The organism is Natrialba swarupiae (genome assembly GCF_008245225.1).
Lineage (GTDB): Archaea > Halobacteriota > Halobacteria > Halobacteriales > Natrialbaceae > Natrarchaeobius > Natrarchaeobius swarupiae.
Genome location: NZ_VTAW01000006.1, coordinates 113,711 through 158,897 on the forward strand (window position 1 = coordinate 113,711; position 45,187 = coordinate 158,897).

Genomic DNA, 45,187 nt, shown 5'->3' on the forward strand with positions numbered 1-45,187 from the left:
ATCACGGAGCCAATCGTGGGGAGACCGCGCCCGCGGTCGTCGAGCAACGACGGGGGGGTAGATCGCATCGGCGTAATCCGAAACTATGGGCGTTCAGCCTGCACCTGCCAGGAGTAGTCAGTGCTTGAGGCGGGCCACGTTCTCGCGAATCTGGCTGAAAAAACCATCACCGGACTCGGTCTCGAGTGCGGCGTGAAGCCGCGAGTTCTCGGGTTCGTCGCGGATGACGATGCGGAGATACGGCTCGAGTTGCTCGTAGTTGTCCGCGAGCACGACCGTGTGGTTGTTCTCGTCGTGGTCGACGACGCCGGCATCTGCCAGTTTCGGAACGTGGCACTGGACTGACGAGACGTACACACTCTTGTACTCGTTTTTTGCGACCTCCTCGGGCGGAACGTCGTGTTCCCAGCCGGCGATTCGCTCGGCGAGTTTCGATAGTTCGATCGGTCCATCCTGTCCGCGAAGCGCGTAAAGCAGGTACCGTCGACGCCGATTCGCCAGCAACTCGAGGATAGTATCCGCCGAGAGCTCACGGCCGTCCTGACTCGTGGTAAGGGCACCCATAACAGAGTATTACCCGCCGACGCGGAAAAGGGTGTCTTGAATATCCGAATATCCAACAGGCGGCGGTTACACCACCTGTACCGGGCGTGTAGTCCGAGCGTTACTAATCAGATATTGGGTTTTCGAACGTCCGACATTCGTATTCGTACGAACTGCTATCGGACGGTCTACTGGAAGTCGTTTTCGGTGGAGCCGCGACAATCCGGCGGCCGACCGGTAGATCGGTCCCTCTCATACGGTCTACTGTAAGCCATTTCCGGTGCGACCGCGACCAATCCTGCGGTCGTACCGGTAAATCGTTACAGCAAACCGTATCAGTCCACCGTCGATTCGAAACTGGCGGGCGACCGATGACCGATGTCGATCAACTCGTCCAGTAGGTCATCGACGGATCCGGTCGCCCGACGAAACAGATACTGGTGAACCCGTAGTGTTCGATGACTTCAGCGGCGTTCTCGGCGTTTTCCTTCTCGTCGAATACGAGGAGCCCAGCGCGTCCCGAACTGATCCGCCAGCGGTTGCCGCTGACCTCGTCGATCTGTATGTTCGAGGGATCGACATTGATGCAGTCTTCGCCTCCGTCGACGGATCCTGGAGCGGACGGTGCGTCTCCGTCTGTGAGCCAGTAGGTCATCGACGGATCCGGCCGCCCGACGAAACAAATACTGGTGAATCCGTAGTGTTCGATGATTTCGGTGGCGTTCTCGGCGTTTTCCTTCTCGTCGAATACGAGGAGCCCAGCGCGTCCCGAACTGACCCGCCAGCGGTTACCGCTGATCTCGTCGATCTGCACGTTCGAGGGATCGACACCGATGCAGTCCTCGCTGAACGACGGCTCGAGATGCTTACTCTCGTCGTCGTCTTCACCCGCGTCGTCCTCGTCATCCGTGTCGTCGTCTTCACCCGCGTCGTCCTCGTCACCAGCGCCATCTTCGTCATCCGCGTCGTCATCCTCACTCGGGTCATCTGCATCGTCCTTGCTCCCCGCGTCGCCCCCGTCGTCAGCGCCATCTTCGTCGGTTGGATCCTCGACGTCACCGTCGTCAGTGAAATCCGGATCATCGCTGGAATCGTCGGGAGAATCAGAACTACCACCGGAATCGGTGCTGGGACCAGCGTCGCCACTTACCTCTGTATCGTCCGAGTCGCTGGAGATCGTAATTTCGATATCCTCGTCGAGACAGCCGGCCAGCGCGGTCGCCCCCGAAGCCGCGACCGCCGTCCGGAGGACCGAGCGACGAGTCGGCTCACGATCGGATTCGTCGCCGTCAGACATGACACGTCCCTCGCGCGTCTGCTGTCACCGCCTCGCTCGAGTGACGTTCCAGTGTGGCCTCCGACACCTCGGATTGCGTATCGCTTGCGACATCGGTCGCTCCATCGTCGCTTTCGCCCGAACTGCCCCAATTGATTGCCTCCTCCGCACCCCCCGTACGCCCGGCAATACCGACCAACGTCTCCGCAGAGGAGGGTCCGAAACACTGCCGTCGTCGAATCCGTGAATCCATGGGAGACTACTGGTGAGATGTTACATAAATTGAGAGTTACCTCGAACACAGTTGCGAGATTATATCGAAGTGACCCACATTGTGTCGATCACGTAACTGTTCGGCTCGCTCGAGGCGGTGGACTCGATCATAATCGACAGTATGCAAATCGGTGAAACGTTTCGCTCCGATCGCACTCGAGCGACATGGAGGATGACGGCGGAAAACGACTACGCTATGACGACTTTTCGTACGTGTGTGAACGAGTCGGATGCCGCCCTCGATTCGAAATCCTTTTTTAGACGATCGACCGAGATAGAGATGCGCCGCCTTAGCTCAGACTGGGAGAGCACTCGACTGAAGATCGAGCTGTCCCCGGTTCAAATCCGGGAGGCGGCATTTCTCTCGCGAACAATCCGTGAGCGAGAGAAATCCATCCGAATTTTACGCGATTTCCTTTCGAGAGGCTTACGCACTCGGTCGCCGCGTTGCAGCCGCAATAAGCCGTGGATCGGTTCTGTTCGGGGAGCCGTACCCGTCGGAGACGGTTGACCGTCGTGTCGTGTTCGACTTCCCGAAAGACGCCGACGATCAGTACGCACGGACCGTGATGAGTCGTCACCGGCCGATCGCGAAACGACGGGCGAGCGGAACGGCTCGGTCGGATGGAACCCGGACGGAACGGACCCCAGCCTCGGGGAGTGTCAGTTCCAACTGATAGGGATGATCGTCGCAGTTCGGAGCGTCGGAACAGGGGACCAAGCGCCGTGGACGAGTCGAGGACCACGAAACACGCGGTCGGCGACGATAATCCCTTGAACGATCGAGACGAAACGATCACCGATAAACCGACCGTGATCCACGACACTCGTTGGCCACCTCCACCTTCGACGCCAGTCGATCGACGTTGTCAAACGGCACCAACGACTACCCTGTCACGATGGATATTCGGTTTCTCGGCGGCGCTCGAGAGATCGGTCGGAGTGCGATCGTCGTCGACGACCGGCTGTTGCTCGATTTCGGGATGGACTCGGGCAACCCACCGTCGTTTCCGATCGACGACGTCGATCCCGAGGCGGTGGTGGTGAGCCACGGCCACCTGGATCACGTTGGCTCGATCCCCTCGTTGCTGTCCGGCGAGGCCCGCCCGCCGGTTCACTGGACGCCGCCGACGCGCGATCTCACGATGCTGCTGGCTCGAGACACGCTGAAACTCCACGGCGGGACCTACGACTGTCCGTTCACGGAGGCCGAACTCGCCCGGCTGACCCAGGTTTCGGAGATCCACGGCTACCGCGAGTCCTTCGAGGCCGCGGGCTACGAGATCACGTTCTTCGACGCCGGCCACGTCCCCGGGAGCGCCCACGTCCTGATCGACGACGGCGACACCCGCCTGCTCTACACCGGCGACTTTCACACCGAAGACCAGCGTCTGCTGTCGGGCACGACGGCCAGACCCGACGCCGACGTCGTGATCTGTGAGAGCACGTACGCCGACACGACGCGCGAGCCCCGTCCGGAGATCGAACGCGCGTTCGTCGACCTGCTCGAGCGAACGATCTGGGAGGGCGGCACCGTCGTCGTCCCCGCGTTCGCGATCGGACGCACCCAAGAGGTGCTGTGCATCTGCGAACGCCACGACCTCGAGTGCTACGTCGACGGGATGGGAACCCGCGTCGCGAAACTCCTCCTGCGCGAGGAAAACCGGGAGTTCCTGCGTGATTCCGACCTCCTCCGGCGTGCGAAGGGCAACGCCCGGTTCGTCGACGGCCGCGACGGCCAAAGAGAGCGGATCGCCGAACAGAACACCGTCATCGTCACCACGAGCGGGATGCTCCACGGCGGACCCGCGATGACGTACGTTCCCGCGGTTCGGGACCACCCGGCGAATACGATCGCGATGACCGGTTACCAGGTCGAGGGAACGCCCGGCCGGGACCTCCTCGAGACCGGGAGCGCCGAGATCGACGGCCGGATGATGCGCGTCAGTGCCCGCGTCGAACAGTTCGACTTCTCCGCGCACGCGGACAGCGAGGGACTGCGCTCGTTCCTCGAGTCCTACCGCGAGTCGACAGTGCTGGTCAACCACGGCGACCGTTGTGAGACGTTCGCCGACGAACTCCGTGTGGAGGGGTACGACGCGAGCGCGCCCGAACTCGGGGAGCGACTCGAGCTCGGTTGACCCCTCGAGGGCCGCTGACGTGGGTTCGAGGTCGGCTGACGACGGCTCGAGGTCTGCGACTAACTCGAGGTCGGCTGACGACGGCTCGAGGCAAGTGACCGACTCGAGGCCGACCGATAGTCACCGTCGATAGCCGTCGCCAGGACCGCCGTCGATAGCCCCCCGTCGGTCGCCGCCGTTCGAAATACTGATACTGGACTGGCATCTCGAGGGCAACCATGAATATCTTCTTCAGCGGCTCGATCCGCGGCGGTCGAGACGACCGCGACCTGTACGTCGACCTCATCGAGCACCTTGAGGACCACGGCACCGTCCTCACCGAACACGTCGGGACCGAGAACGTCGAGGAGATGGAAGCGGAGGCGGGGCTCACCGACGACGAGATCCACGACCAAGACGTCGAGTGGCTCCAGCAAGCCGATATCGTCGTCGCCGAAGTGACCACGCCCAGCCTCGGCGTCGGCTACGAACTCGGCCGCGTGGTCGCCTGGGAGAAACCGGTACTCTGTCTGTACCGTCCCGGCGCGGCACACGAACTGTCGGCGATGATCCGTGGAAACGACGCAGTCGAGGTCCTCGAGTACCGCGACCTCGAGACGGCGACCTCGAGAATCGATACCTTTGCCCGGAAACACAGCTGAGTTCTCCACCCGATTCCGGCGATCCCGTTCTCGCGTGCAAAATCTCTGCTCCCTGCCCTCACTCCGCCGTCGACCGCTCGCCGGTCGGCTGGAGTTCCTCGTCGACCAGCGTCTCGTAAGCCCGCCTGAATCGTTCGGAGAGCGCCTGATGGGAGATACCGAGTTCGGCCGCGAGTTCCTCCATGGAGATGCGCCGGGGGATCTCGAAGTAGCCGTACTCGAGGGCGGCCTCGAGGGCCTCCCGCTGTTCCGGCGTCAGCCGGGTCTCGGGTTCGGCCGTCTCACTCACGTCGGTCACCCGGCGGAGGTCGGCGTTGATGTCGCGCTCGACCAGTCGGTCGTAGGCGTTACACAGCGCATCCCGGTCCGGAAACCGGATCCGTACCTGCCACCAGCCGTCGGTCGCCCACGCCTCGAGCAAGGAGCCGCCGTCGGCGAGAAGTGGGTCACAGAGGCGATCGATTCCGGACCCATTCGTGAAACTCACGTCGAACAGTAGCCGGGAGCGCGTCTCGACGAGGAGGTCGTATCCGTCTACGGAGGGATCCGCGTCGAACGCCGACTCGACCCGCTCGTGGTCGACCCCCGAAACCCAGAGGCAGGGCCGGGTCTTCGACACTGACGACTCGAGTTCGAACGTCGCATCTGGCGCGTGCTCGAACGCAGTCTCGAGCGTCGTGTCCGGGACTGGGAACCGGAGCTCGGCTATCGTCGACATCACGCTCCGTACATCGTGGGGACGTAAAAATCGCTGTTCACGACACGTTGAGAGTCTCTACTGCGTATAATTTCACTCGAGGCCGGCGCTCTCGATCGCCTCCTGGAGGTCGGAGACGCCGGCTTTCGCCGTCCGATCCGGGTTCGCGAGGACGCGAATCCGTTGCTCGCCGAGCGGGACGAACTCGAGATCTAGCCGGTCGGCCGTGTCGGCGAGTCCGAGACCGGCGTCGGCGTCGCCGGAGATAACCTTTCGTGCGGGGCTCTCGTGGGCGCGCAGTCCGAGGTCGAAGCCATCGATCGCGTCGGCGAGCTCCCGTTGGCTCGCCTCGCGGTCGTCGGCCAGGTCCTCGAGCGCCCGCTCGACGCTCATCCGGAGGCCGGAGTCGACCGTCCGGTTGATGAATCGGAGATCACTATCGATCAAGTCGGCCAGCCCTTCGATTTCCTCGGGGTTGCCGGGCCGGACGACCAGTCCCCACTCGCGGTGCCAGCCGCCGATCGCTTCGGCGTCGACTTCGCGGTCGAGCGGTCCGGCGACGACGGCGATGTCGGGGACGCCCTCGCGGAGCTGCCGGAGGGCGGGCCGGCTCCCGACCGAGAGATATCGCGGGCGCTCGAGTCGGTCGAGCAGTTGGTTCAACGTCGGATCGTCCTCGCCCACGCCGAGCAGCGTCGGCGGCCGGACGTCCGGCGAGAAGAGTTGGACGTCGACGGCTTCGCCCGCCTCGAGGTAGTCGGTGTCGGCGTCGACCGAAACGACGCCGTCGGCCTCGGCGAGGCTGGTCGTCGCGCCGCTTCCCTTGTCGACGGGGTAGACCAGGAGATCGGTTTCCTGGTCCACCCCGGGACTCCCTCCGCCGTCACCACTCACGGGAGCGACTTCGTCGGGTCCGGTTTCGACCAGCCCGACGGGCATCAGGCGGAGTCGTCCCTCCCCGTAGCGTTCCCGGCGAGCCAGCCGTCCCGTGACGGTTGCGGATTCAGGTTCCGGAAGCCCGGCGGCCTCGCGGATTGCGGGCGCGACGAACGTCCGAAAGACCATCATCGCGGAGACGGGGTAGCCGGGGAGACCGACGTACGCCGAGTCGGCCAGCCGACCGACGAGCATCGGCTTTCCCGGCTTGACGGCGACGCCGTGGACCAGCAGTTCGCCCTCCTCCTCGATCACCCGGTAGATGACGTCGACGGCGCTCGCACTCGTCGATCCCGAGGAGAGCACCAGATCGCACTCGTCGGCGGCCTCGCGGAGGACGCGTTCCATCTCCTCGCGGTCGTCGCCCGCGTGGGGGTAGAGCACCGCCTCGCCGCCGGCGTCCTCGACACCCGCGGCGATCGTGTAGCTGTTGACGTCGTAGATCTCGCCGCGGTCGCTCGCCGGATCGTCGCCCGGCCGAACGAGTTCGTCGCCCGTCGAGACGATCCCGACTCGAGGCCGGGCCCGGACCGGCACCTCGTCGATCCCGAGCGCCGACAGCAATCCGATATCGCGGGGCGTAACCTGTGTCCTGGGGCCGAGCGCTCGTTCGCCTGCCGCGACGTCCGCGCCGGCGAACATCACGTTGTCGCCGGGGGCGACGGCGGTCCGAATCAGCACTGCTTCGCCGTCCGTCTCGTCGGTTCGTCCCCCCGTATCCACTTCGTCGGTTCGCTCTACCGCGCCCGCGTCGTCGGTTTGCTCCACCGGGACCATCGCGTCCGCACCCGAGGGCATCACCGCTCCCGTCGAGATTTCGACGGCCTCTCCCTCCGCGACCGCCACGTCGGGTTTCTCACCGGCGTGGACCTCGCCGACGACCTCGAGGCGTGCGGGGTCGGCCTCGTCCGCGCCGAACGTCTCTCGGGCCCGAAGGGCGTAGCCGTCCAGGCTGGCCCGGTCGAAGCCAGGAACGTCGAGTTCGGCGTCGAGCCGTGCGACGAGCACCCGGCTGCGGGCCTCCTCGAGCGGGACGCGGTCGATCCCGCCCTCGAGCGACAGCGATTCGATCGCCTCGTGGGCCGCCTCGGGTGAGACGAGGTCGCGAAACTCCTTTCGATCCATACCTGCCCTTCGGGTGGCGACGCTAAAAACGTCGGTCGTCGCCGTCCCATATTCGATCCGGCGATCGAGGATCGGTTCGCCGAACCGCTACACTCACTTACGGCCGGACGCATAGTTGACATATGCTTTCGCGAACCCGACCCGGTCGGATCGGCACGCGCCGGAGGCGGTCGCCGTGATCGACGAGACGGAGGAACTCCTCACGGAGATCGGTTTCGACGCCGAGACGAGCATACTGACCCGCAGACAGGCGCAGGTACTCGCGTTACGCGAGCGCGGCATCTCCCAGGCAGACATCGCCGACGAACTCGGGACCTCCCGGGCGAACGTCTCCTCGGTCGAGTCGAGCGCTCGCGAGAACGTCGAGAAGGCCCGCGAGACGGTCGCGTTCGCCGAAGCGCTCCGGGCACCCGTCCGCGTCCGCGTCCCAGAGGGGACGGACCTCTACGACGTTCCCGAACTCGTCTACGAGGCCTGTGACGAAGCCGGCGTCAAGGTCGATTACACGGCCCCGGATCTGATGAAGGTCGTCAGCGACGCCGCCGGCTCGGCTGTCTCCGGTCGACAGATCACGACGCCGTTGATCGTCGGCGTCACGTCCGATGGGATGGTCCGCGTTCGACACAGGGAGTGATCGGCGTTCTCGAGGCCGGGTTCCACACAGACACCGGCTTCGCGCACAGTCACGGCTCTCGGTCAGGACGCGATCATCCGCCGAGTGCGGTGACGTCGCCGCCGTGTGACGCCACGTAGACGACACCATCGGAAACGACAGGGGGTGTCTGGGTCCCCCCGAAGACCATGTCGTCGATCACGCGCTCGTCGAACTCGTACGTCCACCGTCTCTGGCCGTCCTCGCCGAGACATATCGCAGTCGAGTGATCGGTGACGACGACCACATCCCCGACGACCGAGGGCGCGTTCACCCGCGACCGGCCGTCGAGCGACCACGCCTCCGTTCCGTCGGTGTCGAGTGCCACCAGGCCGTCCGCCGTGGGTACGTAGAGGCGTTCGTCGGTCGCTGCGATCGACTCGTGGACGTCGTCCCCGACGGACGCGATCCACTGCGTCTCCCCGTCCGCTGGCTCGAGTGCGTACACCGTCCCGCCTCTCGAGCCGACGTAGACGATGTCGTCGACGACCGTCGGCGCGCCCCACACGCGGCCGTCGGTTTCGACCCGCCAGCGCTCCTCGCCGGTGGCAGCCTCGAGCGCGTACGCGGCGTGTTCGCTGCCGCCGCCGACGTAGGCGGTTCCGTCGGCGACCGCGGGCGTCGTCGCGTACTGGCCAACCCGAACGCGCCAGCGTTCGGAGCCGTCCGTCGCGTCGAGGGCGACGACGGCTTCGCTGTTCAGGGAGCCGCCGACGTAGACGACGCCGTCGGCCAGCGTCGGCGCGGAGGAGACGTCGACGTCCGTGATCGCTCGCCACCGCAGGCTCCCGTCCTCGAGGTCGACCGCCGCGACCCCGCGGTCGGTGTCGGGTCCGCCGTTCCAGGCCGCTACGTACGCGGTGTCCGACGTTACCGCCGGCGGCGCGTCGTGACTGTGGCCGACGTCGGCTTCCCACCGTTTCGATCCGTCGTCGGCGTCGAGGGCGACCAGGTCGCCGGCGGTGACGAGCACCTGCCCGTCGGCGACCGAGAGTCCGCCCTCAGTCGGGGATAGCCGCGTCTGCCACTGGACGGTGTCATCGGCCGGAGCGGGGCCGTCTGCGGTACCCGCGTTCGCCGCGGTGTACTGGAACTGCGTCGTCGCGGTCGTGTCCTCGGGCGGGCCCGCACTGTCGTCTCCGCCGGAATCGTCGCGAGTTCTGCCCGAATCGTCGTCACTGGCACCGTCGTCCGATTCGCCGGCGTCACTCGAGGGGGCGTCGCGCCGGCAGAGACACCCCATCAGGGTCGCCGGGAGCGTCACCGCTGTCGTCGAGAGGAACGTTCGTCTGGAGGGCACGTTCGTCGAACACTGGACTCGGCGTACACTTTTATTTACGGATCAGCCCGACTCCGTCGGTGCCGGGAAGCCGTCACGCCGAACCGACGACCGAGGCGAACAGATCGGTGTCGAGACCGGAGCGGGGTATCGCAGTGTCGAGACCGGGGAGCGGGTATCGCAGTGTCAAGACCGTGGCAAAGGTATCGACATCAAATACGATCGGGCGGCTGGCTGGTCGCGAATCGTAACTCTCTCGACCCCCCTCGAGCGACTGTGGCGTGTGTACGGCCCAGTCCAGATCGCGGGATACGCCGCCCTGGTGGTGACGCCCGTGGCGTTGGTTCTCAGCGCGCTTGCCGGGCTTCCGGAGGTGCAGGTCGGGACGGTCGGCGTCCAGGCGGGAATCGTCCTCGTCGGTGGCGTCGCCGCCGTCCTCGAGCGACGACGCGCGTTCGGTGGCTCGTCCGTCGACGCGTCGGGACTCGAGGAGACGGGGTTCGACGAGACGGACGCGATCGACGCGCTCGCGGTCGTCGTGGGTGCGGTCGTCACCTTCCTCGCGAGCGTCTCCCTCGGTCTGGGACCGGTGGTCGCCTCCGCGCTGGTCGGGGTGCTCGCCGGGGTGTTCGTCCCGCGAGTCGCCGTTCCTGCCTACTGTGGCTCGTTCGTCGGCATGGCCTCGCCGTCGGCGTTTCCGTCACTCGAGTACGTGGCGGCTGCGGGCGTGATTTCCGGGATTGCGTACGTGGCCACGACGGAGTCGTTCGACGGCGTCGGCGGAAAACTCGGCACGATCGCGCTCTGTGGCTGTCTGGCCACGGTCGTACTCACGGGCCTCGAGTACGGAACGCCGACTGCGCCCCAGTGGGGAATCGCCGCGGTGGTCGTGGCGGTCGCGGTCGTCGCCGCGGTCGCGACGCTACTCGCAAGCGTTCGACTCGAACTCGGGGCGGTGGTCGCCTCCGGCCTGGTGGGTGTTGTCGCCGGCGTCGCGTTTCCCGCCGCAGGAATCGGCGTATCCGCCCTCGCTCCGGAGACGGCGTCGACGCTCGCGGCGGTCGCGTTCTGTGCCTCGTTCGTCGGCATGTCGAGCGTCGATCGGCTGTCGACGGCGGGCGTCGCGGGGGCCGGCGGGCTCTCCGGGTTGGTCTTTCTCGCGGTCACGCCGGCGGTCACCGGCGCGGGCGGAAAACTCGGAACGATCGCGTTCGTCTCCTGTCTCGCCGTTCTCGGCGCGCTCGAGCTGTCTCGAGTGGCGGATCCGCGACGAAACGGCTCGACCTAGTCGGCCGAAATTTCGCAGGTACCCTCGTAGGCGACGTCCTCGACCGACTCGATCTCCGGGTCCTCGCCACAGACCGGACAGGCCGGATTCGATCGGTACTCGACCGTCTCGAAGCTCATCTCCATCGCGTCGTACATGAGGAGTCGCCCCTCGAGGAGTTCGCCTTTCCCGAGGAGGTACTTGACGACCTCGGTGGCCTGGATGCAGCCGACGGTGCCCGGGAGGACACCGAGGACGCCAGTGGTCGCACAGTCGGGGACGGTGCCGGGTTCGGGCGCTTCGGGAAAGAGACACCGGTAACATGGCGATTCGTTCGGCTCGCTGTCTCCGTTGCCGGAACGCCCGCTGCTGTCGGCCCCGTCGTCACTCCCGTCGCCGTCCGCACTCGAGCGGTCGTTGGCAAACGTCGTGATCTGGCCCTCGAAACGATAGATCGCGCCGTGAGAGAGCGGCGTCTCCGTGAGGACGCAGTGGTCGTTGAGCAGGTACCGCGTGGCGAAGTTGTCGCTGGCGTCGAGGACGACGTCGTAGTCGTCGACGAGGCCGGCGACGTTCGCCGTCGTGAGCCGCGTCTCGTGGGGTTCGACGTCGACGTCGGGATTGAGCGCTGTAACGTAGTCGGCCGCGCTCTCGACTTTCGGCCGGCCGACGTCGGCGTCACCGTGGACGATCTGGCGCTGAAGGTTCGATCGCTCGACGACGTCGTCGTCGACGATCCCCAGTCGCCCGATGCCGGCGGCCGCGAGATACTGGATCGCGGGCGATCCGAGCCCACCAGCGCCGACGACCAGCACGCTCCCCTCGAGCAGGCGTTTTTGTCCCTCGGGGCCGATCTCGTCCATGATGACGTGTCTCGAGTACCGATCGAGTTGGGTCGCATCGAGGCGTAGGTCGCTCATATGCCGACCTTGGGCCGAGAGGGAGAAAAGACCGCGGGTCGGTTCGTCTGGTGAGGGGACGACAGGGAACTCCTGGCTCCCAAATCCATGTCAGCTTCTCACACGATTCCGGCAGCGTTTCGGTCGACCCAACGATTTAATACCGTGGTGTGCGATACCATGACTATGGCATCCTCACCCAACGGTGCCGGCGACGTGTTTGACCAGTACCTTACCGACCGCGGTCACGCTGTCGAACGAGTAGGGTGGGACCAGGAGTATAACAAGAAACAGTGTCCGGAGTGTGGCGGACTCCACGATACCTCCGCGACCACGTGTACCGTCTGTGGGTGGGAGCCGACACGGTAACTCAGACGGTCATCGGTTCGTCTTCTGACGTGTTTTTCATCGCCACTGTTCGGTACAATTATTATAGAGCACCAATCACTGTCCCAACGAAGAAGGACAATGCCGAAATGCCAGAACTGCGGCGCGTTCGTGACGGACGCTTACGCCCGCGTGTTTACCCCCCGCAACGTTGACGACCCCCGCGTCTGTCCGGAGTGCGAGGACAAGATCCGTGACGGCGCCGACGTCCGATCCGCCCGCTCACCGCGGAATCCGTAACTATTGTTCGCCGGCAATCGGTATCAACGAAAACCCACGTCACTTATAGGTATCGCGCCCTTGAACAGCTACAATGGCTACTACGGAGACGAAGGTGACCCGGCTGTTCGGTGGTCCGGGAAGCGGGAAGACGACCGCGCTTCTCGACCACGTCGAAGAGATCTTAGAGCAGGACGATGTCACGTTCCGGGACATCCTCGTCGTTTCGTACACGCGAGCCGCGGCACAGGAAGTTCGTGAGCGACTGGCCGAGCGACTCGACGAGAGCCCGCGAGCGTTGCAGGGCAACGTCTGTACGATGCACGCGAAGGCGTACGATCTGCTGGATCTCTCTCGAAGCGACGTCATCGGCGAATCCGACAAGGAGGAGTTCTGCGAGGAGTACGGCCTCGAGTTCGAAGACGAGTACAGCGGCGCCGGCCGCCGAACCGCCCGGTCGACGACGATCGGGAACAAGATCATCGCGACGAGCCAGTGGCTCCAGCGGACCCGCCGGGAGGTCTCCGATTGGCACGACGTTCCGTTCCAGTGGGACGTCGAGGAGGTCCGCCTCCCACCCGAGATCGACCCCAACGCCCAGGAGGGCAACAAGTACACGCCGACCTGGCCCGCCGCCGACGACCGGATCGACGTCCCCGAAGCGATCCGTGCCTGGCGCACCTACAAGGGCGAACAGGGCAAGATCGGCTTCGCCGATATGTTAGAGCGAGTCAAACAGCGTTCGCTCGTTCCGAACGTCGACTACCTCGTGATCGACGAGTTCCAGGACATCACTACCCTCCAGTACGACGTCTACGAGGAGTGGAAACCCCACGTCGAACAGGTTCTAATCGCCGGCGACGACGACCAGGTCGTCTACTCCTGGCAGGGCGCCGATCCAGCACTCTTGCTCGAGGAGGAGGTCGACGACGACGTCATCCTGCCGAACTCCTACCGATTGCCGTCGAACGTCCTGAACGCGGTCAACCAGGAGATTCGCCACATCGACAAGCGCCAGGACAAGGACCTCAACCCCCGCAAGGAAGGCGGCGCGGTCGAGGCCCGCCGGAACGCGTCGATGCTCGACGTCGTTCGGATGGTTCGGCGGACGCTGGTCGACGGCGACAGCACCATCATGGTGTTGTTCCGTGCCCGGTACCAGATGTTCCAGTTCATCGACGAGTTCATCACCGAAGGAATGCCGTTTACCTCGCTGACCGACCAGCGGCTGTGGACCGACCGGCTCACCCAGTACGTCCGTGCGGTCGAAGCGATCGATGCCGGCGAGGACGTCACCGGACTCCAGGCTCGTCGACTTGCCGACATGCTCCAGGAGTCGGCGTTCGGGAGCAACGAGCGCGACGACCTCTTCGACGAGATCGACGAACGCCAGGAAGACACCGGGATCGACGACCTCCAGGAACTGCTGATTCCGGGCGAGGTCATCGAAGATCACGCGCCGTTTATGCCCGGCCCGGCTTCGGCGGCCGACATGGTCCGGAAGGTTACTAACTTCCAGAAGAAGAGCATCCGTTCGTACTTCGCGATCGGCGAGTATCAGGGAATGGATACCGACCGAATCCGCGTCGGCACCATCCACTCCGCGAAGGGGCGCGAGGCCGACCACGTCATCGTCGGCACCGACCTCACCGAGAAGGTCGTCGAACAGATGGTCGCAACGGTCGACGATCCCGAGGACGTCCCCGGCTGCGAGGAGTTCACCAAGACCACCTCGCCCGTTCCCGTCCTCACCGACAACGAACGTCGCGTCTTCTACGTCGGCATGTCTCGAGCCCGCGAACGACTCGTCCTCCTCGAGAACTTAGTCGACGGCGCGCCGACGCTCCCGATCGACGTCCTCTTGCACAACCGCCTCATCGAGACGCCCCTCGAGGAGCTGATCGAGCGGGCCCAGGAGCCGGAGTCGACGACGGCCGACGAGATCGAAGCCGAAGCGACGTGACCGACGGAGCCGACCGCGCCGGGAGTCGACGACTCACTCCCGATGCCCTCGGTGGGACGTTACTGTCCGAACTCGACTCCCGGGAAGCAACGGCGTTCGTCCACGTCGGCCCCGTATGTGATCCCGACCTCGCGTACTGTCGGATCGCCGACTCGGGATTCGAAGCCGACGGAAGCACCGCCGAGACCCGACAGACGGCGATCGCCTTCGACGGTGAGCGGTGGGACCGCGAGTCGGCCACCTCGTCGTCTCACCCGGCGAAACGACTCGCCGAGACCCTCGCGGATCGATTCGCGGACGGAACGATCCTGACCCCCGCACGGATCCCGCACGACGCCGCGCTATTTCTCGAGAACCGGGGCTTCGCGCTCGCCTCGACGGACGTGGTCGCACGCGCTCGAGCGACGAAGACGCCATCCGAACGCGAGCGGATCGTGAGCGCCCAGCGGGCCGCAGGCGACGGGATTCGACGGGCGGCGGCGATCCTCGCGGACGCCGTCGTCGAGGATGGGCGACTCCTCGTCGACGGAACGGCGACGACGGTCGATCGACTTCGTCGCGAGATCGACGAAGCGATCGTCGCCGCCGGTGCGTTTCCGGCGGGCAACACGAGCGTCGACGTCGGATCGACCGACACCACGGATCGCCGATCCAACGAGCCGACGGCGGCCCGATCCGACGAACCGACGACGGTCCGACCCGGCGAACCGATCGTGGTGTCGGTTGCCCCTCGTGGCCCGACAGGCTATCACGGCGGAGTCGTCCGAACGTTCGTCGTCGCCAGCGAGGGCGGGCGGGAACGCCGCGCTCACGTCGCCGTCACGCAAGCGCTTCGCTCGAGTCGAGCGATGCTGACGGCCGATTCGGCCTCCGTAACAGCTGTCGAGGCCGACCTCGAGGCCGAGATCCGCGCGTTCGGCGAGGACGGCGCGATCGAGACGCGGGTGTCGGGCGTCGGACTCGAGCCCCGCGAACGACCGTCGGCCGGCGATGAGACGGTCGACGTCGGGAGCGTCGTTCGACTCGATGCGGCCGCCCAACTGGCCGACGGGGCGTGGGTTCGGGTGGCGGACCTGCTCGCGAAGACCGAAAACGGAGTGGACTACCTCGCCGCGCCGTCGCGGTCGCTCGAGCCGAGAAACGTCTTCGAGTGATCGTCAGACCAACACGCCGAAGACGGCCGCGAGCAGCCCAATGGTCACCCGCTCGTGGTTCCTGTCGAATAGGATACACCGCTTGAGCCGGTTCACGAGAGGAGCCACGGACAAAAAGGACGGCGGTCGTTCCAGCGGACTGGCGGCCCGGTCAGTCGGTCGTTACTCGACGGATCGGGTCAGTCGGCACTCGAGAGAGTGCGCCGACGAGTCGATCACTCCTCGTCGTCGGAGTCGGTCGTTACCGCGTCCGTGATCCGCTTTGCAGCGCCACCTTTCACGTCGGTCGGTGACGAAAGTCGTTGCTGGGCGACGACGAGTGCGACCGCGAGCCCGACCAAGACCGAGCCGGTGAGCATCTCGCCGCGAACCAGCAGAAACTCGAGACCGGCGAGGGCGGCGGGGATCGCGAGGACCAGCGAGCCGGCCAATTTGATCGTATCGATGATACCTGCCATCGGATTCCGATAGCGCGGGCGGGTGCAAAAGCGCGGCGGCTCCCCGCCATCAGCCGTGAGCCACGCGCGAGCCCCATAACGAAAACGTGATGCGTACCTTTTTCGGAACGTCTTTATTCCTCGGCTGTGACCACCGCGTATGTTCACGGGAATCGTCGAGGAGACGGGCGAAATCCTCGACCGGACGCGGACCGAGGACGGCCTTCGACTGCGGATCGGTGCCGACGACGTCGCGATGGGTCTCGAGCACGGACAGAGCATCAGCGTCAGCGGCGCCTGCCTTACCGTCGAACGTTCCGAGGAGGGGGAGTGGTTCGAGGTCTTCCTCGCGAGCGAGACGGTCGACCGGACCTACCTCGGCGAACTCGAGGCGGGCGAGGCAGTCAACCTCGAGCGGGCGATGCCGGCCGAGGGGCGCTTCGACGGGCACGTCGTCCAGGGTCACGTCGACGCGGTGGCGACCGTCTCGGACGTCGAGTCCGTGGGTGAGGATTGGTTCTTCGAGTTCGAACTCCCCGAGGGATACGAGCGCTACGTCGTCGAGAAGGGGTCGATCACCTTAGACGGCATCAGTCTCACCGTCGCGGCCCTCGAGAGCGGGGCGGCTTCGACGCCGCGAACCGAAGGCGGTGAAACCGCCGCAGCTGGACGCGTCACCGTCGCGATCATCCCCACCACGTACGAGTTGACGACGCTCTCTGCGAAAGAACCCGGCGACCCCATCCACCTCGAGGTCGACGTGCTCGCGAAGTACGTCGAACGGCTGCTCGAGGGCCACCTCGAGTAACCGAGACGCTCGAGGCCGACTCGAGTTCGGAAAAGCGGGTATCGTCTACGTGCCGTTTTGCTTCGCATACGCCTCGAACTCCTCGCCGAACAGCAGGAAGTAGGCGGTGCCGACCAGCCCGATCACCGTCGCGATGGAAAAGGCGAGGACCGGTGATCCCTCGAGGATCACGTCACCGGTCAGCGGGTTCGAAACGCCCGCCCAGATCAGCCCGCCGACCGCGGCGCTTGGGATGACGATCAGGTTTCGCACGAGGTAGTACGAACCGGTCACTCGGCCTCCGGCACCCATCTCGGCTGGCCCGACGATCAGCGCCTTGTGGGCGGGCAAGCCGGCGAATCGAAGGCCGGAGAACGCAAAGAGCACGGCGAGGGCGAGGGCGCTCGCCGGCGCGGTGATGAGCAGGATCGGAAAGATCGCGTAGACGGCAAAGCCGAGGGCGACGACGGGTTTGAGGCCGACGCGCTCGGCGACGTTCGCCGCCGGCACCATCACCAGCAAGGCGACGAGCATCTCGAGGCCGAGCAGGAGTCCGAAGTACGCCTGCGGCGACAGCGAGTCGCCCGCGACCGGAATCGAGAACGGCAACTCGAGGCCGACGCCGAGAAACTGCGTGACGACGAGGACGAAGAAGATGTAGACCATGCCGTTGGCAAAGCGCACCAGGGTGTCCGCGACCAACAACGGACGCAGTTCCTCGGGCATCTCCCGCAGATCTCGACGAATCCGGGCGATCCCCTCGAACTGCTTGCCGAAGCTATCGCCACTCGAGTCGTAGAGGACGTGCTGGGCGACGGTGCCGACCACGCCGAAGACGATGGCGACGCCGAGGATCCACTGGAACGCGGTGATTATCTCGGCGGCGACCGCGTCGCTCAACCCGACGTCGGCCGCCTCCGCCGGGACGTCGATCGGGAGGAAGAAGGCGGCGGCGATCAGCGGGCCGATCAGAAACGCCAGCCGGCGAAAACTCTCGGTGCTGGCAAAGCCCGCGGCGAGTCTCGAGGGTGGGACCGCCTGTTTGACGATCGCGTAGGTCGCGCCGAGGCCGAACGATTTCCAGGCCTGCGAGAAGATCAGGCCGACGAAGATCAGAACGATCGCGAGCGAGATGGGACCGATCGTGACGTCGGAAACGAGCGGAGCGGCGAGCCAGACGCCGAACCCGAGGGTCGAACAGAGCCCGAAGACGGTCAGGGCGTACCGCGAGCCGATGCGATCCGAGATCGCTCCGCCGGGATAGGGGTAGACGGCAGCGATGATGTTCCCGAACGTTCCGAACAGCCCGATGACGAACGCGCCCGCACCCAGCGCCACCATGTACTCCGGAATGTATCGGTTGGTCATCTGAAAGCCAAGGCTAAACGCGAACATCGCCAACGAGAGCACGATGACGTCGCGCTCGAGCGCGAAGAACTGTCGGTAGGCGTCGAACGGATCAGGCTCCTCATCCGGGGCGTCCTCCTCGATGCTCATGCGGGTAGCTGACCGCTCGGGGACATTATTCTTCGCGTTCGATACGTTCGACATTTCGTCGAACGAGCCGGACTGATTCAGACGGTCTCCTGTGCGTCAGTACCGCCGCGTCCAGGACCTTCGCTTCGGGTGTGGCGGTACACAGGGCCAGCAGTCCTCTCAGTGCGTCGCCTCGTCGAGGACGAGGGTGTCGTCCTCGAGGTAGTGTTCGATGTGGTGGGCGTGTTCTTCGATCGTCTCGAGCTGTTCACGGAGCATCTCGCTGGTCGCGTAGTCACCGAGGTTGTCGGCGAGTTCGATGTGCTCGCGGTAGCTCTCGATGATGTTGCCCATCATCTCGAGGTCGTTCGAGAGCGAGGTTCGAACGTCGTAGACGTCCTCGTCCTCGGGTTCGACGGTCGCGTTCTCGGCGAGCGTCGTCATGCTCGCGTGTGGGACACCGCCCAGCGCCTGGAGCCGTTCGGCGAGGTCGTCCGCGGCGTCCTCGACGTCCTCGTAGACCTCCTGGAGAAAGACGTGAAGCTCGAGGAACTCCGCACCCTCGACGTTCCAGTGGTGTTTGTGTAGCTGGTGATAGAGGACGTACGCGTCCGCGAGGTCCGTGTTCAGCGCGTCGACAATCTGTTCGGCCTTTCCGGGCTCGAGTCTGAGTGCGTTCTCTTCGACCGTCCCCGCTTCCTGTCTGACTGTTTTCTGTGTGTTCATCACGGTCTCCACTTGGACGTCCATCGTCTTAAAACCCATCAAAATACCAATATTTCGCATCACCTGAAACTCGGACGGGCGTCGGAACGAATCGGACGGATCGGAACAGGTACGACAATGTATCTCCCATCCATTATGTACTATCTCTTATGTTTCTTGTCGCATCCAGTACTGCGGGTTCGATCGGTAAACGTCTGCGACGACAAAGGACAGTATAAAGACCGGCCGGTCCGTCGTGGGTGACATGACGACGCTCGGAACGGCGAGCGCGGAACCCGGTGAGATCGATACGGGCCGTCTCGAGGTCGGCGAGACCAGGGACGGAAGCTCGTTCGGTCTGCCCGTCGCCGTAATCAACGGCGCCGAGCCCGGAAAGACGCTGTACATGCAGGCGGCGAGCGACGGCGACGAATTAAACGGCGTCGGCGTCATCAGTCGGGTCGTTCCCCGGCTCGATCCCGCCGAACTCTCCGGGACGATCCTGATCGTCGGGATCGTCAACTATCACGCGTTCCAGGTCGCCGAACACCGAAATCCGATCGACGATACGAAGATGAACCGTGCCTACCCCGGCAACGAGAACGGCACCTCGAGCGAACGGATCGCCGCGGCGACGTTCGACGTCGGGACTCGTGCGGACCTGATCCTCGATCTCCACCAGGGCTCGACCAGCCGGATGATCGACGAGGTTCGGGTCAGGTGCGGGAAACGACACCGCCTCTACGAGGACTGTCTCGAACTCGCGAAGGCCTTCGACTGCGGCTACGTCCTCGACCAGAAAGGCCCCGACGGACAGCTTGCACGCGCGGCCCCGGACGAAGGCGTGCCGACGGTCGATCCCGAACTCGGTGGCTGTGTCGGCTGGGACGAAGAGAGCATCCGCAAGGGCGTCGACGGCGTGTTCAACGTTCTCACGCACTACGGTTTTCTCGATGGCACCCTCGAGTTGACCCGCCAGACGCGGGCCAACAGCTTCGAACAGTACGGCGCACCCGGTGGCGGACTCGTCCGGTTGACGAAGGATCTCGGCGACCGGGTCAGCCGCGACGAGGTGCTGTTCGAGTTGACGACCCCGTTTGGCGAACCGAAAGACAGCGTCACCGCCGATACCGACGGAATCCTGTGGCGGACGCGTAGACTCCCACAGGTCGCAAGCGGCGAGTACGTCTGCTCGGTTGGTACCGACGTCGACTCCTACTGAGATGCCGTCCGATCTCACCTGTCCTGCCTGCGGGGCGACCTACGAGGCCGGTTCCGACGAGCCCTGGCGCTGTGCGTGCGGGAGTCCCCTCGAGTTCGTCGATCGGCCGTACCCCAGCGGCGATCCGCTCCCGCTGTCGAGACTCGACACGAGCGAGGGGCTGTGGACGTTCTTCGAGTTCCTCCCGATCGAACAACACGTCACCTTCTACGAGGGATTCACCCCGCTGGTCGACGCCCCCGACTGGGACGCCTCGTTCAAACTCGAGTACGTCTTCCCGACCGGCTCGTTCAAAGACCGCGGCGCGACGACGACGCTCTCCCGGGCGGTCGAACTCGGCGTCGAGAAGGTGCTCGAGGATTCCTCGGGTAACGCCGGCGCGTCGATCGCCACCTACGCCGCACGCGCGGGGATCGAGGCCGACATCTACGTCCCCGCGGACGTCAAACAGTCGAAGCTGATGGCGATCCAGCGCGCGGACGCCCGCCCGGTCCGGATCGACGGGAGTCGGGGTGACGTCACCGACGCCTGTCTCGAGGCCGTTGAAGGCGACCGCGGCGATACGGAGGACGACGAGGCACCGTTCCAGACGGGAACGGGCTGGTACGCGAGCCACGCTTGGAACCCTGCCTTCTACGCCGGGACGATGACGTTCGCCTTCGAGGTGGCGGCCCAGCGCGACTGGACCGTTCCCGACGCGATCGTCCTCCCGATCGGTCACGGAACGCTGTTTTTGGGCGCGTATCGAGGCTTCTCGCTGCTCGAGGAAGCCGGTATCGTCGACGAGATACCGCGATTGCTCGGCGCTCAGTCTACAGGTCACGCACCGATCGTCGAGGCACTCGGTCGCCAGGCCGTCGACGAGGACGGAGCCGACGCCGACATCGCGGATGGAATTCAGGTCGCGGCACCCGCTCGCCGGGAGGAACTCCTCGAAGCGGTCGAGTCAACCGGCGGCGACGTCATCGCGCTCGGCGACGACCCCATCGAGAGCGCGCTCGACCAACTCCACCGCGACGGCTTCTACGTCGAACCCACGTGTGCGGTCGCGCCGGCGGCCCTCGAGGAGTACCGCGAGATGGGAGTCCTCGACGGCGACGAGGACGTCGTCGTTCCGCTGACCGGGAGTGGACTGAAGACGCTGTGATCGGTCGACCGTCGAACGTGTCTCGGTACCGAACGGAGTAGTCGATTATTTAGCTCCGTAGCGTGCTAATTGAGTATCATCTTTAATTATTGCGGTACCGTGTATCGAGGCATGTGCTCGCTCGACGACCGAGTGGTGCGATTGCTCACCGACGAAGCGAATCGAGCGGTTCTCGAGGCCCTGGACGACGCTGGCTCCCCACTTTCGATCGACGAACTGGCCGCAGAACTGGTCTCCCAAGAGACGTTCGTCGTCGACGAACTCGAGTACGACGAGTGCCTCGAGCGCGCTCGAATATCGCTCTATCACGCCCGCCTGCCGAAACTCGACGAGGCGGGGCTGGTCGAGTACGATCCCGAGACGGCCGTCGTCTCCCTGGGGGTGCTCGCGCCGGTTGCCGCCCAGTGGGAGGAGATCGAACTGATCGACGAGTTACTCTCACGATTCGAGACGGGTATCGGTGACGAGCGGAAAATCGGCGTTCTCGAGGGACGAGACGAGGTCTACGAGTACGCTCGCGAACTCGCGGGGAGAGCGGACGAGGAACTGTTTCTGATCTACACGTCCGGGGAGTTGCTCGACGAGGAGTGTCTGCCCCACGCCGAGCGGGCGATCGATCGCGACGTCGACTTCTACGCCGGTGTGAAAGATCGATCCGCTCGGCGGTTTTTCGACCGACAGCTCCCGGAGGCGACGATCTGGGAGCCCCAACTCGACTGGCTCTACGATCCGACCCAACCGCCCACGATCAGTCGACTCGTCTTCGTTGATCGAGAGACCGTCGTCGTCGGCCTCTGGGAGGAGGACGACGACGGGGCGAAAACCGAACTCGGAATGGTCGGCGACGGGCGGGCGAATCCGCTCGTGACCCTCGTCCGCGAACTGCTCGGCCCACGACTCGAGCACCTCGATTACCAGAGCGATCAGTTTCTCGACGAACTCCCGTTCGAATCGTGACGGTGGACTGGTGGCTGGATAGCCTCGTCCTCGAGAGGATTCGCGAGGACAGTCACCGGCGACGAAACCCGACATTCCTTTACTCCCGCCCTGAATACGGGCGGGTATGTTCCTCTCCCTACGAACTGAGGTCGAGGAGGCCCTCGAGGGGGCGCTCGCCGAACTCGAGTACCCCACGGACGATCTCGGGATCGAAGAGCCGCCCGAGGACGTCGAGAGCGTCCTCGCCTCGAGCGTGGCGTTTCGACTCGCAAGCGAGGCGGGCGCGCCGCCGCCACGGGTCGCAGGCCAGGTCGCCGATGCGATCGACGCCGACGAACTGACCTACGTCTCCGAGATTCGTACGCAGGGTCCGTATCTCAACTTCCTGCCGAGCGACGCCTACTTCGCGGAGACGCTTGCGGCCGGCACCGACGAGACGTACGGCTCGCTCGCGGACCGCGACACGTCACTCGTCGTCGAACACACGAGTGCGAACCCGACGGGACCGGTCCACGTCGGCCGGGCGCGCAACCCGATCATCGGCGACGCGGTCGCGAACCTGCTGGATTTCGCCGGCTACGACGTTTCCCGCCACTACTACGTCAACGACGCCGGCCGCCAGATGGCCGTCTTCACCTGGGCCTACGAGACGTTCGACGAGGCTGACCTCGAGGCCGAGCCCGAACGCGACCGCATCGAGTACGACCTCGTCCGGTACTACCGGAAGGGGAACCGCTTCCTCGAGAACGCCTCCGAGGCCGAGGTCGAAGCGGCCGAAGCCGAGATCGACTCGATCATGCAGGGACTCGAGGCCGGCGACGAGGAGACCTACGAGCGGGTCAGCGAAGTCGTCGATCAGGTGCTCTCGGGGATGAAGACGTGTCTCGGCCGACTCCCCGCGGAGTTCGACGAGTTCGTCAAGGAGACGCGCTTTATGCGCGACGACTCGACCGACGACGTCGTCTCCAGACTCGAGGACCTCGACGACGCGGTCTACGAGGAAGAAGCCTGGCAACTCAACCTCGAGTCGTTCGGCATCGAGAAGAATCTCGTCTTCCTGCGCTCGGACGGCACCTCGCTGTATCCCACCCGCGATCTGGCCCACCACGAGTGGAAGTTCGACAACTACGACCAGGCGGTGACCGTCCTCGGCGAAGACCACAAACTCCAAGCCCGACAGATCGACGCGACCCTCGAGTTACTGGGCAACGACACCGACAAGCTCGAGCAGGTGCTTTACTCCTACGTCAACCTCCCGGAGGGGAAGATGTCGACCCGCCGCGGAACCGGCGTCGACTTGGACGATCTGCTCGACGAGGCGATCGACCGCGCGCGAGAGGAGGTCGAGACCAGACTGGACGATCGCATCCGCGACGACGACCTGGACGAAGACGATATCGAACGCATCGCCCACCAGGTCGGGATCGGTGCCGTTCGCTACGACATCGTCTCTAAACAGCCGACGAAGGCGATCACGTTCGAGTGGGAGCGTGCACTCGACTTCGAGGCCCAGTCCGCACCGTACGTCCAGTACGTCCACGCCCGCTGCTGTGGCATCCTGGAGGAAGCCGGCTTCGACGTCGAAGCGGGCGAGTTCCCCGAGGCCGACGTCGACGCGGACTTACTCGAGACGCCGGCGGAGCGAGCCCTCCTCGAGACGATCGCGCGACTGCCGGCGGTCGTCGACGAGGCCGCCGACGACCTAGAGCCCCACCAGATTGCGACCTACACCCGGGAGTTCGCCGATCGGTTCAACGCGTTCTACCGCGAGTGTCCGGTGTTGGCCGACGACGTCGACCCCGACCGCCGCGAGGCGCGACTCGCGCTCGTCGCCACCTCGAAACACACCGTCGCGAACGCGCTGTCGATCCTCGGCGTGGCTGCACCGCGTTCGATGTAGCGTCACGATCGGCACTCGCCGTAGTCTCCCGGAAAGAAACAGCGAGCCGCCGTTCGTTCGGAACTGGTCGACGACTCTCAGCGTTTGGAATCGACGATCTTGTCTTTGAGCTCTTTGCGGGAGATCTCGTCTTCGAGGTAGTCGAGCAGCCACTGCACGTCGACGATCAGGCCGAGGACGTGTGCGCCGTCGTGTTCGATGTACAGTTCGATGATCTCGACGTCCCGCTTGAACCGGTCCGGATCGGTGACCGCGTACGCGAGGTCGTGTCCGACGACCTCGAGTTCTTTGTACAACTCGTCCGTGTCGGTGGTGTCGGTTTCGACGTCGACGCTGACGGTACCGCTGTCGTGGGTGACGTCGGTGACGGCCACTTTGTCGCTGTCCGTCTCGACGTCGCCGTCGAATCCGGGCACTTCGCCGTCGTCACCGTCGTCGTCATCTCCCTCGTATCCGTCGTCGTCGTCGTCGCCGAACGAGCTGTCGTCGCCGGTCTCTTCGTCCGTTTCGCTACTGGAACAGCCCGCGAGCACGGTTGCGAGGACGGCTCCACTGCCGAGGAGGATCTTTCGTCGCTCCATGCTCGAGCGGTCGAGAGACGTCCGGATTAGTAATTAGCTCGTACCCTGGCCACCCAGAATCGTCCGTTCACCACATTTCATTTCTATAATTATATGCGGGAAGGAACGCTGTAAAGGAGAATATCAACGCCCTGGACGAAAAACAGCGTCGCGCCCGGTTAGATTCGAATACGTTCCGGAATGGACGACCATCTCGTGGCTCGGGTAGTCTTCGACTTCGATAGAAGTTGCCGCCTCGGGGTGTGAAAGGGGTGTTCCAGGCATCTCCTACCGAGCGGTAGTGGCGGATCACCTCCGTTGTGGCGGGAGTCGAGGGGACCGCTCGGCCGACGTTCGCGTGACCTCCGATCAGCTGTCGGTCACGACCGGTCGATCCACCAGACGCTGTGGACGAGGTGCGCCCCCTCTCATACGGTCTGCTGTCCGTCAATATCGCCGCACCCGAGACCCGTTCTCCGGGTGCGGCGGGACACAGGAACAGCAATCCGTCTCAGTTGTTGGATTCTGCTTCGGTGATCGCACTCGAGACGTCGTCGTGACCGGCCTCTCGCTCGTCTGCCGTCGCCTGTGGTTCGGGTTCGGACGCCGACTCCTCGTCGTCGTCTGTTCCAGAGTCGCCGTCGGGCGGCGTCTGGATGTCGATACCGGAGAGATCGCTCGCCAGTCGGCGGTAGGCCCCGGATGCGGAACTCCGTGGATCGTAGACGACGAGTGGCGTTCCCGCACAGACGCTCTCGCGTGAGGTGGGGTCTTCGGGGATCGTCCCGAGCAACGGAATCTCGAGTTGGCCCGCGATCTCGTCGTAGCTGATGTCGCTGTTCGGATGGGTTCGGGTGACGACCAGCCCGGCGATCTCGCCGCCGGCGCGGGCGGTCAACTCGACGGTTTTCTGTGAGTCCTGTACGGCCGCCGGTTCGGGCGTCGAGACGACGACGACCGAATCCGCGAGACCGAGCGGAAGGACGGTCTCGTGGCTGACGCCCGCACCGACGTCGAGAAAGACGAAGTCGTAGGTCGATCGAAGCTCTTCGACGACGGTGCGCAGCCCTTCGGGGGAGGTTTTCGCGTACTCGTCTAGATCGGTACCGCTCGGAACGGCAACGATGTTATCAGCTAACCGGTAGGTCGCGTCGTCGATCGATGCGTCCCCGGCCAGTACGTCGTGGAGCGTCGTCGCGTCCGGGGTCAGGCTGACGAACCCCGCGAGGTTCGCCATTCCCAGATCGGTATCGACGATCGCGACGCGCTCGCCCGCCTGTGCGAGAACCGTTCCGAGGTTAACCGTCGTCGTCGTCTTCCCGACACCGCCTTTCCCGCTCGCGATAGCATAGACAGTCTCGTGTGACATTCTCGGATACTATCCGAACAGTGGAACGGCTAGCCCTTAAATCGTCACCCCGTCGCGAGGCTCTCTCCTTTCGCCCAATTCTCTGTCAGTCACGGATTCCCTCGGCGATCCGTTTTCCGGCCCAGCGCCGCCGTACCACGACAGCGTGTCAAAGAATACTTACCCACAGCACCGTTTTGTACGGCCAATGAGCCAGGAGGGCGAACAGGAGCAATCAGACCGGAAGAAATACGAATTTCGGAAGGTCATCGAGGACCTCAAGAACTACGACGGTTCTGGCACGCAGCTCGTGACGATCTACGTTCCCGACGATCGACAGATCAGCGACGTCGTCACCCACGTCACCCAGGAACACAGCGAAGCGGCCAACATCAAGTCCAAACAGACCCGGACGGCCGTCCAGGACGCCCTGACGAGCATCAAAGATCGGCTCCGGTACTACGATACGTTCCCGCCGGAAAACGGAATCGTCCTGTTCTCGGGGGCCGTCGATTCGGGCGGCGGCCGAACCGAGATGGTCACGAACGTCTTAGAGAGCCCGCCCCAACCCATCGAGTCCTTTCGCTATCACTGTGACTCCGACTTCCTCACCGAACCCCTAGAGGAGATGCTGGCCGACAAGGGCCTCTACGGCCTGGTCGTCCTCGACCGACGCGAGGCGAACGTCGGCTGGCTGAAGGGAAAACGCATCGAACCCGTCAAATCCGCCTCCTCGCTCGTCCCCGGCAAACAGCGAAAGGGTGGCCAGTCCGCCCAGCGGTTCGCCCGTCTGCGTCTCGAGGCGATCGACAACTTCTACCAGGAGGTCGCGGGGATGGCAAACGACCTGTTCGTCCCGCGACGCCACGAACTCGACGGTATCCTCGTCGGCGGTCCCTCGCCGACCAAAGACGAGTTCCTGGATGGCGACTACCTCCACCACGAGATTCAGGACAACGTGATCGGCAAGTTCGACGTCGCCTACACCGACGAGTCCGGGCTGAAAGACCTCGTCGACAACGCGGAGGACGCGCTGGCCGACGCCGAGGTGATGAAGGACAAACAGCAGATGGAGGAGTTCTTCGAGGAACTCAACGCGGGCGACCGCGCCACCTACGGGTTCGAGCAGACTCGTCGAAACCTGGTGATGGGCGCAGTCGACCGTCTGCTGATCAGCGAGGATCTTCGCAAAGACGTCATCACCTACGACTGCGGCGAGTGTGGCAACACGGATCGCGAGGTCGTCGACCGGCGCAAGTCGACGCCGGAACACACCTGCACCGACTGTGGCGCCGACGTCACCGCGACCGAGGAGGACCGCGAGGACGCCATCGACCACCTCATCGAGATCGCCGAACAACGAGGGACGGAGACGAAGTTCATCTCCACCGACTTCGAGAAGGGCGAACAGCTCTACAGCGCGTTCGGCGGTTTCGCCGGCATTCTGCGCTACAGCACGGGCGTCTAAGTGCACTGCTCGTTCGATTCCCGAGAGTAGGCTCGCCCACAGGTCGGTACTCGCGGTCGAAAGCACTCGTTTCTCCCGTAACGGTCGCCCGATCTTTTCATTCCGGGAGCCCAGCACAACCGGGTATGCCAGATCGAGCGTTCGGCCGACGAGCCGTCCTCGAGGGGGCCGCAATCGGTGGGATCGGATCGCTTCTCGGTGCCGGCGACGTCGCCGGCGGGATCGAACGCCGCACACGACGCACAACGGCGTCCGCCCTCGAGCGGCACACCCCCGCCGCGAGCGAAGTGTCAGTCGTTCCCGGATCGACGCTGCTGTTCGAACTCGAGGCCCCTGTCGGGTTCGATCCGGGCGACGTCGAATGGGGCGGTGAGGGTGAGACCGGCGGCGGGGGGACGCCGCTCGCGACCGACTACGAGTACGCGGCCGGGGTTCCGGCGACGTTTCGGACGTTCGACTCGCCGGGAACCCACCGCGTGACCGCAATGTATGGGGCAAATGAATCAACCGCGTGGACGGTACACGTCGACCCCGACGGCGCACGACCGCCCGAGATCGATCTCCGATCCGAGCCAGGCGACGGCGAGCGGGTCGGCGTCGACGTCCCCGTGACGTTTACGGCCGAGTCGTCGGCTCGAGACGGGACCCTCGAGCGCCTCGTCTGGGTCGAGGGCCAGAACATGACGGTCCCGGACGTCACGGATCTCGAGGGCGAGACCGACAGCGCGACGCTCGTACGCGAGCCGCCGGGCTGGACGAGTGCCGGCTATCCAACATCTGCTATCGCCGTCTCCGAAACGGGCGTGTTGAGCGACGCGGCGAGCGTCGACGGGCCGGAGATACGTCCGCCGCTCGCGGTTCGGATCGTCGAGACGAACGACCCCGTCCTCGCGGGCGAGAGACTCGAGGTCGTCGCCGAGGTAGAGAACGTCGGCGATACGATGATGATCGGCGACCCGACCCAGGAACTCGAGTTCGTCGTCGGCGAGGACCCCGAGGTCGTCGGCGCCCGGACGGTCGCCGTCGACTGGCCGGAGACCGAACGGGTTTCGTTCGCGTTCGAGACGTATCCCGTCGACCACGACGACCGGTTTCCCGTCCGCGTCGTCGGCGCGGACGACGCCGACGAACGAACCGTCGAGGTGGTCGCTCGAGACGGCTCGGATCCCGGAACGGGCGTCGACGTAACGATCGTGAGGACCAACGCCCCGGTCCGAGCCGGCGAACCGCTCGAGGTCGTCGCCGAGGTCGCAACCGCTGGGACCGAACAGGTCAGCCGGGAGGTGACACTCGTCGTCGGGCACGATCCAGAGACGGTCGATTCGACCACCGTGGCGCTCGAGGCCGGCGAGCGCGAGACGGTCCGTCTCGGCTATCGGACCTACCCCGCGGCGCAGACGACCGAGTTCCCGGTCGTCGTCGACGCCGGCGACGGTTCGGACGAGCGCTCGGTTCGGGTGTGGGGGACGGCCGACTGACGACGCCGTCAGTATCCACTTTCGATCCCCGGCCTGTCTCGAGTATCCACTGCCTACACGTACGCTTCCCTCACCTCCGAGATGTGGATATCGAGAGGAGAGTAGCCGAGCACCGCCGGCAACTCTCGTGAGAGCTGTCGCGAGATCGTTCTCCAGAGAGTGACTCTCTTTCTAATCAACTGTTTACCACAACGGAAGCGTTATGCCGGTAGTCACGTATTACCGTTCGAACAATGGACGATTGTCCGCCCGCCCCCGAATCGTTCGACGACCCACGGATCACCGAGCAGTTCTGTCGCCACCTCGAGGGATCCGCCGGTGATCTGATCCTCCTCGGCGTCGTCCACGACCACCCGGCGAGCGTCGCCCGCGTCGAGCGCGTCCTCGAGGCCGTCGATCCCGACGTCCTCGCACTCGAGTTGCCGTCGGCTGCCCTCCCGCTGTACCGTACGTACGCCGCTGGCGGCGCGGACGAATCCGATTCGCCACGATTCGGCGGCGAGATGAGCGCAGCGATCCGCGCGTCACCCGACGTGGACGTCGTCGGCATCGACGCCCCGAACTGGTCGTTCGTTCGACGGCTGGTAACCCGGCTGGTCGCCGACCGCGTCTCACCCGCGACGGCCCGCCGGGTCGTCTCGAGTCTCGGCGGCGCGACACGGGAGGCGCTGGCCTGTCGGGTCGCCGCCACGCTGACCCACGCCACGTCGATGACGGTGACGCGGGACGACCCGATCGAGTACGACTGTACGCACACGGACCCGCCCGAGCGACAGGCCGCCCACGAGCGTTCCCACGTTGCGACCGTCCAGGCGCTGCTCGGGGGCGTCGATTCGGACGGGACCGCACTGGCCTACCGGGACGAAACCCGCGAGCGATGTATGGCCGAACGACTCGCCGACGTTCGCGACGAAGGTGACGTCGTCGCCGTCGTCGGCGTCGACCACCTCGAGGCGCTCGAGTTTGCGCTGACGAGGCGCGAACTGGAGCCGTCGACCGAGTAGAGTCACTATGCACTCGTCGGTGCGATGGGGTCCATCGCTCTGCGCGGCTACGGCGTGACGCCAAACAGGAGGTTCACGAGTTCGAAGTACGCGACGACGCCGACGACGACGACGGCGATGGCGAGGGCAAACCCAACGAAGAACTGGAGTGTATCCCTAATTTGGAGGACCATACAAAGTGAACGTCGCCTACACACATATGTTTTCTCCGACCGGTAATTTCGAACGAACATCATGAAATAGTGTCGTTCAGTTTCGCTAATGTCTCCGGTCTCCGACGGTCGTCCCGTCGGGTTCCGCGCGGGAGAGAGTCCAATTCAGCGGCGAGAGTCGGCTATCGGTCGGACCGGCGCCGAGGTAGTCGGCGAGCGCGTCTGTAGTCGACACGTGGGAGTACTAGTGGCGAAGGGTGGAGATACAGCGCCAGCAGTACGTAAACGTCTGGTCGGCCGCGTTGTGGGCACCGCAGTGTGGACAGCGGATCGTCTCGCCGTCGACGTCGTGTTCCCCGTCGGTGTCATCTATCTCGTCGACGTCGTCGGGTGCGCGTGGATAGTGGTCGGAGCCGGGTGTGAGATTCGATCGCCCTCGGTCGGGATCGGCGAACGATGGGGTGCGTGTTTGCTCCCCATCCTCGCGGCGGACGTACACGTAGTACAGTATCAGATGGAGGAGGGCAAACAGTATCATGTAGCCGATGATCCAACCCACGAGATCCATCACTGTGCCATTCGTTCGCAAGACACTTGGATGTTCCCTGAGTCAGGATCGACACACAGTCACGGTCGAGAACGGATTACGTCCGATCGAGGTCACGGCCGAACTCGTCGAACGGCTCGAGGTCGTCGGGGAGGTCGTACTCGATTCGGCGCTCCTCCTGGCGGTTGACGCCGGCTTCGTCGATCGGCGTCGCAACCGACTCCCAGCCGGGTTTGATCTTGACGCTCTGTGCCGGCATGCCGACGACGATGTGGTGGGCGGGGACGTCGTTCTGGACGACCGCTCGTGCACCGACGATAGCGTTCTCGCCGACCCGGTTTCCGGCCCGGATCATCGAATCGAACGTGACTCGTGCGTCGTCTTCGATGATCGTGTGATAGTTTCGAACCGCGGTCTGGTCGACGACGTCGTGGTCGTGGCTGTAGACGTGCACGCCGTCGGAAATCGAGACGCGATCGCCGATCGTGAGCTTCCCGCGATCGTCGAGATGGACGTCGTCGTGGACGACCGCGTTGTCGCCGATGGTGATGTTGTGACCGTACGTAAACGAGATTCCCTTGAAGAACCGACAGCCCTCCCCGCACTCCTCGAAGAGGTGATTCGCGAGCATCCGACGGAACCGGAGTGCGAACTCGACGTTGTCCGCGATCGGTAGGCTGTCGAACTGTCGCCAGAGCCACTGGAGATGTTTCGACCGCCGAAATCGCTTTTCGTCCTTTTCGGCGTAGTACTCGCTTTCGAGGGTCGTATTACAGGGGTCGTAGCTCTGGAGTCGCACGCGTTCGGCCGGTGAAACCGACTCGCCGCGCTGCCAGCGTTCGTAGGCGTCCCGATCACCCGAGAGGTCGATCAGGATATCCTCGACGACTGAACAGGTGTCCTCGTCGCTCGAGAGTCGACGATCGACCTCGTCGATGAACGCCTGCATACCGTCTTCCGCCTCGTCGGGGAGCGAGACGTACCGCTTTGTCATACTCCGAAATTACGCTGCGGAGTTGATAGGGGTTCGGTTGTACGTCCGTCTCGCCGCATTGTACGGGTGACTCGAGTGTTACCGGGAAGGGACTGGGCCGTGAGTTGATCGGCGAGTCGCGGTCGGCTCACCGGTCGGCGGCCTGCCATCGCGAGAGGATGAGCGCGGGGAGCGCGATCGAGCCGGAGACGAGCAAGATGCTCACCACGACCGTCCCGACCGTGATCCGGTCCGGTCGGACCTCGAGTTGGCTGATGGCGAGGGGAACGAGCACGACGACGGCGAGGACGATCGCGAGCAGGATCCGATCGGGCGACCGGTGGCGAGCGCCGTCCATACCCGACGTAGTCGACGAACCACCAAGAGCGGTTCGGCTCCGTTCGGTACCGGGAGCACACTCGAGGTGGTTCACCGAAACCGGTTCGGACTGCCGCGTTGACCGTTCCGGACGCGATAAGTCCCCTTGATCCGAATGAGACGTATGGAATACCGTCGACTGGGCGACTCCGATGTCGAGGTCAGCGAGGTCGGCTTCGGCGCGTGGGTCGTCGGCACCGATTGGTGGGGTGACCGCTCCGAGGAAGACGCCCGCGAGATGGTTCGCTACGCCATCGATCGGGGAGTCACCTACCTCGATACGGGCGACGTCTACGGCCACGGCCGGAGCGAGAAACTGATCGGCGAGGCCATCGCCGACGTCCGCGAGGACGTCACCCTCGCCACCAAAGTCGGCTACGACTTCTACAACCACCCCCAGGCCGGCCACGGCGAACTTCCGAAGGAGATGGATCCGGACTACCTCCGCGAGGCCGTCGAACGCTCCCTCGAGCGCCTCGACGTCGACGTGATCGACGTGCTCCAGCTCCACAACGCCAACGTCGAGGAGATCACGCCGGACGTCCTCGAACTGCTCGACGAACTCGAGGAAGAGGGGGTGATCCGCGCCCGCGGACTCGCTCTCGGTCCGTCGATCGGCTGGCTCGCGGAGGGTGATTTCGCCATCGAGCGGGAGTTCGACTCGGTACAACTGGTGTGGAACGTCCTCGAGCAGGCGGTCGGCAACCACTTCCTCGAGACGATCGCAGAGACGGGGTCGTCGACGAGTCTCGTCCCGCGGGTCCCCCACTCCTCGGGGATCCTGAACGAACAGGTCACGCCCGCAACCGAACTCGAGGACGGCGACCACCGCGGCTTCCGGCCCGACGAGTGGTACGAGACGGGCTGGGAGAAACTCGAGACGCTTCGCTTCTTAGAGCGCGCGGAGCCACGGTCTGCGGGCGACTCGAGCGGTGCGAGGCGCGAACGGAGTGAGGGCCTCGATGAAACGAACGGCAAAGCCGTGAGCGGACAAAGCCCGCCAGAGCGCGACGAGTCGGGCGAACGCGAACGGACCATGGCACAGGCGTCGATCGCGTGGTTGCTATCCCACGACCCCGTCGCGAGCGTCACGCCCACGTTCCGGACGACCGACGACATCGACGAGTGGGCGGCCGCCAGCGAGGTTCCGACGCTCACCGACGAGGAGATGGCCCGCGTCGGGCGGCTGTACGAGGACGGGTTCGACATCGACCGCAACGACGGGATGGACTCGCTTCGTTCGTCGGTCGACGGCGACGACATCGAGTCGGCGGGACTCGACGAACTCGCGGCCGACTGATCCGGTCTGGTGGACCGATTGACCGGAAGCGTCGACGTTCGTTTGCCGTCAGAGCGGACGTCACCGTTCGGCGGCCGACTCGAGGCGACCGCCGAGCCACTCCTCCCAGGAGGTCGTTCCGACGGTTCGATCCGGGCAGGTCGCCGTACCGGAGCGAAACGCCGCGGCGGTCGAACCGGGGACCGGAAGCCGAACGATCGGCCGGCGAACGCCCGTCGCGTCCCGGTAGGCCGCCGCGAGCTCCCGGACGGTTCGAACGTCGGGTCCGCCGACGTCAGGGACGCGGCCGCTCGGTTCGCGGGTCGCGTACTCGAGGATCGCGTCGGCCGCCTCACCGACGTCGATCGGCTGGATGCGAAACTGCGTCGGCAACGCCCAGACGGGCACTCGAGCAACCGTCTCGAGCAACTCGAAGACGAACGAGTGAAACTGGGTCGCGCGGACGACCGTCGAGGGGACCGAACTGTCCTCGACCGCCCGCTCGGCCCGACGTTTGTGTTCGTAGTACGAGAGTGGAACCTCGTCTACGCCGACGATCGAGACGTAGACGACGTTCTCGACGTCCGCGTCGTCGGCCGCCTCGAGGAGCCGTTCGGTGCCGTGGACGTCGACCGCTTCGCTGTCGCCTCGGGGAGCCGACGCGGCGTGAATCACGACGTCGACGTCGGCGAGCGCCTCCTCGAGTCCAGTCCCATCGAGCACGTCGAGTTCGACCCACTCGACGTCGTTGTCGTCCGCCGACGGCGGCGATCGGCTCGCCGCCCGGACGTCGTGTCCGGCCTCGAGGAGGCGCGGCCGGAGTGCGTTGCCGAGCGTCCCCGTCGCGCCGGTGACGAGCGTCCGAGTCCGTGGTGTCATCGATCCCTAGTTGGGACCGTACGACCGAATCGGCGACGCCGGATATGTCTGGATGATTTAAGTATAGGGCGTCGACAGGACGAGTATGAAGTACGTCCGGCTGACTCTCGATGCCGGCGGCCGCGAGGCCGAAATCCATCCGATGTACGACGTGCTGGTCAACGCGTCGTACGTCGAGCGAGCAATCGCCATGCACTGGAGTTTCGTCGGCGACGAACTGGGAATGATGCACTACGTCGAGGGTGTCCAGGAGCCCTTCCGGGACGCCCTCGAGCGCATTCCCGAGGTGTTCGACTACGCGCTCACCTCCGATGACGACGGCTCGTTCTACGCGTACGTCCGGGATTCGACGACCGAACCGCTCCGGGAACTGTTCGGCGCGACTCAGCGCTGTCCCGCGGTCGCGCTCCCGCCGCTCGAGTACGCCGACGGAACGGTATCCTACGCGGTGTTCGGGCCGCCCGAGGAGATCCAGCGAACGCTCGAGGCGCTTCCGGCCCCGATCGACGTGACGATCTCCGCGGTCGGCGGCCTCTCCGCGCTCTCCGGGGCGGTCGAATCGACGGTGACCGAGCGCCAGCGTGAGGCGCTCGAGGCCGCCCTCTCGGTCGGCTACTACGAAGTCCCGCGCGAAGCCGACCACGAGGCGGTCGCCGACGCGATCGACTGTGCGCCGAGTACGGCCGCCGAACACCTCCGCCGAGGAGAGGCGAACGCGTTGCGAGCGCTGTTCGACGGCTCGAGGCGGTGGATATGAGTGTGCCGTCGAATCTGTGCGAACCGACGCGTGTCCGGGTGAGGAGAACGTGATACCGCTTCTCGAGCGAGTCGGCCGATTCACGAGCAGGTACTTCGTCGTCTGGGTGCTGGCTGGGTCGGCGCTGGCGCTTTACACGCCGGGGACGTTCACCCCGATCGCCGACTACATCGCGCCGTTGCTCGGGATCGTCATGCTCGGTATGGGGTTGACGCTTTCGCCGGGGGACTTCCGGCGGATCCTCGAGCGGCCGCGGGACGTGTTCGTCGGCGCGACCGCCCAGTGGGTGTGCATGCCGCTTTTCGCGTACCTGCTCGTCGTCGGCCTCGGGATTCCCTGGGAGATCGGCGTCGGCTTGATCCTCCTCGGTGCCGCGCCCGGCGGGACGGCCTCGAACGTGATGACGTACCTCGGACGTGGTGACGTCGCCCTGTCGGTCACGATCACCTCGGTGACGACGCTCGCCGCGCCGCTGGTGATGCCGGCGTGGGTCGTCGTCCTCGCGGGCGAGGAGATCACCGTCACGTTCGCCGAAATGGCCCGGGAGATCGTCCTGATCGTCCTGATCCCGGTCGTCGCCGGGGTCGTCCTCCGCGTGCTTCTCGACAGATACGCGCCGACGGCGGCGAAGGCGGGGCTCTCGATCTTCCCGGCGATCAGCGTGATCGTCATCGTCGCGATCGTCGCCGCAGTCGTGGGCCTCAACGCAGGGGACGTCCTCGGAGCCAGCGTCGTCGTCGTGCTCGCGGTCGTCGTACACAACGCCCTCGGTCTGGGGGCCGGCTACGGGGTCGGTCGGCTGACGAAGATGAGCGAGGAACGAGCCCGCGCCTGCGCGTTCGAGGTCGGCCTCCAGAACAGCGGTCTCGCCGTCGCACTCGCTGTCGCGTTCTTCGATCCGATCGCGGCCCTGATTCCGGCGCTGTTCAGCGTCTGGCACAACGTGACCGGGCCGGCGCTCGCGACCGTCTTCGTCCGACGCGACGGCGAACCGATCGCCGAGTACGAATCGGCCGCAGTCTCCGATTGATCTCCGAACCAACCAAACTCCCTTAATCACATTTAATCCCCTGGGAGATATCCTTTTACGTCCGGTTGGTGTGTTGGATTGTAACATGGATGAAGTCACCTACGTCCAGAAGGCGTGTGCCTACATCACTCGAGAGACCGGCGAGTTGCTGGTCTTCGAGGGGCCGGGCCACGACGGATTACAGATTCCGAAAGGGACGCTCGAGGCGGGCGAGTCGCCTCGGGAGGCGCTCTTTCGCGAAGTCAGAGAGGAGAGCGGACTCGGAACGCTCTCGGGAACGCGACAGCTCGCGACGGACGTCTGGACCCGACGTCACTCGCCGCCGAAACGGTACGTCCGTCACTTCTACCACGCGATCGTCCACGAACCGCGCGACCGGTGGACCCACGTCGTAGAAGACGGTGGTGACGAACACGGTGCCGAATTCGAGTTCTCCTGGGTTCGCCCGTCGATCGACCGCGAGTTCGCACTCGACCTCGACGATTACGCCCACTTGCTCCCGACGGTCGACGTCGCCGACGCCGACGCGGCCGCGCTAGCTTCCGATTGAGACGAATCTGAACCCCAGTCGCTCACTTCGAGAGCGCGCGTTCGACTGCCTCCGCGACACTTTCCGCCTTCTCCGCCAGGTTTTCGCCGACCAGCCCCTCGTCGACGGCGGCCTCGAGTTCGTCGGCGTCGACGACCTCGACCGAGCCGTCGGGTCGTTTGATCACGTCGACGTAGAGGTCGACGTACCGGATCGCGTCGGGAAACAGTTCGACGGGTGTACAGACGTTGACGTACGTCCCCTTCGTTCCGCCGTCGGCCCCGCGGTAGGTCGTCGGATACCACCACCGACCCTCGCGGAACTTGGTTACCGCCGTGTCGCCGTCTTCTTTGGGTGTGCCGAGTGCGTCGTAACTGCCGCCACTGCCCATCGAGCGCTCGAGGGTGAGCTTTCCGTCGGGGTCGATCGCGGTGACGTCGCCGTAGCCAAGCGAGATCAGTCGGCCGTCGGGTTTGCCGTGGCCGATCTCGAGGCGGTCGCCCGTCGCGGGACCGAACTGGCGCGAAACGGCGTCGAAGGGAAACGAGCCGTTCGGATTTCCGTCGGTTACGGGGGAGCCACAGACCGCTTCGGCGAAGTCGACCGCCGCGCTCGCGGCTCGATCGGCCGCTTTCGTCCGATGGTGGCCGACCATCGTCGTCTCGACCTCCCGGCGGGCGTCGTCCAGTGTGAACCGCGACTCGCGGCCGAACCAGAGCCACGCCGTCGCCCGCGGTTCGGCGAGTTCGCCCGGTTCGCCGGGTTCGGCGGGCGCGTCGGCGAGTTCGTCCTCGAGTGTCGCCAGCCGGTCGACGCCGTCTTCGAGCGCTTCGCCCATCGCCTCGAGGTCGGCGTCGGCGGCCGTCTCCCGCCAGCGCAGGCCCCAGCCCTCGGGGACGTCGGTCGAGAGCAGGTCGGTCATCCCGACCAGTTCCTCGCCGCGCTCGCCGCGAACGGCCGCCGAGACCCCGGTTCGATCCCGTGAGATCGTACAGAGACCGCCCTCGACCTCGAGGGTCGACTCGACGAGCGGCCGATCGTCGTCCCACGGCGGCGTCGGCTCGTCGACCTGCACGCGGTAGCGGTTACCGGCGTCGACGTAGCCGTCGACGTCGTCGTATTTGAGATAGCCCCGCCGGCCGTCGCCCAGGTCAACGGGTGCGCCGCGGCCGCCACCTGCCTCGAGCACCTCCGCGTCGAAGACCGCTCCCCGCGGAACGTCGGCATCCCACCGGAACGCATCGATCGCGACGTCCTCGAGTTGCGAACAGACCGTCTCGACAGCATCCGACCCCCCGGAGATCTCGAGCCCCTGGCGGTCGCGGGTCGTGTAGATCGTCACGTCGGCCGGTGTGGCCTCGAACGAGCGGTCGAACCGCTCCCGGATCGGCCCGGAGGCCTGGACGACCTCGAGGCCGTTCTCGCCGAGCAGCTGGGTGACGGCGGTCGTGTAGATGCCGCGAACGCGGACGCTCGTCATCGGAACGTCTCCCGGTCGGGCGCGAACCGGACCCGGTCGTGGATCGTCGGCCCGAGGGTGAGTTCGACCGATCCGTCGTCCAGAATGCGCCCGTCCTCGACGTAGACGCCCCACGTATCGAAGCGCAGCCAGCCCCGCATCTCGTCGGCGTGGGTCGTCAGATCGAGCGACTCGACCGTGTGTTCGGGAAAGGCCGCACTCGAGTGGGCCATCTCCATATCCGAGTACACCACCTCGTGTTCGTCGAAAAACGCCTCGAGCGCCGCCGCGTCGGCCTCGACGGCCTCGATGACCGCCTCGGAGGCGGCCCGGAGATCGTCGGTCTCGAGGCCGACCTCGCGAAGCGCGCGCTGGGTTCGCTGATCGAAGTACATAGCGGCCGTTGGCGCGCGATCCCTTTGTGGATTCCGAGTTTTCGCCGACTCGCCGTGAGAGATCGGAGTCGACAGCCGTCCGCGTCGAGGTGGCACGAACGCTTACCGGAAAGCAAGCCGTAGGACGTCGTATGTCGCGACGGCGAGATCCGGTCGAGCGAGCCGACCAGGAGTCGACCGACCTCTACGACGTCTCGACCTGGGAGCCGCGGTCGGCGGTCGACCGGCTCTCCTACGGCGTCTATCGGGGGATCAACTACGGGCTGCGTGGGATCGTTCTGTTGGTCGCACTCGGGATCACGCTCCTGTTGCTCGTTCAGCCGGGGTATCTCGTCCTCGAGCAGCCGCTTCTCGGAATCTTCTTCGGACTCTCGATCGTGCCGGCTGCGGTGCTCGCCGCGTTCATCTGGTATACGGACATCACGTCCTCCGAACCGCTCGGGTTACTCGTTGCCACGTTCGTCCTCGCCGTGTTGTTCGCGACGTTCGCGGCGATCGTAAACTCGCTGACGGGTCCGTGGTTCGAACGGTTCGGCGCAGTCGGATTGGTCTTCTTTTTCTTCCTGATAGTCGGCCCCGTCGAGGAGGCCGTAAAGCTCCTCGCGGTTCGGGTCTTCGCCTACCGGAGCGATTCGTTCGATGCGGTGATCGTGGGTGCCGTCTACGGGGCGGTCGCGGGACTCGGGTTTGCCGCCATCGAGAACGCGATCTACATCGCCAGCACCGTCGCCGAGGCGGAGATCGGATTTTTCGCCGCGGCAACCGGAATTACGACCGTTCGCGCACTCGTCGGCCCTGGTCACGTCCTCTACTCCGCCATCGCGGGCTACTACCTCGGGCTCGCGAAGTTCAACCCACAGTACGCCGGACCGCTCGTCGTCAAGGGGCTGTTGATCGCAGCAGTCCTTCATGCCACCTACAACAGTACCGTCCAGGTCGTCCCGGACGTCGCCGCGGCACTGTATCCTATCACACCCGAACTTGCGTTCGTCGGCTACGTGATCGTCTTCGATCTCGCGGTCGGCTACTACCTCTACCGGAAAATCGCCCGCTACCGGCGGACTTACGACGCCGTCAGGGGCGATACGCGTCGATCATCACAGCCCGAGTTGACCGAATTCGATCCTCCCTCCAGATAACTCGATCCAGCCCTCGAGGCGAATCGGTCCGATTCGTTCGTTTCAGACCCACGATCCTCTCGTGGATTGATACGGTCTACTGTAACGTTTTGCCAGAGTGACCGCAAGACTGCTCGCGGTCCTTCGGTAGCGACGTACAGCAGTCCGTATGCGCTATTCGATGGGGTCGATACCGGCGATCTCGAACCGTGCACCGCCGCTCGTGCTCTCGGTCGCCCGAATCCGCCACCCGTGGGCTTCGACGATTCGCTTGACGATAGCAAGCCCAAGCCCGGCGGAGTCACCACCCCCCGACGCGACCGGTTCGAAGATCTCGTCAGCCAGATCGGCAGGGAGCCCGACGCCATCATCTTCGACGTAAAACCCGTCTTCACACGGGCCGACACGGACGGTTACGTCGTCACCACCGTGTTCTATCGTGTTCCGAAAGAGGTTCTCGAAGAGGTGACGGACCGCCCGCGGATCGGCGTTAGTACGTGGGAGGTCGTCGATCACCAGTTCGCCACGAGCGGTGTCGACGGTCTCCCAACAGTGCTCGGCGAGTTGAGCCAGATCAGTCGACTCCTTCTTATCGATCGTTCGCCCGTGTCGAGCGAGCGCCAGCGTCTGGTTGACGATCTGATCGATTCTCGTGAGAGCGATATCGACGTCCTCGAGGTGATCGCTGTCACACTCCGTACGAGCCAACCCCAGGTACCCCTGTGCGATAGTGAGCGGATTTCTGAGGTCGTGGCTCACGATGTTGCTGAACTCGTTGAGTCGCTCGTTCTGACGCCGCAATTGCCGTTCGCGCTCTCTGCGCTCGGTGACGTCGCGGCCGACCGCCACCGAGCCCTGTCGTTCGCCCTCGGAATCGACGATTGCGTGAGAGTTCCACGAGATGATACGCTCTGCCCCGTCCCTGGTTTCGATCGTCGTCTCGAACGATTCGACGGCTTTCTCCCCCTGTAAAATCTCCTCGACGGAGCGCAGTATCTCCTCCCGGTAGTCGTCGTCCGGATACAACCGCGTCCAGATGTCGTCGTCCCCAACGACGTCGGCGGCGGGGTAGCCGCTGATCTCTTCGGCGGCTCTGTTCCAGAGCGTAACGTTCCCCTCCTCGTCGAGCGTATTGATCCACACGTTCGCGCTCTGGATGATGGCTTCTCGGAACTGGTTCAATTCCCTGAGTGTCTCCTCTCGCCTCTCCGATCCCATTTGAGGATAATCTGGACAGGTATAACGGGCTGTTGCATATCAACTCGTTGGTCAGTACGAAGCTGATTCACGAGTTCTATCACTTCTCTTTCGAAGAACCGTCCGAACTGAAACCGCTCTTTCGGTACGACGCGACTCGAGAATACATAGTAGGTCTGATATTATCGACACTATCGCCCTCGAGCAGCCGTTCCGACGAGAGCCACCGGCGTGGATTACGCGGCGCGGAATACGACAGCAGAGCCACCGACCGCCGGTTGACGGTACTCGAGCGACCGAACGGACACTGACGGTCGGCGGGAGCGATCGTTCACCACAGCGTATTTTTCCGTCGAACAGTAAGTTCGTGGTGATGATATCGCCCGTTGTGTCCCTCGTCGCGTTCGTCGTCGCACTGTTCGTCGGGAGCCTCGCGATCTACCTCGGTGCGAGCGTCGTCACCGACGAGGAGAGCTACTCTCGCGCATTGTTGACCGCGTTTCTCGGCGCGATCGCGTGGGCGGTGACGTCCTGGATCCCCCTCGTCGGGTCGTTGCTTGCGCTCTTCGCCTGGATCTGGGTCATCAACTGGCGCTACCCCGGCGGCTGGATCGACGCCGCAGTCGTCGGCTTCGCCGCCTGGTTCGTCGCCTTCGTGATCCTGTTCGTCCTCAACACGGTCCTCGGCCTCGGCGTCGGCGCGTTCGGGGTTCCGGGGGTCTGATACGGACCGCCCGTTCGACCCATTTGCCGGTGACAGACGTGTCGTGGGAGACCCGTTCCGACGGACAGCGAACCGCTCGACGGTGCAGGCTCGAGCGCAGTTCGGTCTCGTTCAGTGGTCGACGATCTGTTGTGCGTACAGCTGGACGTAGACGCCGTACCAGACGACCGAGAGCAACTCGCCGACGCTCGTCGACAGCAGGCCAACTGTCGACCCGAACGAGTCGCCGCCGACCGAGGGAAGAGAGCCGACGACGTAGAAGAAGCCGGTGCTCGCTCCCGTCGCGAGCACCAACAGGAGGAGTTTCCAGCGAAGGTTCGTCGTGATCGCCCAACTCGTTTGCAGGGACTCGAGCGGGCCGTAGCCGCCGACCACGCAGGCGTCGACCGAGAACCAGAGCTTGAACACCACGATCACCAACGGAAGCACGAACGTGAGCAGAATCAGGCCAACGAACACGTACCCACCCACGGTAAACAGCAGATCGCTTTCGACGACGAATCCGATTTGACTGGACGCAAACCACATTACGCCGACCGCGACGATCACCGAAATCGATACCAATCCCATCACGGCCGGCACCGCGAGAAACGCAAAACAGAGCAGACCCACCAGCGCGGGAGTCCGTCGGAGGGTGTGCCAGACGGCGCTTCGAACCGAGACCCGGTCGTCGGTGATCTCGCCCGCAACGATCGTTCCGACGTACGCGCGGAGCCCGATCAGGAACGCGAACGCCGCTAACAGTCCGACCGTATCAACCAGTGGCTCCGGTGCGTACAGGATCGCGACCTCGTCGAGAAAGCGGTTGACGCCGACGAAAAACAGCGCAAACGCCAGGATCGACGGCCGCGCTCGAAACAGCCGTCCGCTCCAGACCAGCGCGTCGAGGATCGACCGACGGAGTGTCTGCACGCCGACGTTCCGGCAGTCCAGACAGGAACAGCCATCCGCGTCCGTTCGAGCCGCGATCCGGGGCACCATTCGGTCTCCAGTACAGCCCGTTCTCGTTTCAACGCACCGACTTCTTTTGGCCGCGGGCCGGGCTGAACGCCGCACTCGAGTGGTAGGTCCCACCGGAACCCGAACTCGAACGGTTTGCTGTCCGTCTCATACGATCTGCGACGGCTGATCGTCGGTCGACCCCTCGCCCATCTGTGATCGACCCGACAGACTCGTAGCGGTCGGTCTCAGTCGTCGTTCGTAAACCGGGAGAACAGTTCCGCGATCGAGAGGAAGACGGCGGTAGGGCCGACGAACGACGAGAAGGCCGAAAACGCCCGTTTGATCGACGTGCGGTCGTCGCTCGTGCCGAGAAAGACGACGGTCGGATCCTCGGCCACGACGAACACCTCCATCTCCCGGCCTTTCTCCGAGTAGCAGGTGTCGACGACCTCGATCAAGCCGGCGTCCTCCAGGTTCCCGAGGTGGTAGTGAACGTTCTGGATCGACGTCTCGAGGCGGTCGGCGACGGTCGCCGGCGTCGCGGCCTCCTCGTTCAGTAGCTGGAACACGTCGTGTGCGGTCTCCGAGGAGAGAGCCGAAAGGACCTCCCTCGTCTCCTCGTCGTCGAGACACAGCACCGACGGATCGCCGCTTCGACTGACGGACGCGTCCGTCCCTGTCGGCAGTAGTCGTGTCATGTCGTGTCCGAATCTCGTCGTAATCGTGTTTCCGTCGAACGATCGTATGCGTTTCGTCGTGACTCGCTCGAGTCACCCGGTTTGCTGTCCGTCAGTGCCGGCACAGCAGCGACCCGGACGGCCGGTGGGCCGGCAGGTCGGGACAGCAACCCGTCTCAGTCCGCCGGGCTGGGATCGGCGTCAGGTGGTTGGTCGGCGTCGTCGGAGTCGGCCGGCTTTGGAAGCAAGCGGACGTAGTAGGCGGTGTAGACGGTGTAGAAGTACGCGGCGCCGACCGTCGCCACGACGACGCTGAGCGCGATCGACACCCCCTGGCCGATCTCCGGTTCCATCGCGAGCAGTTCCGTGAGGCCGTACTCCGACAGCGCCGACACCAGGGTGAGCTCCGGCGTCAGGAAGACGTCGAGGGCAATCGCCCAGAGGATCGAGAACCCGATCACGCTCGGGAGATTTCGACGGACGACCCCGATACTCCGCCGGAACGAGGGAACGACGCCCTTGTCTTCGACGACGATGGCGGCGGTGTAGAACTGCACCGCCACGAGCAAAGCGAGCACCGCGACCACGGCCAGGAGTACTCCGGCGATGATCACCACGAACGTCGCCACCATGACCACCTCCGGCGGGACGGCAGTCGAGGCCACCATCGCGAGGACGAACGTGACCACCGAACCGGCCATACTGAGGAGCATGGCGACCACGACGAACCCGAACACGACGGCGCCGTACAGGATCGTCGCGAGCAACAGGCGAACGTAGTGGGTCCGTCCCGACCGGACGAACCGCTCGAGTGAGGTCTCCGACTCACGGATTGCCTCGAGAGCCATCCCGATGAATCCGCCAACGACGAACGGGAAGACGAGGAGCCAGCCGAGCCAGACCAGCGGCGCCACGCTCGAGTCGACGATTCCCCAGAGCACGGAGAGCTGTCCGCCGAGCGCGATGAACGCGCCCGCGACCAGGAGCGCTGGATTCGCTCGAAGCGCGGTCCAGCCGTCCTTGAACGCTGCGAGGACTGCCATACTCGAGCGTTCGGCCGTCCAAGTATTAGAGCGACCGAAGGATCAAATACCGTTTTGATCCTTTCGAGGGGTCGAGACGTGGATCTGGAGTCGAAAGTCAGCCGTGGGTGAGGTGGCGAGTCCTACCGCGCTCCGCCCTAGAGCGGTGCCTGAGAGAGGAAGACGACCGCGTTGTAGACGCCGTGGATACCCATCACCAGAACGAGATTACGGTACTGCTCGTAGACTCCCCCCATCACGAGCGAGAGTGCGAAGATGGCGACGAGCGAGGCGACCGCGGACGAGAACCCCATCGTGAGATACACTGGCAGGTGGATGATGGCGAACAGAATTGACGTCCAGACGACGGCACCCGCGGAGCCGAACGCCGGTCGAACGAAGTTCTGGATGAGGCCGCGAAAGAGCAACTCTTCGACGGGGCCGATCAGAAGGACCGAGACGACGGCGAGCAGGACGTAGTAGCCGATGGCTCGATCCTCGGTCAGGAGACTGTGCTCCGACGATGGGACGCCGAGCTGTTCGGTGACGAAGCCGACGAGGAGTGCGATACCGAGCAACGCGACGACCGAACCGGCGCCGACGAGCAGTTCCTTCGGGGTCGGAAGTTCGATACCGAGTGTGCGCTTTCGAATCCAGCCCTGGGAAAACGTGAGGGCGGCAAGCCCTGCGGTGACGGCGCCGAACAGGACCGGCTCGGCGACGAGCGCGATAATCTCGAACTCACCGGTGAGGAAGCTCTCGAACCCCTCGAGGTCGCCGGTGACGCCGAACGCGACGACGAGGCCGATCATGAGGGAGAACGCGATGGCGAAAACCACCGCGAACGGAACGACGACGAAACCGATGGAGCCGAGGGCAGCGACGACGCCGGATCGCGACGGCGGCTGGTCGCTCGGGACGGGCGGGGTGCTCATACGGGTACTCGAGCGGATGATGAAATGAGTCTGACGATACTTTTCCGTCGGTGAGACAGAATAAAACGATCGTGCCGGTCACGTCGACGAGTGCGGTGGCCGTTTACGCGTTCGCTCGAGTGAATCGACTAGCAGTACTTCCGGGGTTTAGTTCCAGCAGCTGTTTTTCGGCGTAGAACACGTCTATTGACAGAATGAAAGAGACGAAACGTGCTCAGGCGGAAGGGCTACAGTTTCTCAGCAATTACTGTTCAGCATTCACGACTCGGTT

The 45,187-nt window shown here is 64.7% G+C and carries 45 protein-coding genes and 1 tRNA gene; 23 read left to right on the forward strand and 23 right to left on the reverse strand.

The genetic code is table 11. The annotated features are described in order from the left end of the window. Window positions 1-117 precede the first annotated feature (117 nt). Together FYC77_RS06950 and FYC77_RS06955 are read right to left on the reverse strand one after the other, a co-directional pair. Complete coding sequence (locus FYC77_RS06950; protein WP_149080779.1) at window positions 118-564, reverse strand: DUF7344 domain-containing protein; 447 nt, start codon at window positions 562-564, stop codon at window positions 118-120. A gap of 364 nt (window positions 565-928) precedes the next feature. Continuing rightward, entirely contained in the window at window positions 929-1,840 is a 912-nt protein-coding gene (locus FYC77_RS06955) for a twin-arginine translocation signal domain-containing protein (protein WP_149080780.1), read from the reverse strand. A gap of 536 nt (window positions 1,841-2,376) precedes the next feature. On the opposite strand from FYC77_RS06955, the gene FYC77_RS06960 reads away from it, so the two are divergent. The 3 genes from FYC77_RS06960 to FYC77_RS06970 all read left to right on the forward strand — a co-directional run bounded on the left by FYC77_RS06960 (window position 2,377) and on the right by FYC77_RS06970 (window position 4,874). After that, window positions 2,377-2,450 (forward strand) — tRNA-Phe (locus FYC77_RS06960). 541 nt (window positions 2,451-2,991) lie between these two features. Further along, a complete protein-coding gene (locus FYC77_RS06965; protein ID WP_149080781.1) occupies window positions 2,992-4,233 on the forward strand; it encodes an MBL fold metallo-hydrolase in 1,242 nt (413 codons plus the stop codon). Window positions 4,234-4,451: 218 nt separating this feature from the next. Next, complete coding sequence (locus FYC77_RS06970; protein ID WP_149080782.1) at window positions 4,452-4,874, forward strand: nucleoside 2-deoxyribosyltransferase; 423 nt, start codon at window positions 4,452-4,454, stop codon at window positions 4,872-4,874. 58 nt (window positions 4,875-4,932) lie between these two features. On the opposite strand, the gene FYC77_RS06975 is transcribed toward FYC77_RS06970, so the two are convergent. Together FYC77_RS06975 and FYC77_RS06980 are read right to left on the reverse strand one after the other, a co-directional pair. Next, window positions 4,933-5,592, reverse strand: a complete 660-nt coding sequence (locus FYC77_RS06975; protein WP_149080783.1) for a helix-turn-helix domain-containing protein — start codon at window positions 5,590-5,592, stop codon at window positions 4,933-4,935. Between the two features lie 72 nt (window positions 5,593-5,664). After that, the gene (locus tag FYC77_RS06980; protein ID WP_149080784.1) at window positions 5,665-7,632 is read right to left on the reverse strand and encodes a molybdopterin biosynthesis protein; all 1,968 of its coding nucleotides are present in this window, start codon (window positions 7,630-7,632) and stop codon (window positions 5,665-5,667) included. 115 nt (window positions 7,633-7,747) lie between these two features. On the opposite strand from FYC77_RS06980, the gene FYC77_RS06985 reads away from it, so the two are divergent. Beyond that, window positions 7,748-8,266, forward strand: coding sequence for a Tfx family DNA-binding protein (locus FYC77_RS06985; RefSeq protein WP_149080785.1), 519 nt, complete (start codon window positions 7,748-7,750; stop codon window positions 8,264-8,266). A 73-nt stretch (window positions 8,267-8,339) separates the two neighbouring features. Here FYC77_RS06985 and FYC77_RS06990 read toward each other — a convergent pair whose 3' ends face one another. Further along, a complete protein-coding gene (locus FYC77_RS06990; protein ID WP_149080786.1) occupies window positions 8,340-9,584 on the reverse strand; it encodes a PQQ-binding-like beta-propeller repeat protein in 1,245 nt (414 codons plus the stop codon). A gap of 262 nt (window positions 9,585-9,846) precedes the next feature. Between FYC77_RS06990 and FYC77_RS06995 the strand changes: the two genes are divergently transcribed. Beyond that, window positions 9,847-10,851 carry a hypothetical protein gene (locus tag FYC77_RS06995; RefSeq protein ID WP_149080787.1) on the forward strand — a complete coding sequence of 335 codons (1,005 nt, stop codon included), beginning with the start codon at window positions 9,847-9,849 and terminating at the stop codon, window positions 10,849-10,851. On the opposite strand, the gene FYC77_RS07000 is transcribed toward FYC77_RS06995, so the two are convergent. Beyond that, a complete protein-coding gene (locus FYC77_RS07000) occupies window positions 10,848-11,750 on the reverse strand; it encodes a HesA/MoeB/ThiF family protein (protein ID WP_149080788.1) in 903 nt (300 codons plus the stop codon). The two genes, FYC77_RS06995 and FYC77_RS07000, sit on opposite strands and share 4 nt — an antisense overlap. Before the next feature lie 165 nt (window positions 11,751-11,915). Between FYC77_RS07000 and FYC77_RS07005 the strand changes: the two genes are divergently transcribed. From FYC77_RS07005 to FYC77_RS07015, 4 genes are all read left to right on the forward strand, one after another. Beyond that, complete coding sequence (locus FYC77_RS07005; protein WP_149080789.1) at window positions 11,916-12,098, forward strand: HVO_0416 family zinc finger protein; 183 nt, start codon at window positions 11,916-11,918, stop codon at window positions 12,096-12,098. A gap of 99 nt (window positions 12,099-12,197) precedes the next feature. Further along, the gene (locus FYC77_RS20380) at window positions 12,198-12,356 is read left to right on the forward strand and encodes a DUF7563 family protein (RefSeq protein ID WP_200840305.1); all 159 of its coding nucleotides are present in this window, start codon (window positions 12,198-12,200) and stop codon (window positions 12,354-12,356) included. Between the two features lie 73 nt (window positions 12,357-12,429). Beyond that, complete coding sequence (locus FYC77_RS07010) at window positions 12,430-14,298, forward strand: UvrD-helicase domain-containing protein (protein WP_149080790.1); 1,869 nt, start codon at window positions 12,430-12,432, stop codon at window positions 14,296-14,298. Next, complete coding sequence (locus FYC77_RS07015; RefSeq protein WP_149080791.1) at window positions 14,295-15,452, forward strand: M24 family metallopeptidase; 1,158 nt, start codon at window positions 14,295-14,297, stop codon at window positions 15,450-15,452. Before FYC77_RS07010 ends, FYC77_RS07015 begins: the two co-directional genes overlap by 4 nt. Before the next feature lie 215 nt (window positions 15,453-15,667). Here the strand turns inward: FYC77_RS07015 and FYC77_RS07020 are convergent, their stop codons facing one another. Then, entirely contained in the window at window positions 15,668-15,910 is a 243-nt protein-coding gene (locus FYC77_RS07020; protein WP_149080792.1) for a DUF7533 family protein, read from the reverse strand. A 139-nt stretch (window positions 15,911-16,049) separates the two neighbouring features. On the opposite strand from FYC77_RS07020, the gene FYC77_RS07025 reads away from it, so the two are divergent. Further along, window positions 16,050-16,697 (forward strand): riboflavin synthase, encoded by a 648-nt coding sequence (locus FYC77_RS07025; RefSeq protein WP_149080793.1) that lies wholly within the window; start codon window positions 16,050-16,052, stop codon window positions 16,695-16,697. A 45-nt stretch (window positions 16,698-16,742) separates the two neighbouring features. Here the strand turns inward: FYC77_RS07025 and FYC77_RS07030 are convergent, their stop codons facing one another. Together FYC77_RS07030 and dpsA are read right to left on the reverse strand one after the other, a co-directional pair. Next, a complete protein-coding gene (locus tag FYC77_RS07030) occupies window positions 16,743-18,173 on the reverse strand; it encodes an MFS transporter (protein WP_149080794.1) in 1,431 nt (476 codons plus the stop codon). A 159-nt stretch (window positions 18,174-18,332) separates the two neighbouring features. Then, entirely contained in the window at window positions 18,333-18,878 is a 546-nt protein-coding gene (gene dpsA, locus FYC77_RS07035) for a DNA starvation/stationary phase protection protein DpsA (RefSeq protein ID WP_149080826.1), read from the reverse strand. A gap of 244 nt (window positions 18,879-19,122) precedes the next feature. Between dpsA and FYC77_RS07040 the strand changes: the two genes are divergently transcribed. From FYC77_RS07040 to argS, 4 genes are all read left to right on the forward strand, one after another. Beyond that, a complete protein-coding gene (locus FYC77_RS07040; RefSeq protein ID WP_149080795.1) occupies window positions 19,123-20,079 on the forward strand; it encodes a succinylglutamate desuccinylase/aspartoacylase family protein in 957 nt (318 codons plus the stop codon). Between the two features lies 1 nt (window position 20,080). Then, complete coding sequence (locus FYC77_RS07045) at window positions 20,081-21,226, forward strand: threonine synthase (protein ID WP_149080796.1); 1,146 nt, start codon at window positions 20,081-20,083, stop codon at window positions 21,224-21,226. A gap of 111 nt (window positions 21,227-21,337) precedes the next feature. After that, on the forward strand, window positions 21,338-22,183 hold the full coding sequence (locus tag FYC77_RS07050) for a DUF7344 domain-containing protein (RefSeq protein WP_149080797.1): 846 nt from the start codon (window positions 21,338-21,340) through the stop codon (window positions 22,181-22,183). Between the two features lie 106 nt (window positions 22,184-22,289). Beyond that, entirely contained in the window at window positions 22,290-24,065 is a 1,776-nt protein-coding gene (gene argS / locus FYC77_RS07055; RefSeq protein ID WP_149080798.1) for an arginine--tRNA ligase, read from the forward strand. A gap of 77 nt (window positions 24,066-24,142) precedes the next feature. Here argS and FYC77_RS07060 read toward each other — a convergent pair whose 3' ends face one another. Further along, window positions 24,143-24,646, reverse strand: coding sequence for a hypothetical protein (locus FYC77_RS07060; protein WP_149080799.1), 504 nt, complete (start codon window positions 24,644-24,646; stop codon window positions 24,143-24,145). A gap of 490 nt (window positions 24,647-25,136) precedes the next feature. Further along, on the reverse strand, window positions 25,137-25,994 hold the full coding sequence (minD, locus tag FYC77_RS07065; RefSeq protein WP_149080800.1) for a MinD/ParA family ATP-binding protein: 858 nt from the start codon (window positions 25,992-25,994) through the stop codon (window positions 25,137-25,139). A 187-nt stretch (window positions 25,995-26,181) separates the two neighbouring features. Between minD and prf1 the strand changes: the two genes are divergently transcribed. From prf1 to FYC77_RS07080, 3 genes are all read left to right on the forward strand, one after another. After that, on the forward strand, window positions 26,182-27,441 hold the full coding sequence (gene prf1, locus FYC77_RS07070) for a peptide chain release factor aRF-1 (RefSeq protein WP_149080801.1): 1,260 nt from the start codon (window positions 26,182-26,184) through the stop codon (window positions 27,439-27,441). A gap of 125 nt (window positions 27,442-27,566) precedes the next feature. Continuing rightward, window positions 27,567-28,919, forward strand: a complete 1,353-nt coding sequence (locus tag FYC77_RS07075) for a COG1361 family protein (RefSeq protein WP_149080802.1) — start codon at window positions 27,567-27,569, stop codon at window positions 28,917-28,919. A 233-nt stretch (window positions 28,920-29,152) separates the two neighbouring features. Then, window positions 29,153-29,923 (forward strand): hypothetical protein, encoded by a 771-nt coding sequence (locus tag FYC77_RS07080; RefSeq protein ID WP_149080803.1) that lies wholly within the window; start codon window positions 29,153-29,155, stop codon window positions 29,921-29,923. A gap of 47 nt (window positions 29,924-29,970) precedes the next feature. Here FYC77_RS07080 and FYC77_RS20860 read toward each other — a convergent pair whose 3' ends face one another. The 4 genes from FYC77_RS20860 to FYC77_RS07095 all read right to left on the reverse strand — a co-directional run bounded on the left by FYC77_RS20860 (window position 29,971) and on the right by FYC77_RS07095 (window position 31,953). Further along, the gene (locus FYC77_RS20860; protein WP_274381025.1) at window positions 29,971-30,096 is read right to left on the reverse strand and encodes a hypothetical protein; all 126 of its coding nucleotides are present in this window, start codon (window positions 30,094-30,096) and stop codon (window positions 29,971-29,973) included. 223 nt (window positions 30,097-30,319) lie between these two features. Further along, complete coding sequence (locus FYC77_RS07085; RefSeq protein ID WP_149080804.1) at window positions 30,320-30,643, reverse strand: DUF7577 domain-containing protein; 324 nt, start codon at window positions 30,641-30,643, stop codon at window positions 30,320-30,322. Between the two features lie 76 nt (window positions 30,644-30,719). Beyond that, complete coding sequence (locus FYC77_RS07090) at window positions 30,720-31,616, reverse strand: acyltransferase (RefSeq protein ID WP_149080805.1); 897 nt, start codon at window positions 31,614-31,616, stop codon at window positions 30,720-30,722. A 127-nt stretch (window positions 31,617-31,743) separates the two neighbouring features. Beyond that, the gene (locus FYC77_RS07095) at window positions 31,744-31,953 is read right to left on the reverse strand and encodes a hypothetical protein (RefSeq protein WP_149080806.1); all 210 of its coding nucleotides are present in this window, start codon (window positions 31,951-31,953) and stop codon (window positions 31,744-31,746) included. 144 nt (window positions 31,954-32,097) lie between these two features. Between FYC77_RS07095 and FYC77_RS07100 the strand changes: the two genes are divergently transcribed. Continuing rightward, window positions 32,098-33,273 carry an aldo/keto reductase gene (locus tag FYC77_RS07100; RefSeq protein WP_149080807.1) on the forward strand — a complete coding sequence of 392 codons (1,176 nt, stop codon included), beginning with the start codon at window positions 32,098-32,100 and terminating at the stop codon, window positions 33,271-33,273. 60 nt (window positions 33,274-33,333) lie between these two features. On the opposite strand, the gene FYC77_RS07105 is transcribed toward FYC77_RS07100, so the two are convergent. Next, window positions 33,334-34,131, reverse strand: coding sequence for an SDR family oxidoreductase (locus FYC77_RS07105; protein ID WP_149080808.1), 798 nt, complete (start codon window positions 34,129-34,131; stop codon window positions 33,334-33,336). 85 nt (window positions 34,132-34,216) lie between these two features. Here FYC77_RS07105 and FYC77_RS07110 point away from each other — a divergent pair, with 85 nt between their 5' ends. The 3 genes from FYC77_RS07110 to FYC77_RS07120 all read left to right on the forward strand — a co-directional run bounded on the left by FYC77_RS07110 (window position 34,217) and on the right by FYC77_RS07120 (window position 36,468). Further along, the gene (locus tag FYC77_RS07110; protein ID WP_149080809.1) at window positions 34,217-34,888 is read left to right on the forward strand and encodes a helix-turn-helix domain-containing protein; all 672 of its coding nucleotides are present in this window, start codon (window positions 34,217-34,219) and stop codon (window positions 34,886-34,888) included. Between the two features lie 49 nt (window positions 34,889-34,937). Continuing rightward, a complete protein-coding gene (locus tag FYC77_RS07115; RefSeq protein WP_202911786.1) occupies window positions 34,938-35,918 on the forward strand; it encodes a bile acid:sodium symporter family protein in 981 nt (326 codons plus the stop codon). A gap of 85 nt (window positions 35,919-36,003) precedes the next feature. Continuing rightward, window positions 36,004-36,468, forward strand: a complete 465-nt coding sequence (locus FYC77_RS07120; protein WP_149080811.1) for an NUDIX hydrolase — start codon at window positions 36,004-36,006, stop codon at window positions 36,466-36,468. A gap of 22 nt (window positions 36,469-36,490) precedes the next feature. Here FYC77_RS07120 and FYC77_RS07125 read toward each other — a convergent pair whose 3' ends face one another. Next, window positions 36,491-37,927 (reverse strand): DUF402 domain-containing protein, encoded by a 1,437-nt coding sequence (locus tag FYC77_RS07125; protein ID WP_149080812.1) that lies wholly within the window; start codon window positions 37,925-37,927, stop codon window positions 36,491-36,493. Further along, window positions 37,924-38,301, reverse strand: a complete 378-nt coding sequence (locus FYC77_RS07130) for a DUF7532 family protein (protein ID WP_149080813.1) — start codon at window positions 38,299-38,301, stop codon at window positions 37,924-37,926. Before FYC77_RS07130 ends, FYC77_RS07125 begins: the two co-directional genes overlap by 4 nt. A 131-nt stretch (window positions 38,302-38,432) precedes the next feature. Between FYC77_RS07130 and FYC77_RS07135 the strand changes: the two genes are divergently transcribed. After that, window positions 38,433-39,440, forward strand: coding sequence for a PrsW family intramembrane metalloprotease (locus tag FYC77_RS07135; protein ID WP_149080814.1), 1,008 nt, complete (start codon window positions 38,433-38,435; stop codon window positions 39,438-39,440). 153 nt (window positions 39,441-39,593) lie between these two features. Here the strand turns inward: FYC77_RS07135 and FYC77_RS07140 are convergent, their stop codons facing one another. Beyond that, window positions 39,594-40,637: a PAS domain-containing sensor histidine kinase gene (locus tag FYC77_RS07140; protein ID WP_149080815.1), complete on the reverse strand. Its 1,044-nt coding sequence runs from the start codon at window positions 40,635-40,637 to the stop codon at window positions 39,594-39,596. Window positions 40,638-40,989: 352 nt separating this feature from the next. On the opposite strand from FYC77_RS07140, the gene FYC77_RS07145 reads away from it, so the two are divergent. Continuing rightward, window positions 40,990-41,340, forward strand: coding sequence for a hypothetical protein (locus FYC77_RS07145; RefSeq protein ID WP_149080816.1), 351 nt, complete (start codon window positions 40,990-40,992; stop codon window positions 41,338-41,340). Between the two features lie 111 nt (window positions 41,341-41,451). Here the strand turns inward: FYC77_RS07145 and FYC77_RS07150 are convergent, their stop codons facing one another. The 4 genes from FYC77_RS07150 to FYC77_RS07165 all read right to left on the reverse strand — a co-directional run bounded on the left by FYC77_RS07150 (window position 41,452) and on the right by FYC77_RS07165 (window position 44,916). After that, window positions 41,452-42,321, reverse strand: coding sequence for a hypothetical protein (locus FYC77_RS07150; RefSeq protein ID WP_149080817.1), 870 nt, complete (start codon window positions 42,319-42,321; stop codon window positions 41,452-41,454). Between the two features lie 206 nt (window positions 42,322-42,527). Continuing rightward, the gene (locus tag FYC77_RS07155) at window positions 42,528-42,980 is read right to left on the reverse strand and encodes an ArsR/SmtB family transcription factor (protein WP_149080818.1); all 453 of its coding nucleotides are present in this window, start codon (window positions 42,978-42,980) and stop codon (window positions 42,528-42,530) included. Window positions 42,981-43,135: 155 nt separating this feature from the next. Beyond that, window positions 43,136-44,002: a DUF7847 domain-containing protein gene (locus FYC77_RS07160; protein ID WP_149080819.1), complete on the reverse strand. Its 867-nt coding sequence runs from the start codon at window positions 44,000-44,002 to the stop codon at window positions 43,136-43,138. Window positions 44,003-44,139: 137 nt separating this feature from the next. Then, complete coding sequence (locus tag FYC77_RS07165; RefSeq protein ID WP_149080820.1) at window positions 44,140-44,916, reverse strand: CPBP family intramembrane glutamic endopeptidase; 777 nt, start codon at window positions 44,914-44,916, stop codon at window positions 44,140-44,142. Between the last annotated feature and the right edge of the window lie 271 nt (window positions 44,917-45,187).

Coding starts and splice junctions, on each gene's coding strand:
- FYC77_RS06950 (WP_149080779.1), bottom strand. CDS start 564: ATGGGTGCCCTTACCACGAGTCAGGACGGCCGTGAGCTCTCGGCGGAT.
- FYC77_RS06955 (WP_149080780.1), bottom strand. CDS start 1,840: ATGTCTGACGGCGACGAATCCGATCGTGAGCCGACTCGTCGCTCGGTC.
- FYC77_RS06965 (WP_149080781.1), top strand. CDS start 2,992: ATGGATATTCGGTTTCTCGGCGGCGCTCGAGAGATCGGTCGGAGTGCG.
- FYC77_RS06970 (WP_149080782.1), top strand. CDS start 4,452: ATGAATATCTTCTTCAGCGGCTCGATCCGCGGCGGTCGAGACGACCGC.
- FYC77_RS06975 (WP_149080783.1), bottom strand. CDS start 5,592: ATGTCGACGATAGCCGAGCTCCGGTTCCCAGTCCCGGACACGACGCTC.
- FYC77_RS06980 (WP_149080784.1), bottom strand. CDS start 7,632: ATGGATCGAAAGGAGTTTCGCGACCTCGTCTCACCCGAGGCGGCCCAC.
- FYC77_RS07000 (WP_149080788.1), bottom strand. CDS start 11,750: ATGAGCGACCTACGCCTCGATGCGACCCAACTCGATCGGTACTCGAGA.
- FYC77_RS07005 (WP_149080789.1), top strand. CDS start 11,916: ATGGCATCCTCACCCAACGGTGCCGGCGACGTGTTTGACCAGTACCTT.
- FYC77_RS20380 (WP_200840305.1), top strand. CDS start 12,198: ATGCCGAAATGCCAGAACTGCGGCGCGTTCGTGACGGACGCTTACGCC.
- FYC77_RS07010 (WP_149080790.1), top strand. CDS start 12,430: ATGGCTACTACGGAGACGAAGGTGACCCGGCTGTTCGGTGGTCCGGGA.
- FYC77_RS07020 (WP_149080792.1), bottom strand. CDS start 15,910: ATGGCAGGTATCATCGATACGATCAAATTGGCCGGCTCGCTGGTCCTC.
- FYC77_RS07025 (WP_149080793.1), top strand. CDS start 16,050: ATGTTCACGGGAATCGTCGAGGAGACGGGCGAAATCCTCGACCGGACG.
- FYC77_RS07030 (WP_149080794.1), bottom strand. CDS start 18,173: ATGAGCATCGAGGAGGACGCCCCGGATGAGGAGCCTGATCCGTTCGAC.
- dpsA (WP_149080826.1), bottom strand. CDS start 18,878: ATGAACACACAGAAAACAGTCAGACAGGAAGCGGGGACGGTCGAAGAG.
- FYC77_RS07040 (WP_149080795.1), top strand. CDS start 19,123: ATGACGACGCTCGGAACGGCGAGCGCGGAACCCGGTGAGATCGATACG.
- FYC77_RS07045 (WP_149080796.1), top strand. CDS start 20,081: ATGCCGTCCGATCTCACCTGTCCTGCCTGCGGGGCGACCTACGAGGCC.
- FYC77_RS07050 (WP_149080797.1), top strand. CDS start 21,338: ATGTGCTCGCTCGACGACCGAGTGGTGCGATTGCTCACCGACGAAGCG.
- argS (WP_149080798.1), top strand. CDS start 22,290: ATGTTCCTCTCCCTACGAACTGAGGTCGAGGAGGCCCTCGAGGGGGCG.
- FYC77_RS07060 (WP_149080799.1), bottom strand. CDS start 24,646: ATGGAGCGACGAAAGATCCTCCTCGGCAGTGGAGCCGTCCTCGCAACC.
- minD (WP_149080800.1), bottom strand. CDS start 25,994: ATGTCACACGAGACTGTCTATGCTATCGCGAGCGGGAAAGGCGGTGTC.
- prf1 (WP_149080801.1), top strand. CDS start 26,182: ATGAGCCAGGAGGGCGAACAGGAGCAATCAGACCGGAAGAAATACGAA.
- FYC77_RS07075 (WP_149080802.1), top strand. CDS start 27,567: ATGCCAGATCGAGCGTTCGGCCGACGAGCCGTCCTCGAGGGGGCCGCA.
- FYC77_RS07080 (WP_149080803.1), top strand. CDS start 29,153: ATGGACGATTGTCCGCCCGCCCCCGAATCGTTCGACGACCCACGGATC.
- FYC77_RS20860 (WP_274381025.1), bottom strand. CDS start 30,096: ATGGTCCTCCAAATTAGGGATACACTCCAGTTCTTCGTTGGGTTTGCC.
- FYC77_RS07085 (WP_149080804.1), bottom strand. CDS start 30,643: ATGGATCTCGTGGGTTGGATCATCGGCTACATGATACTGTTTGCCCTC.
- FYC77_RS07090 (WP_149080805.1), bottom strand. CDS start 31,616: ATGACAAAGCGGTACGTCTCGCTCCCCGACGAGGCGGAAGACGGTATG.
- FYC77_RS07095 (WP_149080806.1), bottom strand. CDS start 31,953: ATGGACGGCGCTCGCCACCGGTCGCCCGATCGGATCCTGCTCGCGATC.
- FYC77_RS07100 (WP_149080807.1), top strand. CDS start 32,098: ATGGAATACCGTCGACTGGGCGACTCCGATGTCGAGGTCAGCGAGGTC.
- FYC77_RS07105 (WP_149080808.1), bottom strand. CDS start 34,131: ATGACACCACGGACTCGGACGCTCGTCACCGGCGCGACGGGGACGCTC.
- FYC77_RS07110 (WP_149080809.1), top strand. CDS start 34,217: ATGAAGTACGTCCGGCTGACTCTCGATGCCGGCGGCCGCGAGGCCGAA.
- FYC77_RS07120 (WP_149080811.1), top strand. CDS start 36,004: ATGGATGAAGTCACCTACGTCCAGAAGGCGTGTGCCTACATCACTCGA.
- FYC77_RS07125 (WP_149080812.1), bottom strand. CDS start 37,927: ATGACGAGCGTCCGCGTTCGCGGCATCTACACGACCGCCGTCACCCAG.
- FYC77_RS07130 (WP_149080813.1), bottom strand. CDS start 38,301: ATGTACTTCGATCAGCGAACCCAGCGCGCGCTTCGCGAGGTCGGCCTC.
- FYC77_RS07135 (WP_149080814.1), top strand. CDS start 38,433: ATGTCGCGACGGCGAGATCCGGTCGAGCGAGCCGACCAGGAGTCGACC.
- FYC77_RS07140 (WP_149080815.1), bottom strand. CDS start 40,637: ATGGGATCGGAGAGGCGAGAGGAGACACTCAGGGAATTGAACCAGTTC.
- FYC77_RS07145 (WP_149080816.1), top strand. CDS start 40,990: ATGATATCGCCCGTTGTGTCCCTCGTCGCGTTCGTCGTCGCACTGTTC.
- FYC77_RS07150 (WP_149080817.1), bottom strand. CDS start 42,321: ATGGTGCCCCGGATCGCGGCTCGAACGGACGCGGATGGCTGTTCCTGT.
- FYC77_RS07155 (WP_149080818.1), bottom strand. CDS start 42,980: ATGACACGACTACTGCCGACAGGGACGGACGCGTCCGTCAGTCGAAGC.
- FYC77_RS07160 (WP_149080819.1), bottom strand. CDS start 44,002: ATGGCAGTCCTCGCAGCGTTCAAGGACGGCTGGACCGCGCTTCGAGCG.
- FYC77_RS07165 (WP_149080820.1), bottom strand. CDS start 44,916: ATGAGCACCCCGCCCGTCCCGAGCGACCAGCCGCCGTCGCGATCCGGC.